General features: G+C 72.6%; 52 protein-coding genes and 1 tRNA gene. 31 read left to right on the forward strand and 22 right to left on the reverse strand.

Annotation, left to right across the window (positions count from 1 at the left end):
- Window positions 1–110 precede the first annotated feature (110 nt).
- Entirely contained in the window at window positions 111–1304 is a 1194-nt protein-coding gene (locus tag ACZ4XJ_RS15935; protein ID WP_362875324.1) for a pyridoxal phosphate-dependent aminotransferase, read from the reverse strand.
- Window positions 1292–1834: a hypothetical protein gene (locus ACZ4XJ_RS15940; protein ID WP_468496500.1), complete on the reverse strand. Its 543-nt coding sequence runs from the start codon at window positions 1832–1834 to the stop codon at window positions 1292–1294. Before ACZ4XJ_RS15940 ends, ACZ4XJ_RS15935 begins: the two co-directional genes overlap by 13 nt.
- 275 nt (window positions 1835–2109) lie before the next feature.
- Here ACZ4XJ_RS15940 and ACZ4XJ_RS15945 point away from each other — a divergent pair, with 275 nt between their 5' ends.
- The 9 genes from ACZ4XJ_RS15945 (at window position 2110) to ACZ4XJ_RS15985 (ending at window position 12125) form a co-directional block, all read left to right on the forward strand.
- Window positions 2110–2628, forward strand: coding sequence for a DUF2617 family protein (locus ACZ4XJ_RS15945; RefSeq protein WP_468496501.1), 519 nt, complete (start codon window positions 2110–2112; stop codon window positions 2626–2628).
- A gap of 244 nt (window positions 2629–2872) precedes the next feature.
- A complete protein-coding gene (locus ACZ4XJ_RS15950) occupies window positions 2873–4513 on the forward strand; it encodes a polyamine aminopropyltransferase (protein WP_362875327.1) in 1641 nt (546 codons plus the stop codon).
- A gap of 58 nt (window positions 4514–4571) precedes the next feature.
- On the forward strand, window positions 4572–5483 hold the full coding sequence (locus ACZ4XJ_RS15955; protein ID WP_362875328.1) for an SRPBCC family protein: 912 nt from the start codon (window positions 4572–4574) through the stop codon (window positions 5481–5483).
- 19 nt (window positions 5484–5502) lie between these two features.
- Entirely contained in the window at window positions 5503–6291 is a 789-nt protein-coding gene (locus ACZ4XJ_RS15960) for an aldose epimerase family protein (RefSeq protein WP_362875329.1), read from the forward strand.
- Between the two features lie 79 nt (window positions 6292–6370).
- On the forward strand, window positions 6371–6934 hold the full coding sequence (gene pyrE, locus ACZ4XJ_RS15965; RefSeq protein WP_362875330.1) for an orotate phosphoribosyltransferase: 564 nt from the start codon (window positions 6371–6373) through the stop codon (window positions 6932–6934).
- Window positions 6935–7204: 270 nt separating this feature from the next.
- Window positions 7205–8227, forward strand: a complete 1023-nt coding sequence (gene fbaA / locus ACZ4XJ_RS15970) for a class II fructose-bisphosphate aldolase (RefSeq protein ID WP_383990870.1) — start codon at window positions 7205–7207, stop codon at window positions 8225–8227.
- Between the two features lie 328 nt (window positions 8228–8555).
- The gene (locus tag ACZ4XJ_RS15975) at window positions 8556–9254 is read left to right on the forward strand and encodes a ScbR family autoregulator-binding transcription factor (protein ID WP_362875332.1); all 699 of its coding nucleotides are present in this window, start codon (window positions 8556–8558) and stop codon (window positions 9252–9254) included.
- 104 nt (window positions 9255–9358) lie between these two features.
- The gene (locus ACZ4XJ_RS15980; protein WP_468496502.1) at window positions 9359–10084 is read left to right on the forward strand and encodes an AfsR/SARP family transcriptional regulator; all 726 of its coding nucleotides are present in this window, start codon (window positions 9359–9361) and stop codon (window positions 10082–10084) included.
- 109 nt (window positions 10085–10193) lie between these two features.
- Window positions 10194–12125: a helix-turn-helix domain-containing protein gene (locus ACZ4XJ_RS15985; RefSeq protein WP_468496503.1), complete on the forward strand. Its 1932-nt coding sequence runs from the start codon at window positions 10194–10196 to the stop codon at window positions 12123–12125.
- A 58-nt stretch (window positions 12126–12183) separates the two neighbouring features.
- Here ACZ4XJ_RS15985 and ACZ4XJ_RS15990 read toward each other — a convergent pair whose 3' ends face one another.
- Window positions 12184–13476 carry an IS701 family transposase gene (locus tag ACZ4XJ_RS15990; protein ID WP_468496504.1) on the reverse strand — a complete coding sequence of 431 codons (1293 nt, stop codon included), beginning with the start codon at window positions 13474–13476 and terminating at the stop codon, window positions 12184–12186.
- A gap of 252 nt (window positions 13477–13728) precedes the next feature.
- On the opposite strand from ACZ4XJ_RS15990, the gene ACZ4XJ_RS15995 reads away from it, so the two are divergent.
- From ACZ4XJ_RS15995 to ACZ4XJ_RS16020, 6 genes are all read left to right on the forward strand, one after another.
- The gene (locus tag ACZ4XJ_RS15995; protein ID WP_468496568.1) at window positions 13729–14868 is read left to right on the forward strand and encodes a CE1758 family FMN-dependent luciferase-like monooxygenase; all 1140 of its coding nucleotides are present in this window, start codon (window positions 13729–13731) and stop codon (window positions 14866–14868) included.
- A gap of 4 nt (window positions 14869–14872) precedes the next feature.
- Window positions 14873–15286, forward strand: coding sequence for a DUF3151 domain-containing protein (locus ACZ4XJ_RS16000; RefSeq protein ID WP_281208154.1), 414 nt, complete (start codon window positions 14873–14875; stop codon window positions 15284–15286).
- A gap of 127 nt (window positions 15287–15413) precedes the next feature.
- On the forward strand, window positions 15414–16262 hold the full coding sequence (locus ACZ4XJ_RS16005) for a tryptophan 2,3-dioxygenase family protein (protein WP_362875336.1): 849 nt from the start codon (window positions 15414–15416) through the stop codon (window positions 16260–16262).
- Complete coding sequence (gene kynU / locus ACZ4XJ_RS16010; protein WP_468496505.1) at window positions 16255–17601, forward strand: kynureninase; 1347 nt, start codon at window positions 16255–16257, stop codon at window positions 17599–17601. The genes ACZ4XJ_RS16005 and kynU overlap by 8 nt, the downstream gene beginning before the upstream one ends.
- A 172-nt stretch (window positions 17602–17773) precedes the next feature.
- A complete protein-coding gene (locus ACZ4XJ_RS16015; RefSeq protein ID WP_468496506.1) occupies window positions 17774–18652 on the forward strand; it encodes an alpha/beta hydrolase in 879 nt (292 codons plus the stop codon).
- 342 nt (window positions 18653–18994) lie between these two features.
- Window positions 18995–19483: a hypothetical protein gene (locus ACZ4XJ_RS16020; RefSeq protein ID WP_362875339.1), complete on the forward strand. Its 489-nt coding sequence runs from the start codon at window positions 18995–18997 to the stop codon at window positions 19481–19483.
- A gap of 169 nt (window positions 19484–19652) precedes the next feature.
- Here the strand turns inward: ACZ4XJ_RS16020 and ACZ4XJ_RS16025 are convergent, their stop codons facing one another.
- Window positions 19653–20936, reverse strand: a complete 1284-nt coding sequence (locus ACZ4XJ_RS16025; protein ID WP_362875340.1) for an adenylosuccinate synthase — start codon at window positions 20934–20936, stop codon at window positions 19653–19655.
- Window positions 20937–21120: 184 nt separating this feature from the next.
- Here ACZ4XJ_RS16025 and ACZ4XJ_RS16030 point away from each other — a divergent pair, with 184 nt between their 5' ends.
- Window positions 21121–21939 carry a serine/threonine-protein kinase gene (locus ACZ4XJ_RS16030; protein ID WP_468496507.1) on the forward strand — a complete coding sequence of 273 codons (819 nt, stop codon included), beginning with the start codon at window positions 21121–21123 and terminating at the stop codon, window positions 21937–21939.
- 136 nt (window positions 21940–22075) lie between these two features.
- Here the strand turns inward: ACZ4XJ_RS16030 and ACZ4XJ_RS16035 are convergent, their stop codons facing one another.
- Both ACZ4XJ_RS16035 and ACZ4XJ_RS16040 read right to left on the reverse strand, forming a co-directional pair.
- A complete protein-coding gene (locus tag ACZ4XJ_RS16035) occupies window positions 22076–22243 on the reverse strand; it encodes a hypothetical protein (protein WP_468496508.1) in 168 nt (55 codons plus the stop codon).
- 180 nt (window positions 22244–22423) lie between these two features.
- Complete coding sequence (locus ACZ4XJ_RS16040; protein ID WP_362875343.1) at window positions 22424–22798, reverse strand: VOC family protein; 375 nt, start codon at window positions 22796–22798, stop codon at window positions 22424–22426.
- 396 nt (window positions 22799–23194) lie between these two features.
- On the opposite strand from ACZ4XJ_RS16040, the gene ACZ4XJ_RS16045 reads away from it, so the two are divergent.
- Complete coding sequence (locus ACZ4XJ_RS16045; protein WP_468496509.1) at window positions 23195–23785, forward strand: hypothetical protein; 591 nt, start codon at window positions 23195–23197, stop codon at window positions 23783–23785.
- A gap of 73 nt (window positions 23786–23858) precedes the next feature.
- Here ACZ4XJ_RS16045 and ACZ4XJ_RS16050 read toward each other — a convergent pair whose 3' ends face one another.
- From ACZ4XJ_RS16050 to ACZ4XJ_RS16070, 5 genes are all read right to left on the reverse strand, one after another.
- The gene (locus ACZ4XJ_RS16050; RefSeq protein ID WP_468496510.1) at window positions 23859–25076 is read right to left on the reverse strand and encodes a cytochrome P450; all 1218 of its coding nucleotides are present in this window, start codon (window positions 25074–25076) and stop codon (window positions 23859–23861) included.
- Between the two features lie 286 nt (window positions 25077–25362).
- Entirely contained in the window at window positions 25363–26022 is a 660-nt protein-coding gene (locus tag ACZ4XJ_RS16055) for a response regulator transcription factor (RefSeq protein WP_362875346.1), read from the reverse strand.
- Window positions 26019–27344, reverse strand: coding sequence for a sensor histidine kinase (locus ACZ4XJ_RS16060; RefSeq protein WP_468496511.1), 1326 nt, complete (start codon window positions 27342–27344; stop codon window positions 26019–26021). The genes ACZ4XJ_RS16055 and ACZ4XJ_RS16060 overlap by 4 nt, the downstream gene beginning before the upstream one ends.
- A gap of 87 nt (window positions 27345–27431) precedes the next feature.
- Window positions 27432–28103 carry a response regulator gene (locus tag ACZ4XJ_RS16065; RefSeq protein WP_468496512.1) on the reverse strand — a complete coding sequence of 224 codons (672 nt, stop codon included), beginning with the start codon at window positions 28101–28103 and terminating at the stop codon, window positions 27432–27434.
- On the reverse strand, window positions 28100–29407 hold the full coding sequence (locus ACZ4XJ_RS16070; protein WP_468496513.1) for a sensor histidine kinase: 1308 nt from the start codon (window positions 29405–29407) through the stop codon (window positions 28100–28102). Before ACZ4XJ_RS16070 ends, ACZ4XJ_RS16065 begins: the two co-directional genes overlap by 4 nt.
- Window positions 29408–30292: 885 nt before the next feature.
- Between ACZ4XJ_RS16070 and ACZ4XJ_RS16075 the strand changes: the two genes are divergently transcribed.
- Window positions 30293–30820, forward strand: a complete 528-nt coding sequence (locus ACZ4XJ_RS16075; RefSeq protein WP_468496514.1) for an HIT family protein — start codon at window positions 30293–30295, stop codon at window positions 30818–30820.
- Between the two features lie 32 nt (window positions 30821–30852).
- On the opposite strand, the gene ACZ4XJ_RS16080 is transcribed toward ACZ4XJ_RS16075, so the two are convergent.
- The 5 genes from ACZ4XJ_RS16080 to ACZ4XJ_RS16100 form a co-directional block, all read right to left on the reverse strand.
- Window positions 30853–31032 (reverse strand): LysE family transporter, encoded by a 180-nt coding sequence (locus tag ACZ4XJ_RS16080; RefSeq protein WP_468496515.1) that lies wholly within the window; start codon window positions 31030–31032, stop codon window positions 30853–30855.
- A gap of 510 nt (window positions 31033–31542) precedes the next feature.
- A complete protein-coding gene (locus tag ACZ4XJ_RS16085) occupies window positions 31543–31968 on the reverse strand; it encodes a nuclear transport factor 2 family protein (protein WP_468496516.1) in 426 nt (141 codons plus the stop codon).
- 81 nt (window positions 31969–32049) lie between these two features.
- Entirely contained in the window at window positions 32050–33873 is a 1824-nt protein-coding gene (locus tag ACZ4XJ_RS16090; RefSeq protein WP_468496517.1) for a serine/threonine-protein kinase, read from the reverse strand.
- 223 nt (window positions 33874–34096) lie between these two features.
- Window positions 34097–34624 (reverse strand): MarR family winged helix-turn-helix transcriptional regulator, encoded by a 528-nt coding sequence (locus tag ACZ4XJ_RS16095; protein WP_362875354.1) that lies wholly within the window; start codon window positions 34622–34624, stop codon window positions 34097–34099.
- Window positions 34617–35246 carry a type 1 glutamine amidotransferase family protein gene (locus tag ACZ4XJ_RS16100; protein WP_362875355.1) on the reverse strand — a complete coding sequence of 210 codons (630 nt, stop codon included), beginning with the start codon at window positions 35244–35246 and terminating at the stop codon, window positions 34617–34619. The genes ACZ4XJ_RS16095 and ACZ4XJ_RS16100 overlap by 8 nt, the downstream gene beginning before the upstream one ends.
- Window positions 35247–35434: 188 nt before the next feature.
- Here ACZ4XJ_RS16100 and ACZ4XJ_RS16105 point away from each other — a divergent pair, with 188 nt between their 5' ends.
- The 3 genes from ACZ4XJ_RS16105 (at window position 35435) to ACZ4XJ_RS16115 (ending at window position 38415) form a co-directional block, all read left to right on the forward strand.
- Window positions 35435–36787: an aminotransferase class III-fold pyridoxal phosphate-dependent enzyme gene (locus ACZ4XJ_RS16105; protein WP_468496518.1), complete on the forward strand. Its 1353-nt coding sequence runs from the start codon at window positions 35435–35437 to the stop codon at window positions 36785–36787.
- Between the two features lie 163 nt (window positions 36788–36950).
- Entirely contained in the window at window positions 36951–37616 is a 666-nt protein-coding gene (locus tag ACZ4XJ_RS16110; protein WP_468496519.1) for a GntR family transcriptional regulator, read from the forward strand.
- A 148-nt stretch (window positions 37617–37764) separates the two neighbouring features.
- Window positions 37765–38415: a hypothetical protein gene (locus tag ACZ4XJ_RS16115; protein ID WP_362875358.1), complete on the forward strand. Its 651-nt coding sequence runs from the start codon at window positions 37765–37767 to the stop codon at window positions 38413–38415.
- Between the two features lie 123 nt (window positions 38416–38538).
- On the opposite strand, the gene ACZ4XJ_RS16120 is transcribed toward ACZ4XJ_RS16115, so the two are convergent.
- The gene (locus ACZ4XJ_RS16120; RefSeq protein ID WP_362875359.1) at window positions 38539–39270 is read right to left on the reverse strand and encodes an SLATT domain-containing protein; all 732 of its coding nucleotides are present in this window, start codon (window positions 39268–39270) and stop codon (window positions 38539–38541) included.
- Between the two features lie 251 nt (window positions 39271–39521).
- Here ACZ4XJ_RS16120 and ACZ4XJ_RS16125 point away from each other — a divergent pair, with 251 nt between their 5' ends.
- From ACZ4XJ_RS16125 to ACZ4XJ_RS16155, 7 genes are all read left to right on the forward strand, one after another.
- The gene (locus ACZ4XJ_RS16125; RefSeq protein ID WP_362875360.1) at window positions 39522–39866 is read left to right on the forward strand and encodes a YbaB/EbfC family nucleoid-associated protein; all 345 of its coding nucleotides are present in this window, start codon (window positions 39522–39524) and stop codon (window positions 39864–39866) included.
- Between the two features lie 65 nt (window positions 39867–39931).
- Window positions 39932–40531, forward strand: coding sequence for a recombination mediator RecR (gene recR, locus ACZ4XJ_RS16130; RefSeq protein WP_319192216.1), 600 nt, complete (start codon window positions 39932–39934; stop codon window positions 40529–40531).
- The gene (locus ACZ4XJ_RS16135) at window positions 40524–41171 is read left to right on the forward strand and encodes a DUF5063 domain-containing protein (RefSeq protein ID WP_362875361.1); all 648 of its coding nucleotides are present in this window, start codon (window positions 40524–40526) and stop codon (window positions 41169–41171) included. The genes recR and ACZ4XJ_RS16135 overlap by 8 nt, the downstream gene beginning before the upstream one ends.
- A gap of 145 nt (window positions 41172–41316) precedes the next feature.
- Window positions 41317–42591 carry an aspartate kinase gene (locus tag ACZ4XJ_RS16140; RefSeq protein ID WP_468496520.1) on the forward strand — a complete coding sequence of 425 codons (1275 nt, stop codon included), beginning with the start codon at window positions 41317–41319 and terminating at the stop codon, window positions 42589–42591.
- Complete coding sequence (locus tag ACZ4XJ_RS16145; protein ID WP_468496521.1) at window positions 42588–43661, forward strand: aspartate-semialdehyde dehydrogenase; 1074 nt, start codon at window positions 42588–42590, stop codon at window positions 43659–43661. The genes ACZ4XJ_RS16140 and ACZ4XJ_RS16145 overlap by 4 nt, the downstream gene beginning before the upstream one ends.
- 167 nt (window positions 43662–43828) lie before the next feature.
- Window positions 43829–44611 (forward strand): SigE family RNA polymerase sigma factor, encoded by a 783-nt coding sequence (locus ACZ4XJ_RS16150; RefSeq protein ID WP_468496522.1) that lies wholly within the window; start codon window positions 43829–43831, stop codon window positions 44609–44611.
- A complete protein-coding gene (locus ACZ4XJ_RS16155; RefSeq protein ID WP_468496523.1) occupies window positions 44608–45765 on the forward strand; it encodes a hypothetical protein in 1158 nt (385 codons plus the stop codon). The genes ACZ4XJ_RS16150 and ACZ4XJ_RS16155 overlap by 4 nt, the downstream gene beginning before the upstream one ends.
- Here the strand turns inward: ACZ4XJ_RS16155 and ACZ4XJ_RS16160 are convergent.
- Together ACZ4XJ_RS16160 and ACZ4XJ_RS16165 are read right to left on the reverse strand one after the other, a co-directional pair.
- A complete protein-coding gene (locus tag ACZ4XJ_RS16160) occupies window positions 45743–46618 on the reverse strand; it encodes an SURF1 family protein (RefSeq protein ID WP_468496524.1) in 876 nt (291 codons plus the stop codon). The two genes, ACZ4XJ_RS16155 and ACZ4XJ_RS16160, sit on opposite strands and share 23 nt — an antisense overlap.
- Before the next feature lie 119 nt (window positions 46619–46737).
- Entirely contained in the window at window positions 46738–48564 is a 1827-nt protein-coding gene (locus ACZ4XJ_RS16165) for a S9 family peptidase (protein WP_468496525.1), read from the reverse strand.
- Between the two features lie 206 nt (window positions 48565–48770).
- On the opposite strand from ACZ4XJ_RS16165, the gene codA reads away from it, so the two are divergent.
- The gene (gene codA / locus ACZ4XJ_RS16170) at window positions 48771–50075 is read left to right on the forward strand and encodes a cytosine deaminase (protein ID WP_468496526.1); all 1305 of its coding nucleotides are present in this window, start codon (window positions 48771–48773) and stop codon (window positions 50073–50075) included.
- Between the two features lie 38 nt (window positions 50076–50113).
- Window positions 50114–50713, forward strand: a complete 600-nt coding sequence (locus ACZ4XJ_RS16175; RefSeq protein WP_468496527.1) for an HD domain-containing protein — start codon at window positions 50114–50116, stop codon at window positions 50711–50713.
- A 104-nt stretch (window positions 50714–50817) separates the two neighbouring features.
- On the opposite strand, the gene ACZ4XJ_RS16180 is transcribed toward ACZ4XJ_RS16175, so the two are convergent.
- Together ACZ4XJ_RS16180 and ACZ4XJ_RS16185 are read right to left on the reverse strand one after the other, a co-directional pair.
- Window positions 50818–50891: transfer RNA gene (locus tag ACZ4XJ_RS16180), tRNA-Pro, on the reverse strand.
- Window positions 50892–51048: 157 nt separating this feature from the next.
- The gene (locus tag ACZ4XJ_RS16185) at window positions 51049–51987 is read right to left on the reverse strand and encodes a metallophosphoesterase (protein WP_468496528.1); all 939 of its coding nucleotides are present in this window, start codon (window positions 51985–51987) and stop codon (window positions 51049–51051) included.
- Window positions 51988–52056: 69 nt separating this feature from the next.
- Between ACZ4XJ_RS16185 and ACZ4XJ_RS16190 the strand changes: the two genes are divergently transcribed.
- Window positions 52057–52518 (forward strand): GatB/YqeY domain-containing protein, encoded by a 462-nt coding sequence (locus ACZ4XJ_RS16190; RefSeq protein ID WP_468496529.1) that lies wholly within the window; start codon window positions 52057–52059, stop codon window positions 52516–52518.
- Between the two features lie 169 nt (window positions 52519–52687).
- Here the strand turns inward: ACZ4XJ_RS16190 and ACZ4XJ_RS16195 are convergent, their stop codons facing one another.
- The gene (locus ACZ4XJ_RS16195; RefSeq protein ID WP_362875372.1) at window positions 52688–55036 is read right to left on the reverse strand and encodes a transglycosylase domain-containing protein; all 2349 of its coding nucleotides are present in this window, start codon (window positions 55034–55036) and stop codon (window positions 52688–52690) included.
- Window positions 55037–55080: the final 44 nt, after the last annotated feature.

The following is a 55080-nucleotide window of genomic DNA, read 5'->3' on the forward strand; positions in this document are numbered from 1 at the left end:
CCGACACAGCGCCACCCCGGCCACGCACCAGGTCATTCACGACCCGGTGCGTGGCCGGCCGCGCGCCCGGACCCGTCCGCTCCCGCAGGCGCGCGGCCCGCGTCACCCCGTCACCCCGCCCACCGACCCAGGCGGTGCACGGCCTCCTGGAGGACCTCCGGCTTCTTGCAGAAGGCCCAGCGGACCTGGGTGGCGCCCGCCTCGGTGTTGTCGTAGAAGACCTGGTTCGGGATGGCGACCACGCCGCAGCGCTCCGGCAGGGCGCGGCAGAAGGCCAGGCCGTCCTTCTCGCCGAGCGGGGAGATGTCCGTGGTGATGAAGTACGTGCCCTGCGGGCGGAAGACCTCGAAACCGGCCGCCGTCAGGCCGTCGGCGAGGAGGTCGCGCTTGGCCGCGAGGTCCGCCCGGAAGGTGTCGTAGTACGCGTCCGGCAGCGCCAGGGCCTCGGCGATCGCGTACTGGAACGGGCCCGACGCGACGTACGTCAGGAACTGCTTCGCCGAGCGCACCGCCGAGACCAGCGCGGGCGGTGCGGTGATCCAGCCGACCTTCCAGCCGGTGAAGGAGAACGTCTTGCCGGCGGAGGAGATCGTCACCGTGCGCTCGCGCATGCCGGGCAGGGACGCCAGGGGGATGTGCGAGCCCTCGAAGACCAGGTGCTCGTAGACCTCGTCCGTGACGACGAGGAGGTCGCGCTCCACGGCCAGCTCCGCGATCGCGGTCAGTTCCTCGCGGGTGAGGACCGTGCCCGTCGGGTTGTGCGGGGTGTTCAGGAGCAACAGCCGGGTGCGCGGGGTGATCGCGTCCCGCAGGGCGTCGAGGTCGGGGCGGAAGTGCGGGGCGCGCAGGGTGAGCGGGACGCGGACCGCCCCGGCCATCGCGATGCAGGCCGCGTACGAGTCGTAGAACGGTTCGAGCGCGATGACCTCGTCACCCGGCTCCAGGAGGGCCAGCAGGGACGCCGCGATGGCCTCCGTCGCACCCGCCGTGACCAGCACCTCGGTGTCCGGGTCGTACGTCAGCCCGTGGAACCGCCGCTGGTGCTCCGCGACGGCCGTACGGAGCTCCGGGACGCCCGGACCCGGCGGGTACTGGTTGCCCCGGCCGTCGCGGACGGCCCGTACCGCCGCCTCGGCGATCTCGGCGGGGCCGTCGGTGTCGGGGAAGCCCTGGCCCAGGTTGATCGACCCGGTGCGGGCGGCCAGCGCCGACATCTCCGCGAAGATCGTGGTGCCGAAGGACGCCAGGCGGCGGTTGAGGAAGGGGCGGCTGCTGCTGCTCGCGGATGCGGTCATGGGCGCCATCCTGCGGGGAAGCTCTGGAGTTGCTCAAGTGTGCTTTGGCGCGATCGGCCGGAGGGGATCCCCCCCGTCATGCGGGACGAGGGGATCCCGCACCCCGGGGAACCGGGCTTCCGAGAGGAGGCGAGGACCGTGGTCCTGGTCTTTGTCCTGGTGGTGGCGTTCGTGGTGACGGCAGGTGCCGTAGCGGGGATCCTGGTCTCGAAGGCGAAGCGGGCGGCGGCCTGCCGCCGGCGCTCCGCGCGGTCCTCCTCGCGGTCCTCCTCGCGGTCCTCCGCGCGGTCTTCCTCACGGCCCTCCTCGCGCCGGTCGGGTGGTGACCGCTCCGACAGCTGGTGGGCGGCCTCCGGCGGTACGGGCGCGGTGTCCTCCTGCGGCGGGTCCTCGTCCGACTCGGGGCCCTCCTGCGGGTCCTCGTCGTCCTCGTGTGGCGGATCGTCGTCCTCCTGCGGTGGCGGGGGCGGCTGCGGCTCCAGCTGATCCTTCGGGAAGGCCCGCCGACGAGTGTTGAACAGGGCGCCCGTGGGGGACAACTTCCCTCGGGCGTCTACTTGTTCGGCCGGGCGTTACGGCGTACGGGCGGCATGCTGGTGAACACGTGAACTGGGTAGCCCCCGGGGGGATGTAAACCCCGTCAAGTTGGGTAAATCCGCTGTGAGTGCCGTGCCTTTCATGATTCCCTCGGTTGAGTAGACCAGTCCTCGGACCTCCCTGGACTTCCTGTGGACCCGTGCCGGTGTCCCCCCACCCGTTGACTACCGCTGGCGGGCTCCGGCCCATCTCCCTCGCGCGTTTGCGGAGCCGACTCATGCTCACGACCCTCCAGACCACCTACACCGACACGCGTGCCGCCGATCTCGCCTGGGCCCTGGGACGGGACCGGCTGCCCGCCCTGGCCGTACTGAACCTCCAGCTCGCGGACGCGAAAGTGGAGCTCCGCCTGCTCGGGGCCTCTCACCAGGTGCTCCTGGAGGAGGGGGAGGTGCTCTGTTCGGAGACCGTCGCCTGCATGCCCGGGAGCAGTACGCCGCTTCCGCTCGGCGTGGCCAAGCGGGTCGGCGACTGGGAGTACGAGTTCGCCGCCCGCGTGGAGAACCTCTCGCGGGGCTCCTTCGCGGGCCGCGCGCAGGAACTCCTCGCCCTCGTCGCCGACCACCCGAACGGGCTGGCCGGCACGTTCCCCGGCAGCCCGCACGCCTTCACCGCCATGCTGGCCCAGCGCCACGAGGGCCAGGTCCGGTGGCGGACCTGGCACGCCTACCCCCAGGAGGGGCAGCTCGTCGCCACGCGCACCCGGGTGGGCGTCCGCATGGGCGCCCCCGTCTAGTGCGTTTCCTCCCGCGCGCTCTCGCCGGGCGGCTCGGTCCGGGTCGCCCGCGCGGCGTCCGGACTCCGTCCGGACGCCGTCCGCGTGTTGTCCGCTCGGCCTCCGCGTGCCCTCCGCGTGCCTTCCGCGTGCCGTGCTCGGGGGGCGGATTGGGGTGCGGTTACGCCAACTGGCGGGATTGAACCGGTACTTACACCCATGTGGGTGACAGGGTGTGGGTGGGCGGTAACGTACGGTTCGCTTCATGATCGACCGATCCGCCCCCCACGGGGTGCTCCCGGCGCCGGAGCCACGGGGCGCGCAGAGCGCCCCGGCCGCCCTGCCCGTACAGCCACGGACCGGCCGCTTCCTCGTCCTGGCCACCGTCTTCGTCTGCGCCGCCTGCGGGCTCGTGTACGAACTGGAGCTGCTCGCGCTCGGCTCCTACCTGATCGGTGACTCGGTCACCCAGGCCTCCGTGGTGCTGTCCGTCATGGTCTTCGCCATGGGCGTCGGTTCCCTCCTCGCGAAACGGCTGCGCGGCCGGCCGGCCCTCGGGTTCGCCGCCATCGAGGCCGCGCTCGCCCTGCTCGGCGGGTTCTCCGCCATGGCCCTGTACGCGAGCTTCGCCTGGCTGGGCGAGTCCCGGACCGCGCTCGTCGGCTTCTCCTTCGCCATCGGCGTCCTGATCGGCGCGGAGATCCCGCTGTTGATGGTGCTGATCCAGCGGATCCGCCGGCAGGACGCGGGCGGGGCGGTCGCCGACCTGTTCGCCGCCGACTACGTGGGCGCCCTCGTCGGCGGCCTCGCCTTCCCGTTCCTGCTGCTGCCGATGCTCGGCCAGCTCAACGGGGTCATGCTCACCGGCACCGTCAACGCCCTCGCCGGCGGCGGGCTCGTCCTGTGGCTGTTCCGCCGCGACCTCAGCCCCCGCTGCCGCTGGCTGCTGATCGCCACCAACGCGGCCGTCCTCGCCGCGCTCGGCTCCGCGACCCTGCTCGCCGACGACTTCGAACGGGTCGCCCGCCGCGCCGTCTACGGCGGAGAGGTCCGCGTCGCGGTCCGGACCGACGTGCAGGAACTGGTGCTCACCGGCCCGGCCGGCGGCTCCCCGCGCTCCCTCGACCTGTACCTCGACGGCCGGCTGCGGGTCAGCGGCTACGACGAGTACCGCTACCACGAGGCCCTGGTCCACCCGGCGATGACCGGCCCGCACGCCCGTGTCCTGGTCCTCGGCGGCGGCGACGGGCTGGCCGCCCGCGAGGTGCTGCGCTACCGGGACGTCGCCTCCGTCACCGTCGTCGAGCTCGACCCCGGCGTCGTCCGGCTGGCCCGCACCGACCCGATGCTCTCCGCGCTCAACGAGCGGGCCTTCGAGGACCCCCGCCTCGGCGTCGTCACGCAGGACGCGTTCGGCTGGTTGCGGGGTCCCGCCGCCCGGGACCGGTTCGACGTCATCGTCTCCGACCTGCCCGACCCCGGCATCACCCCGAGCACGAAGCTGTACTCGCAGGAGTTCTACGGGCTCGCCGCGCGGGCCCTGAACCCCGGCGGGCGGATCGCCGTCCACGCGGGGGCCCTCACCGACCGGGCCCGTACGTACTGGACCGTCGACACCACCCTGCGCGCCGCCGGACTGCTCACCACCCCCTACAGCACCGGCGGCCGGCTCTCCGGCTTCGCCGGTGGACCCGACCGGACGCTCGGCGGCAGCGGGGCGCCGCCGCAGGACTGGGGCTTCGTCCTCGCCTCCCGCGAACGGACGCCCGAGCTGCGGGTCGACCGGGACACGCCGGCGCTGCGCGCGGTGTCCACGCGGGCCCTGCTGGACGCGGCCCGGGACGCCGCCCGGACCCGGATCCACGGCCTGCCGCCCTCGACACTGCCCTACCCGCGCTACTCCTGAGCTGCGGCGACTGTCGTGTCCGTGTGCACCGGCGGCTCTCCTCGGTAGGCTCGGCCGCATGGAGCATCAGGTGTTCGTTCCGGTCCCCGCGGAAGACCTCCGTGCCGTGCTGCGCGACCCGGCCCGCGTGGCGCGCTGCGTACCCGGGCTCCAGCGGGACGCCGACGCCGCCGCCGGGCCGTCGGCCGGGCGGCTCAAGGTGCGGGTCGGCGGGCACACCGTGACCTACCGGGGGGCGCTGCTCGTCGCCGAGGGCGGCCCGGACCGGTTCACCGTCGAGGGCGCGGGCACCGAGGTGCGCGGCCACGGCACCGTCACCCTCTCCCTCGGGCTGACCCTGGTCCCGGACGGGGTCGGGACCCGCCTGGAGTTCACCGGCGGGGCCACCGCCGACGGGCGGGCCGCCGCCTTCGCCCCGGACGCCACCGCGGTCGCCGGTCGGCGCCTGCTGGACCGGGTGGGCGCGAACCTGGCGGCGGAGTCGGCCGCCGACGTGACCGAAGCCGAGGCCGTCGGGGTGGGCGACGCGGCCCCCGACCTCGATCCGCACGACCCCGTCGCCGAGGCCGAGGAGGCCGCCGACGCCGAGGAAGCCGAGGAGGCCGCCGACGCCGAGGGGCCCGGGGGCGCGGGTGACGCCGCCGGGCCGGCCGACGCGGTCAGCGCCTCGCTGTTCGACTCCGAGGTGCCGGCCCCGTCCGTCGACCCCTTCCTGGAGGGCGACTTCGCCGGGACCACCGGTCCCGCCGCGGCCGCCCGGCCGCCCGCCGAAGCCGCGCACGCCCGCCGCACGATGATCGGCCGCAGCGCCGAGGAGGTGGACCACGCGCCGCCGCGCGGCCGGTACGCCCCGGTCCCCGCGCCGTCCACCGTCGCCGCGGCCGGCGGCCTGCGCTGGGTCGCCCCGGCCGCCGCCCTCGCCATCGCCTCGGCCGTCGTGGTCGGAAGGGCGTTGCGCCGCCGTCGCTGACTCGCCGTAGGGTCGCCGTATGAGCACGCAACTGAGCGTCGGCGGCGCCGACATCACCATCGATCAGGAGAACGGCTGCCGGATCAGCAGTCTGCGCGTCGACGGGACGGAGCTGCTGCGGCAGGGGCCGCACTTCGGCGCCTTCCCGATGGTCCCCTGGTGCGGCCGCACCGCGGACGGCCGGTTCCGGGACGGCGCGAGCGTCCACCAGCTGCCGCTGAACCACCCGCCGCACGCCATCCACGGCCTGGGCCGGGACACGTCCTGGCGGCCGGCCGGGGTCTCCGAGACCCGCGCCGCCTTCGCCTTCGACCTCGTCGACCCCTGGCCGTACGCCGGCCGGGTGACCCAGATCTTCGAGCTGTCCGAGGACGCCCTCACCCTCACCCTGGGCGTGGAGACCTACGAGAACTCCTTCCCGGCCCAGGCCGGCTGGCACCCTTGGTTCAACCGGACCCTGACCGCCGGCGGCCCCGAGGCGCAGCTCGCCTTCGACCCGGCCTGGCAGGAGGAGCGCGGCGACGACCACCTCCCCACCGGCCGCCGCATCGACCCCCTCCCCGGCCCCTGGGACGACTGCTTCGGCATGCCCCACGGCGTGGACGTCACCCTGACCTGGCCCGGGCAGCTGGAGCTGAAGGTCACCAGTCGGGCCGAATGGGTGGTCATCTACGACGAGCAGCCCGAGGCCGTCTGCGTCGAGCCCCAGTCGGGCCCGCCGAACGGGCTGAACACGCTCCCGCACCTGGTCACGCCGGTCGACCCGCTGGAGATGTCCAGCACCTGGACGTGGCGGCGGCCGGCGTAGCCCGTACGGCCGGGGCGTGCGGGCCGGTCGTGCGGGCCGGCCGTGCGGGGGGCGCCCGGGGCGCATTTAAGCTCGGGGTATGACTGACGTCAACGAAGTAATGCCGCAAGGCACACGCGATGCGCTTCTGCAGCAGATCAAGGACAAGGCCGTCGTGCACGGCAAGGTGACCCTCTCCTCCGGCAAGGAGGCCGACTACTACATCGACCTCCGTCGGATCACCCTCGACGGCCAGGCGGCCCCGCTGGTCGGGCAGGTCATGCTCGACCTGACCGCCGAGCTCGACTTCGACTGCGTCGGCGGTCTGACCCTGGGCGCCGACCCGGTGGCGACCTCGATGCTGCACGCCTCCGCCGCGCGCGGACAGCGGCTGGACGCCTTCGTCGTCCGCAAGGCGCAGAAGGCCCACGGCATGCAGCGTCGCATCGAGGGCACCGACGTCAAGGGCCGCCGCTGCCTGGTCGTCGAGGACACCTCGACCACCGGCGGGTCCCCGCTGACCGCCGTCGAGGCCGTTCGCGAGGCCGGCGGTGAGGTCGTCGCCGTCGCCACCATCGTGGACCGCGGCGCCGCGGACGCCATCGCCGAGGCGGGCCTGGCCTACCTCACCGGCTACCGCCTCGGGGACCTCGGCCTCGGCTGAACCGCCCGCGGGCATCTCGGATCGTGGTCGGGACCGGCTCGGAACAACTCGTGACGAAGGTCCTGGGAAGCCTCTGTTCCGGTTCTGACCTGCTGTTTTGCGGAGCGACGCGGTGTTTCACGTGAAACGCCGCGTCCGGCTCACCCTTCCCGGGGCGACCGGAGGGGTGGAGTGTCGCGCCGAGTCTGGAAAGATAGGCGCGACGATGACGTCGCCCCCAGGTCAGGGCCCGTAATAAGCACACTCCCCGCACATCCAAGGAGCGGACAGATGCCCATCGCAACCCCCGAGGTCTACAACGAGATGCTCGACCGGGCGAAGGCAGGCAAGTTCGCCTACCCGGCCATCAATGTCACCTCGACCCAGACCCTGCACGCTGCCCTGCGCGGCTTCGCGGAGGCCGAGAGCGACGGCATCATCCAGATCTCCACCGGTGGTGCGGAGTTCCTGGGTGGCCAGTACAACAAGGACATGGTCACGGGCGCCGTCGCCCTGGCGGAGTTCGCGCACGTCGTCGCCGCCAAGTACGACATCACGGTCGCGCTGCACACCGACCACTGCCCGAAGGACAAGCTGGACGGGTACGTACGTCCGCTCCTGGAGGTCTCCGCCGAGCGCGTGGCCCGCGGCCTCAACCCGCTCTTCCAGTCGCACATGTGGGACGGCTCCGCCGAGACCCTGGCCGACAACCTGGCCATCGGCCAGGAGCTGCTCGCCAAGGCCGCCGCCGCGAAGATCATCCTTGAGGTCGAGATCACCCCGACCGGCGGCGAGGAGGACGGCGTCAGCCACGAGATCAACGACGAGCTGTACACCACCGTCGATGACGCGCTGCGCACCGCCGAGGCCCTGGGCCTGGGCGAGAAGGGCCGCTACCTGCTGGCCGCCTCCTTCGGCAACGTGCACGGCGTCTACAAGCCGGGCAACGTCGTCCTGCGCCCCGAGCTCCTCAAGGACCTCCAGGCCGGTGTCGGCGAAAAGTACGGCAAGTCCTCGCCGTTCGACTTCGTCTTCCACGGCGGTTCGGGCTCCACGGCCGAGGAGATCGCCACCGCGCTGGAGAACGGCGTCGTGAAGATGAACCTCGACACCGACACCCAGTACGCGTTCACCCGGCCGGTCGCGGACCACATGTTCCGCAACTACGACGGTGTGCTGAAGGTCGACGGCGAGGTCGGCACCAAGTCCACCTACGACCCGCGCACCTGGGGCAAGCTGGCCGAGGCCGGCATGGCCAAGCGCGTCACCGCGGCCTGCGCCGACCTGCGCTCCACCGGTACGAAGCTGAAGTAGTAGCGCTACCGGTACGAAGCTGAACCAGCTCCACCGGTACCCAGCCGAAGCAGTAGCAGCACCGCAGACCTGAAGGGGTCCGCCGGTCCGTCCCGGACCGGCGGACCCCTTTGCGTGCGGAGCGTGCGCGGGGGCCGGCGGGGGCGGCCGGGCGGGTCCTTCCCCGGTGCAGGAGCGCGCGAGGTGACACACGGCGGTGGACTGGGGCCTCGTGATGGTGTGAAATCTACTCAGAGAAACGTACCCGGGGTTATGTAAATCCGCCGGGGCAGGAGAGGCGACGCGGCATATGAGGACAGAGCGACCCCAGGTGAAGCAGGATCGGGCGGTGCGCACGCGTCAGGCGATCCTGGAGGCGGCGGCCGTGGTCTTCGACGAGCAGGGCTACGACGCGGCCAAGTTGTCGGACATCGTCAACATCGCCCGGGTCACCAAGGGCGCGCTCTACTTCCACTTCGACTCGAAGGAAGGCCTGGCCCAGGCCGTCATCGACGCGCAGAACGAGCACCGGCCGACGGTCCTGCCGCAGGAGTACAAGGCCCAGGAATTCCTGGACATGGGCATGGTGTTCTCGCACCGGCTGCGGCACGAGGTGCTGATGCGCGCCAGCGCCCGGCTCACCCTGGACCAGGCGGCGGGCCGCAACCTGGATAAGGCGGCCCCCTACCGCGCCTGGATCGACGAGCACGTCCGCGTGCTGCAGGACGCGAAGCGGCGCGGCGAGCTGCTGCCGAACGTCGACCCCCTGGTGCCCTCGCGGATGATCGTGGGCTCGTTCGCCGGGTTGAACACCATGTCCCACACCCTGGGTCTGGACCTGGAGGAACAGGTCTCCGAGCTCTACACGTACGTGATGCCCAGCATCGTGGTCCCGGCCGTGGCGATCCGGCTGGACACCGCTCCCCGCCGGGGCGCGCGGGCGCTCCACGGGCCCCGCGGCGCGCACGCGTGCGCGCACGGCTGCCCGGGCGGTGTGCCGGTGGGGGCGGCGGAGCCCGCCGAACCGGTGGACCGGGTTTCCGCCTAGCGGCGGCCGGCCCTTCGCGCTCACCTCTTCCGGTCCGCGCCACCTCTTCCCTAAAAGATCCTTCCGGGTATTATTTTTCTGCTGGCCTGCCCAGGGAGAACACTGTGGACATTGAGGTACTCGGAGAGCCGCGGGTCGTCGAGAACGGTGTGCCCATCACGGCCCCCACGCCGGAGTCCCGGCACGTGCTGGCGGTCCTCGCCGCGTGGCCCGACCGGGTCGTGCCCGTCGCGGTCCTCGCGGACGAACTGGCCGTCCACACCCGCCCCGAGCACGCCCGCGGCGTCCTGCACACCGCCGTGCGCCAACTGCGGGAGCGGTTCGCGCAGGTGCTGGGGGCCGGCTCGGTACGTACTCCCGATTCCGTGCTCTCCACCCAGCCCGGCGGGTATCTCCTCGACACCGGTGGCGGTCGCTCCGACGTCCGGGACTTCGCCCGTGAATCCGGCGCCGGCTACCGCGCCATGGGGCGCGGCGACTTCGAGCGGGCGGCCCCGCGGCTGCGCCGCGCCCTCGCCCTGTGGACCGGCCCCGCCCTGGACGGCATCGACGCCGGCACCTGGCTCGGCGCCCGCATCGAGGTCCTGGACGCCGACCGGATCGCCGTGCTCGGCCAGTGGGTCGAAGCGGAACTCGCCCTCGGCCGGTACCGCGAGCTGCGCCTGGAACTCGCCGGCCTGCGCGGCCCCGCGGGCCCGGGCGGCAGGACGGCCCCCCACCCGGACTGCCCCTGGCCGGCGGCGCTGCGCAGCGCCGAGGAACGCGTCGAGGCGCTCCGTTCGACCTGCACGACACCCCGGCTGACCCTGGCCGGCGCCGTCCGGTGCTGACGTGGTGTCGCGTCCCGAGGGGCCGGAACCGTACCCTGCTTGACCCCTCGTCGCACGGAACCTAGGTTCGGGGCGCGGGACAAAGGGGCTGGTCGGACGGGGGCGACGGATGAACGGGGACGACGGCGGGGCACCGGGGGCGTTGGCCGTGCTGGAACTGCTCGCGGCGGACGCCCCGGAGGGCCGGTACGAGGCGCTGCTGGAGGACGCCCGCTGCGCCGACGCCGGGGAGGAGCACCTCGCCGCTCTCGCCCGCGCGGTGGAGCTGGCCCGCTCCGTACGGGCGGACGCGATCCGGGTCAAGCAGCGCGAGGCCGCCCTCACCGCCCTCGTGGACACCGCGCACGACCTGACCTCCCCGTACGACATCCACGGGCTGCTGCGCCTGATCACCCGTCGGGCCCGGCGCCTGCTCGGCTTCGACATGGCCTGGCTGTCGCTGTCCCGCCCGGACGGATCGGCGTACGTGTGCACCTCCGAGGGCGAGACCACCGCCCTGAACGTGGGGCTCGAACTGGGCACCGGTAAGGGGTTGGGCAGCATCGCCCAGGACCGCCGGTCCCCGGTGTGGACCGCCGACTACCTCGCCGATCGCGCCATCGCGCACGCCCCCGGCATCGACGCCGTCGTGCGGGCGGAGGGGTTGCGCGCCATCATCGCCGTCCCCTTGCGGCGCGGGAACTCCACGCTCGGCGCGCTCTACGGATCCGACCGGGCCGTACGGCAGTTCACCCCCGACGAGATCGGCGTGCTGCTCTCCCTCGCCGACCTGGCCGCCGTCGCCATCGAGAAGGCCCGGCTGCTGGAGCAGACCCGCGACGAGGTCACCGAGCTGGAGGCGTTCGGTTCGCGCACCAACACCGCCCTCACCCGGGTCCGCCACCTGTGGGAGTGTCACGCCCGGCTGGCCGGGCTGGTGCTCGACGGGGCCGGCCTGGCCACCCTCGCCCGGGCCACCGCCGACGCGCTCGACGGCGTGCTCCAGGTACGGGACCCCGGCGGCCGGCCGCTGACCGCGACCGGTGAACTGCCCGACCTGGACGAGGAGTCCGTGGCCAAGGGCGCACTCCAGGCGCAGATCGACCGGCGGCCCGTCCGGCTGCCCGGCGAGCTGTGGCTGGCCCCCGTCCTCGCCGGCGCCGAGGACCTCGGGGTGCTGTTGCTGAGCGCGTCGGCGCCGCTCGCCGAGGAGGACGTACGGCTGCTCCAGCTGGCCGCGCAGTCGGTGGCCTCGCTGATGCTGATCCAGCGGGGCACGGCCGCCGCCGAGGGGCCCGTCCACGACGAAATCCTCGCCGACCTGCTGGAACGGCCCCACTCCGTCGACCTGCACCTGCTGGAGCGAACCCGCCGGCTCGGCATCGACCTCGACCGGCCCCACGTCGTCGTCGTGGCCCGGCCCGAGGGCGGGGAACTCGGCAAGGCCGTCGCCTGGGCGTCCTCGTACGCCTACCGGATGGGCGGGCTCAAGGGCGTGCGCCGGGGCTGCATCGTGCTCGTCCTGCCGGGCGAGGACGCCTCCGCCGCCGCGCACCGGGCCTCCGCGGAACTGTCGCCGCTCCTCGGACACGCCGTCTCCACCGGTGCGGCCGGCCCCACCGGCGGGCCGGGCGAGGTGGCCCGCGTGTACGCGGAGGCCGTGCGCTGCCTGGACGCGCTGACCGCCCTCGACGGGGCGGGCGGCACGGCCTCGCTGCGCGAACTGGGCTTCCTCGGGCTGCTGTTGTCCGCCGACCACGACGTGGAGTCCTTCATCGCGTCGACGATCGGACCCGTCCTGGAGTACGACACCGACCGCATGACGGGCCTCACCCGCACCCTCGACGCGTACTTCGCGTCCGGCGGCAGCCCCACGCACGCGGCCGAGGCCCTGCACGTGCACCCCAACACGGTGTCCCGGCGGTTGGAACGCATCGCCGAACTCCTCGGCCCGCACTGGCAGAAGCCCGGCCGGGCGCTGGAGATCCAGATGGCCCTGCGGCTGCGCAAGGCCCGTACGGTCCTGCACGACCGCCGCACGGCGGGCGCCCGGCCGCAGTAGCGGCGCCCCGGCGCCCCGGCCGTCGGTGACGGGTGGGGCGCCGGGGGCCGGACGGGCCTCAGGGCGTCGGACCGTGCGCCGTCCCCGCCGCCGTCAGCGCGCGGGCCGCGTGGGCGACCGACGCCAGCGTGACGTGCCGGTGCCAGCCGGGCAGGGCCCGCCCGGCGAAGTCGCGCAGGCCCACTTCCTGGCCACCGTGCTCCGCGGCGAACTCCACCCGACGCCCCTGCTTGGTCAGCCGCAGCAGCGGGCCCACGGGGAGCCGTACGAGGTCGGTCACCCACACCTGCGTCGGAGGGCGCCGCGGGTCGGTCCACTCGCCGACCAGCAGCAGGTGCCGGCGTCGGGCCGGCGACGGGTCGGGCATCATCACCCGCACGGCGACGGCCAGGGTGCCGCGGTGCCGGCCCCCCGGGTGCGCCGGATCGGGATCGGTCCACTCCACCGGCGTGGCCAGCCCCTTCACCGACTGCAGGATCTCGCGCGCGCCGCGCAGCCCGGCCCCGTACCCCGGCAGGGTCGGATCCGTGACGAGCAGCGGGGTCGAGGAGGCCGCCCGCGCGATGACCGGCAGCCCCGCCTCCGCGAAACGGTTCATCGTGGACCGGGTCCCGATCTGCCTGATGTCGAGCACCACCGGGCGCGGGCCGCTCCCGCTGTGCCGCACCGTCTCGATGACGGCCGTCGCGGCGCACTGCTCGTACGCCGCCTGCGCGGCGTGCTCGTCGAGGACGCCGTGCGGTCCCTCCGCGTCGGGCAGGAACATCCGCCAGCCCACCGGCGTCACCAGGGCGGCCGACGCGAACCAGGTCCCGAAGGCCTGCTGCCCGCGGAACATCTGCCCCTGGTGGGGGTCGAACCGGTGCGCCGCGCCCACCGAACGGTCGCCGCCCTTCGGGATGGCCATCGGCTGGGCCACCCACGCGGTCAGCGGGGTCGTCGCCTCCAGGAACCCCGAGAGGGAGGCGCGCAGGGGCTCCCAGTCCCAGGTGGAGCCGGAGATGAAGTGGTGCATGCTCTGCTCCGCGGCGGGGCCCCCGACCTGCCCGGCGATGCCGCGCATCGACTTGCGGCCCCGCAGGGCGAGCAGACCCCGTACGTACTGCCGCCCCTTCTCCCGCTGGTCCTTGCGGCGCAGCGAGGCCAGGACGACGGAACAGAGGTCCTCGGCCGCCTCGTGGACGGGATCCCGGCGGGCGGGGATCAGTGCGGGGCCGGTGCTCGTGCCGGCGCCGGTGGTTCTCGTTCCCGTTGTCGTGCTCGTTCCCGCGTGCGTCCCCGTTCCCGTTTCGGTGGTCTGCCTCGTCACCGCGGCCGGGCCGGTTCCCGGTGCCACGGCGGTACTACTCATGATCGTTTTCACGACATGCCCCCTAGCGTGCATCGACTGCACCCCCACCGTCCGTCGCGGACCCCCCGCGCGGGGAGGTGCGCCGGCCACCGCACTTGGCCGGAACGTGGTGGGGTCCCCACCACCCACCTCCTGCGCCCGCCGCCGCGCGACTTGACGGACTGCCGGAACGGACGTGGCCGCTCCCCGGAGCGTCCGGCACGGTCCTGTACGAGGGGCTGCGGCGTCGGGGGAGGGGTGGGCTGCGGGGTGGTGCAGTTCGGTGTGTACTCCCTCGGCGATGTCGCGCCCGACCCGCTCACCGGCCGCACGCCCACCGAGCGCGAGCGGATCCGGGCGATGACGGCCATCGCCGTCCGGGCCGAGGAGGCCGGCCTCGACGTCTTCGCCACCGGTGAGCACCACAACCCGCCCCACGTGCTCCCCTCCCCGCCGACGCTGCTCGCGTACGTCGCCGCCCGCACCGAGCGGCTGATCCTCTCCACCGCCACCACGCTCGTCACCACCAACGACCCCGTCCGCGTCGCGGAGGAGTTCGCGCTGCTCCAGCACCTGGCGGACGGCCGGGTGGACCTGACGCTGGGGCGCGGCGACGTCCCGAACGCCTACCCGTGGTTCGGCCAGGACCTCCGACAGGCCGTCGCGCTCGCCCGCGAGAACTACGCCCTGCTGCACCGGCTGTGGCGGGAGGTGGACATCGACTGGCGGGGTCGTTCCCGCGCCCGCCTCGACGGCTTCACCTCCACGCCCCGCCCGCTGGACGGCGTACCGCCCTTCGTGTGGCACGCGTCGGTGCGCTCGCCGGAGGGCGCGGAGCAGGCCGCGTCCTACGGGGACGGGTTCTTCGTCGACACCCTCCGCGCCCCCGTCGGGCACTCCGCGCGGCTGGTCGCCCTGTACCGCGACCGGTACGCCGAGCACGGGCACGGCGCCGCCGAACAGGCCGTCGTCGGCCTCGGCGGGCAGGTCTTCGTACGGGCCCGGTCGCAGGACGCGGTGCGCGAGTTCCGCCCGTACTTCGACGGCTCGCCCGCGCGCACCGGCCGGGAGTCCCTGGAGGAGTGCTCGGCGCGGGGCCCGCTGGCCGTCGGGAGCCCCGACGAGGTCATCGAGAAGATCCTCACCTTCGGGGAGGCGTACGGGGACTACCAGCGCCAGCTCTTCCTCGTGGACCACGCCGGGCTGCCGCGGGAGACGGTGTTGGAGCAGATCGACCTGCTGGGGGAACGGATCGTCCCGGTCCTGCGCCGGGAGCTGGCGGCGGCCCGGCCCCCGACCCGGCTCCCGACCCGGCTCCCCGCGGACACCGGCGGCGCGGGGGCGGTGGCGGGGGCCCGGGCGGTCCCGGCCGGGCAGCGGCCGCCCGCCGCGGCGGGCCATCGGCCACACTGATCCCATGTCGATTCACCAGAACCTGCTCGGGGGCCCCGCCCCCACCCACCTGCCCGACGAGCCCGCGCCGCGCGAAGCCCTCGCCGCCGGCACCGACCCGGCCGAGGTGGCCGCCGCGTACCCCACGTCCTCCCTCGCCTGGGCCACCCTCGCCGACCGGGCCTTCGCCGCCGGCAACACGGTCGAGTCGTACGCGTACGCCCGTACGGGCTACCACCGCGGGCTGGACTCGCTGCGCCGCGCGGGCTGGAAGGGTCACGGCCCGGTGCCGTGGGAGCACGAGCCGAACCGCGGGTTCCTGCGCGCCCTGAACGCCCTGGCCCGGGCCGCCGGCGCGATCGGCGAGAAGGAGGAGTACGAGCGCTGCTCGACCTTCCTGCGCGATTCCTCGGAGACGGCGGCGGACACGCTCGCATAACTGCGCGCCGAGTGCCCTAGAGGGGTTCCGGATCCCCTGTTTATGATGCGAGGCAGGGGACCGGGGCTCCACTTACCTCACGGAAGGAGCGGACCGCTACCCGGAAGCACGTGTCGAGGAGACAGAAATGTCGCACGCCCTTGATGCCTCCGGAGCCGGTTCGGACACCCCGAACCTCGACTTCGCCGGCACGACCCCGTACGAGGACTACGTCCAGGCGGACGTTCTCACCCACCTCCAGCACCTGCGCTCGGACGACCCCGGCGAGATGGTCTTCCTGGTCACGACCCAGGTCATGGAGCTGTGGTTCACGGTCATCGTCCACGAGTGGGAGACCGCGGCCCGCGCCCTGCGCGAGGACGACATCCCCGTCGCGATGGACGCGCTGAAACGATCCCTCCGCGAGCTGGAGGCCCTGAACGCCTCCTGGCGCCCCCTCGCGCAGCTCACCCCGGGCCAGTTCAACTCGTACCGCTCCGCCCTCGGCGAGGGCTCCGGATTCCAGTCCGCGATGTACCGCCGGATGGAGTTCCTGCTCGGCGACAAGTCCGCGTCGATGCTGGTCCCGCACCGCGGCGCGCCGCGCGTCCACGGCGAGCTGGAGAAGGCCCTGCACGAGCCCGGCCTCTACGACGAGACCCTGCGACTGCTCGCCCGCCGCGGCCTGCCGGTCCCGCAGCGGGTCCTGGACCGGGACCTGACGGCGCGCTACGAGCCGTCGCCCGAGGTCGAGGCCGTCTGGACGGCCCTGTACGCCGAGCCCGCCGGTGAGCACTCCGACCTGCACCGCCTAGGCGAGGTGCTGACGGACGTCGCCGAGCTGGTCTGGCGCTGGCGCAACGACCACCTGGTGGCGACCCGGCGCGCGATGGGCGCGAAGACCGGCACGGGTGGCTCGGCCGGGGTGGCCTGGCTGGAGAAGCGCGCGACGAAGAACGTGTTCCCCGAGCTCTGGACGGCCCGCAGCCATGTCTGACACGCGACCGATACCCGGCGCGGGCCGCGGGGGCGACTCCGACGTCCGCTTCGGCGTCGACTCCGACGTCCACTCGGACGTCCGCTTCGGCGTCGACCCGGATTCCGCCGCCGCGCCGCACCCGGCCGAGGCCGGGCTCCGGGCCCGCGCCGCCGCGCTCGACGCCGCCGACGGGCTGGGCAAGCCGCGCGAGCGGTTCGCCCTGCCCGACGGGGTCACCTACCTCGACGGCAACTCCCTCGGCGCCCTCCCGGCCGGCGTCCCCGACGCCGTGTCCGACGTCGTGCGCCGCCAGTGGGGCGAGCTGCTCATCCGGTCCTGGGACGAAAGCGGTTGGTGGACCGCCCCCGAGCGGATCGGCGACCGCATCGCCCCGCTGATCGGCGCCGGCCCCGGACAGGTCACCGTCGGCGACTCCACCAGCGTCAACCTCTTCAAGGCCCTCGTCGGCGCCGCCCGACTGGCCGCGCCCGGCCGGACCCGGATGCTCGTCGACGCCGCCACCTTCCCGACGGACGGCTACATCGCCGCCTCCGCCGCCCGGATGACCGGCCTCGACGTCGTCGCCGTCGACCCCGGCGACGTGGTGCCGGAGATGACCTCCGACACCGCGGTGGTGCTGCTCAACCACGTCGACTACCGCACCGGCCGGCTCCACGACCTGCCCGCCCTCACCGCGGCCGCGCACGCCGCGGGCGCGCTCGTCGTCTGGGACCTGTGCCACTCGGCGGGCGCCCTGCCCGTCGGCCTCGACGCGCACGCCGTCGACCTCGCGGTCGGCTGCACGTACAAGTACCTCAACGGTGGGCCCGGCTCCCCGGCCTACCTGTACGTGGCCGAACGGCACCAGGAGTCCTTCGACTCCCCGCTGCCGGGCTGGAACGGGCACGCGGACCCCTTCGCGATGACCCCGGCGTACGAGCCCGCCCCGGGCGCCGCCCGCGCACGGGTCGGCACCCCGGACATCCTGTCCATGCTCGCGCTGGAAGCGGCCCTCGACGTCTGGGAGGGCGTGGACGTCGAGGACGTCCGGGCCAAGTCCCTGGCGCTGGGCGACTTCTTCCTCGAATGCGTCGCCGCGTACGTCCCCGAGGGCCGCGTCGAGTCGGTCACCCCGGCCGGGCACGCGGAGCGCGGCAGCCAGGTCTCGCTGCGCACCGAGAACGCCCGCGCGGTCATGACGGAGCTCATCGCGCGGGGCGTCGTCGGGGACTTCCGTGCCCCCGACGTCCTGCGCTTCGGTTTCACCCCGCTCTACGTCGGGTTCGCCGACGCCGAGCGGGCGGCGCGGACGCTGGGTCGGACGCTCGGCCCGGCAACGGGTCACGTTTTCGGGTGACCCGGTAGCGAAACGTCACAGCAGTCGGATGGGCGGGGCCTCGGCCCCGCCCGTCGCGATGAAGGGGACTCCGGCCGGCGGGGAGCGGGTTGGCGCCTGATACGGTCCCGCTCTGCCGGAACACCGGAACACCAGTCCCCGCTGTCCCACGCGTTACCGAGAGGTCGAGCCGATGACGGACCCCGCAGTCGAACGGGACGCCGCCGAGGCCGCCTCGGCCTTCGCCCACCCCCCGGTCCTCCCCGACGCGAGCGCCGCGTACGGGGAACACCCGGACCAGGTCATCGACTTCTACGCCCCGCACGGCGGCGGCGGCCCCGGCTCCGCCCCCCTGGTCGTCGTCCTGCACGGCGGGGCCTGGCGCGCCCCGTACGACCGGCAGCACGTCACCCCGCTCGCCGGCTTCCTGGCCCGCCAGGGCTTCGCCGTTGCCAACGTCGAGTACCGGCGCGGTAGTTCACTTCCGCACCAGGGGGCGGGCGGACCCGTCGCGGGACGCTGGCCCGAGACCTTCGACGACGTCGCCGCCGCCATGGACGCCCTCCCCGCGCTGGCCGCGACCGCGCTCCCCGAGGCCGACCCGCGGCGCACCGTCGTGACGGGGCACTCCGCGGGCGGCCACCTCGCCCTGTGGGCCGCGGCCCGACACGTGCTGCCGCCCGACTCCCCGTGGCGGCTCGCCGCCCCGCCCGCGCTGCGCGGGGTGGTGGCGCTGGCCCCGATCGCGGACTTCGCCGTCGCGGAGGAGCTGGAGGTGTGCGGGGGCGCGTCGGCGCAGCTGCTGGGCGGCGCCGAGCACTGGGCGCGGCGGCTCCCCTTCGTGGACCCGGCCGCGCTGCTCCCGACGGGCATCGCCACCGCCGTCGTGCACGGGCGGGACGACATCGTGGTCCCGCCCGAGGTGGCGGAGTCGTACGTCGCCGCGGCGGCGAAGGCGGGCGAGACGGTCGGCCTGACCCTGCTGGACGGGGTCGGCCACTTCCCGCTGATCGACCCGGCGGCGGACGCCTGCGCGGTGGTCTCGGAGGAGATCGCGCAGCTGGGTTGGTAGGCCCCGACCGGGTGGTGGGCCGCGCCCGGGTGTGGGCCGGACGGGTGTGGGCCGGACCGGGCGCTGGACCCGCCCCGAGAATCGCGGCCCTCGAGGTCTTCCGGCTGCACAGTCGGCACGGCGTGCCCCTGCGCACGTACACGGCTGCGGGCGCGGGGGCCGCGTGACCGGTCCGCCTGGGTCGCGACGTACGGGTGGGCGGGAGACGATGGGTAGCGGCGGACCCGTCCGGCCCTGCGGCCGACGTGCGGTGCCGCGGACCCCGCAGGGGGTCGCGCGTCGCTCCGTGCGCGCTCCGGCGTCCAGCCCTCCTGCCCCCTCTCCCGCACGGGAGGAAACACCATGAAGCGTCGTACGCGCCTGACCCTGCTCGCCCCCGTGATCGTGGGTTCCCTTGCCCTCGGATCCACCGCTCTCGCCCAGGCCCCGTCGGCTCCCGCGGCCGTTCCCGCCGCCACGTGTTCGCTGTCGGGCGTCCTGCCGGACGGCACGGTGAACGTCTCCGGCGGCGGGTTCCTGCCGGGACCGGCGTTCCTGGAAGCGTCCACGGGGGTCGGCGCCGGCTTCAGCATGAGCCCGGACGGCACCTTCACGATCGCCAAGCAGAAGAAGGACGCCACGTACTCGGTCCGGCAGGGCTCGACCGTCACCCGGTGCAGCGGCGACGGTACGACGAGTGCGGCCACCGGCACCACCGCGAAGGCCGGCATCGTCGCCGGTTGGGACGCCGTCAGGGCCAACTGCGCGGCGACCGCGCCGGCCTCGGCGAACGAGCAGTTCAGTCAGGGCTGGACCAAGGGCGCCGCCGTGGCGAAGGAGGCGTTCTGCTGAGTCCGTCGTGCCCCGGTCCCGGGGAACGACGGAGCGGGGCGGTCGGCGTACCTGCCGACTGCCCCGCTCGGTCGTGCGGCGGTAGCCCTACGGGGCTACCTGGGCGGTAGCTCCACGGGGCTACCGCCCCGGTACCGCGGACGTTGCCGCCCGGGGTACCGCGGACGTCCTAGAGGAACGAGTTGATCTCGATCGTCTCGGTGCGGCCGGGGCCGACGCCGATCGCGGAGATCGGGGCGCCCGACATCTCCTCCAGGGCCTTGACGTACGCCTGGGCGTTCTTCGGGAGGTCCGCGAAGGTCTTGGCCTTGGTGATGTCCTCGGACCAGCCGGGGAGGGTTTCGTAGATCGGCTTCGCGTGGTGGAAGTCCGACTGCGAGTACGGGAGCTCCTCGACGCGCTTGCCGTCGATCTCGTACGCGACGCAGACGGGGATCTCCTCCCAGCCGGTCAGCACGTCCAGCTTGGTGAGGAAGAAGTCCGTCAGGCCGTTCACGCGGGTCGCGTAGCGGGCGATCGGGGCGTCGAACCAACCGCAGCGACGGTCACGGCCGGTGGTGACACCGCGCTCGCCACCGATGCGGCGCAGGGCCTCGCCGTCCTCGTCGAAGAGCTCCGTCGGGAACGGGCCGGCGCCGACGCGGGTGGTGTAGGCCTTGAGGATGCCGATGACGCGGCTGATCTTCGTCGGGCCCACGCCGGTGCCGGTGCAGGCGCCGCCGGCGGTCGGGTTCGAGGAGGTGACGAAGGGGTACGTGCCGTGGTCGACGTCGAGCAGGGTGCCCTGGCCGCCCTCGAAGAGCACGACCTTGTCCTCGTCGAGCGCGTTGTTGAGGATCAGGGTGGTGTCGGCGACGTAGCCCTTGATCTGCTCCGCGTACTGGAGCATCTCCTCGACGATCGCCTCCGCCTCGATCGCGCGGCGGTTGTACAGCTTCGCGAGGAGCTGGTTCTTGCCCTCCAGCGCCGCTTCGACCTTCTGGATGAGGATCGACTCGTCGTACAGGTCCTGCACGCGGATGCCGACGCGGTTGATCTTGTCCGCGTAGGTCGGGCCGATGCCGCGGCCGGTCGTACCGATCTTGCGCTTGCCGAGGAAGCGCTCGCCGACCTTGTCGAGGGTGACGTTGTACGGCGTGATCAGGTGCGCGTTGCCGCTGATGAGCAGCTTGGAGGTGTCGATGCCGCGCTCGTTCAGGCCGCGAAGCTCGGAGAGCAGGACGGCCGGGTCGACGACGACACCGTTGCCGATGACCGGGGTGCATCCGGGTGAGAGGATGCCGGAGGGGAGAAGGTGCAGTGCGTACTTCTGGTCACCCACGACGACCGTGTGGCCGGCGTTGTTACCACCCTGGTAGCGCACTACATAGTCAACGGATCCACCGAGCAGGTCGGTGGCCTTTCCCTTGCCCTCGTCACCCCACTGAGCTCCGAGCAGCACAAGAGCGGGCACAGGCGTACACCTCTTCCGGATGGGGCATGTCCAAGGTCAGGGGGCGTACGACGATGTACACCGCAGGCTGAGCCGTCGGACCGGTGCCCCGGAATAGACGAAGGCCCTGGCGCAATAGCGCAAGGGCCTCTTGCACAAAGATGCTACCCGAGGAAGGACCGAGGTGTCGGCTCCAGAGCCCACCATGAGCCATGCGGGCGCGCCGGTAGGCGGCCTGCTCGTGCTCGTCGACCCGGTCGCCCGCCGTCTTGACGGCGAGTCGGTGCGAATCGCGAAGGATGTGTTGTCAGCGGGAGCGACGGCGAAAATCTGCCTCCCGGATTCGCAGGAGGAATTTGCGCGCGCCCTCGCCCGCCGGGGTCATCGGCGGCCGGTGATCGTGGGTGACGACCGCGCGCTGGTCCGCGCGGTGGGGCTGCTGCACCGGGAACGGGAGCGCGGAATGGGCGAGGGCGTCCTCTCGCTGGTCCCGGTCGGCCCGCCGGGATCACTGACGCTGGCCGGGGCGCTCGGGGTGCCGCTGTCGGCGGTGCCGGCGGCGCGGGCCGCCCTCGACGGGGTGGCGCGGTCGCGGGACCTCCTCGTCGACGACAGCGACGGGGTGGTGCTGGGCGGGTTGCGGATCCCGCCGCCCCCGCGCACGCTCACGGTCGCGCGGTGGGGCGGTACGTACCGCTCCCTGCTGCGCACGCTGCTGCCGAGCCCGGCCGCGCCCGAGGCGCGGCCGGTGCACCGGCTGCGGATCGAGGTCGACGGGGTGGTCCTGGCGGATCTGGACCAGCCGGTGGAGGACGTCGCCGTACGGACGGCCGAGCCGGGCGGGCCCGCGGAGGTGGTGGTCCGGCTGTCGGGCGGCCTGCCGCTGACGGGCCGGGCCGAGACGGTGACGGTGTCCGGGGCGGACTTCCGCTACCGGGCCAACCAGGTCCTGACGGGCCCGGTCCGGCGGCGTACGTGGACCCTGCGCCGATCGGCGTGGTCCCTGACCCTGCCCCGGGGGTAGGGCGCCGGCGGGGCGGGGCGGGGCGGGGGCGGGGGCGGGGTTGCGGGCGGGTCAGCTGCCTCCGGCTCGGAGCGCCGGGTGGTGCGGGCGGGTCAGCGGCCGGACAGGTCCGTCGCGGCGGCCTCGATCAGGTCCGTCACCGCGCCCGGCTGGGAGGCAGGGAGGCGCGCGAGGCGTTCAGCTCGATGGTCTTGCGGGGGTGCATCCGCTCCGCCATGCGGCGCTCGTTGTCCGGGTGGATCATGCGGTCCTCGGTGGAGTCCTGGTACCAGGACGATGGAGGGCTTGTCGGACGTGACGGCATGCGGCGGGGCCCTTCCCGCGGGGGGAGGGGGTGAGGGGGAGGGAGCGTGGGTGGTGCGTGCGTGGACGGTGCGTGTCCGGATGCGCTGCCCACGCCAGGCAGGGCGCCGGGGCGCTGGCCGCGCCGCCACCGCAGCGCGGCCCCGGTGTGCCCTCGTCGCGCCGCTTCCCCCGCCCGGCGTCACATCGGTTCGAGTACCGACAGGACGTTGCCCGCCGGGTCCTTGAACCAGGCGATGGGCGGGCCCTCGCTGCCGCGCACGATGCCCTTGGCGTCCGTGTCGAAGCCCGGGTAGCGCTCGAAGGAGACCCCGGCCGCGGTGAGCTCGTCGACCGCGCGCTCGACGTCGGGCACGGGGAAGTTGAGGATGGTGAACCCGGCGGGCTCGTGGTCGTCCTTGGGGTACACGAGCACGTCGGTGTCGCCGGCGAGGTGCAGCACGAGCATGCCGTTCTCCTCGCTGACGCGCAGGCCGAGGGTGCCGCCGTAGAACTCCTTGGCCCGGGGGATGTCGTTGACCGCGAACCCGCTGAACGCCTTGGTTTCCTCGAACATGATCAGTCCTTTGACGTGCCGAAGCCCCCTGACCCATCGTCCCCCGGGAGGGGGAGGGCGTCGACCGGTGCGGGGGTCGGGACCGCACCGCGATCGTGGAGCGCAGGACAGGCCATGGTGCGCCCGGTATGCCCAGTGGTTCCGGTTCCCCGCGAAGACACCCGGGGCCGTCTCCCTCTGGAACGCCCTGGCGGTCACCCCTCGGGTCGGCGGGTTGTTCCACTCGACCTGCTGGTGTTCGCCGCTGGGCGCCCGCCCGGCGGGGCTCTCCTGGCCGCCTCAGTCGCCCCATGGGTAGGCCCGCTTCACCATCTCGCCGGAACGCCTGACGGGCCGTCCCCCGCGCGGCACGTTGAACCGCGTCGCCGCACGAACGAACGACATCGGAGGGGACGCATGCCGAAGTACGCCGAGTCCGCGGCCGAAGCCGACCAGAACCTCAGGGACTACTGCGACGAGATCGGGTTCGACCCCGAGTGGGTGCCCGCGGGCAAGTGGGACCTGTCGGTCGGGATCGCACAGAACCCCGAACACGGCTTCGAGCAGGCCCGCAAGACCATCGACAGCGACAAGGAGGACATCTTCAAGTCGGGCGCGAAGGACGCGCGCAAGGCCAAGTTGTCCGGCGACCCGAGCGGGCTGCCGGCCGCGGTGAAGGTGCACTACAGCCTCAAGGACACGCTGGTCCCGACCATTCTCAAGCAGTGCGCCGACGCGTACGTGGGCGGCGAGCGCGTCAACCTGGGCCTCGGCGGCTCCGCGATGGACGCGGACGCGTACGGCGAACTGCGCGACGAGTGGCGGCAGGCCGCCGGGGTCGCCGGGGGCGGCCTCTTCACGGAGTTCGTCAGCCACGCCCCGCAGGACAGGGCCGCGCTGGGCAAGGGGGCGGTCGGGGGGACCCTCGCCCGGCGCAAGGTGCAGGGGAACCTGCTGGTGAAGATCAACGGGGTGCGGTTCAACATGCGCGTGGACATCGCCGACTGACGGGTCGGTGGAGGTGTCGAACGGCGCCGGGGGTGGCGTCGAGCGGCGCCGGGGGCGCCGGGCGCCGGTCGACTCAGAACTCCACGAGCAGTTCGCGCAGGCCGCGGATGACGTAGCCGTCCTGCCACTGGGGCTCCCGTACGAGCCTCAGCGGCGGGAGTCCCGGCTCCAGCAGCGCCCCGAACGAGGCCGCCAGCTCCAGCCGGGCCAGTGGCGCTCCGAGGCAGTAGTGGATGCCCGCTCCGAAGGTCAGATGCGGGTTGTCGGCCCGCGCGAGGTCCAGTTCGTCCGGGTTTGTGAACCGCGCGGGGTCCCGGTTCGCGGACCCGAAGAGCAGGGCGACCTCCGCCCCGCGGGGGATCACAGTGCCTCCGACCTGGATGTCTTCGAGAACCCAGCGCTCGAACAGCTGGAGGGGTGTGTCGTAGCGCATTAGTTCATCCACAGCTGTGGATAACTTTTTCGGATCCGCCGTTCCGGAATCCGCACGGAGCTCCGCGAGCTGAGCCGGATTGCGGAAGAGGGCCCACCAACCGTTTACCGTCGTGTTGACGGTCGCCTCGTGTCCGGCGTTCAGCAGGAGCACGCAGGTGGAGATCATCTCCTGCTCACTGAGCCGCCCCTCGTCATCGTGGGCGGCGATCAACCCGGAGATCAAATCCGCTCCGGGACGCCTACGGCGTTCCGCGATCAACTCCCGCAGGTACGCGCTGAACTCCAGGCTCGCCGTCACCGCCCGGCGCGCGGTGTCCTCGCTCGGCCGCAGCTCGTACATGCCGCAGATGTCCGCCGACCAGGGGCGCAACAGGCCCCGGTCGGACTCCGGAACGCCGAGCAACTCCCCGATGACCGCGACCGGCAGCGGTTCGGCGACGGCCGTCAGCAGGTCGCCGCCCCCGGCCTTGCGCAGCCCGTCGACCAGTTCGCGGGCCAGCCGTTCCACCTCCGGCGCAAGCCGTTCGACGGTGCGCGGGGTGAACGCCTTCGCCACCAGCCGACGCACCCGCCCGTGCGCGGGATCCTCCAGGTCCAACATGCCGTGGTCGTTGAGCGTGTGGAACGGTTCGTGCTCCGGCGGCGGGGCCACGCGCCCGAACTCCTCGTGCGAGAAGCGGTGCAGGTAGGTGCGGCCCAGTCGTCGGTCCCGCAGCAGCCCGTTCACATCGGCGTAGTGCGGCACCAGCCACTGCCCGGTCGCCTCGGACCACAGGGCCCGCCCCTGCTCCCCCAACTCCCGGTAGGCGGGGTACGGATCGGCTACGAACGCGGCGTCCCACGGATCAAAACCCATCCACGCAGCGTAGGCCGTTTCCCTGACGCGGCAAGGTGTCACCGCTCCACCTGTCGGAACGGGTTGCCGCTCCACACACGGAGTGCGCCGCCGCGTGCTGGGGACCGTCCGGGCGGGTCGCCGGGCGCGACACCCCGTGCGAGCTGCGGCGCCGAAGGCGCCCGACCGTCGCCGGCGTCGGCGCCGTCGCGACGTGGGGGCGAAGGAGTTCGATGTCGAACCCTGGCGGGCCGGACGACTCCGCCGGGCGATCTGATGGATCGTCATATTCAGGCGTTGTCGAGTGCTACGCCGGCGTCACCAGTCGGGTCTCGTAGGCGAACACCGCTGCCTGCGTTCGGTCACGGAGGCCCAGTTTCACCAGGATCCGGCTCACGTGCGTCTTGATCGTGGACTCCGCGACCATGAGCCGGTCCGCTATCTCGGCGTTGGACAGGCCCTGCGCGATGAGGACGAGGACCTCCGTCTCCCGTTCCGTCAGTTCCGTCACCCCGGCCGGATCGGCGAGCCGGGGAGCCTCCGCCAGCTTGGAGAACTCCACGATCAGACGCTTCGTCACCGAAGGGGCCAGCAGGGCCTCCCCGGCGGCGACCACCCGCACCCCGTCCGCCAACTGCCGGGCGGAGGCGTCCTTCAGCAGGAAACCCGACGCACCCGCCCGCAGCGCCTGGTACACGTACTCGTCGAGGTCGAAGGTGGTCAGGACCAGGACCTTCGCGTCCGTGTCGGAGGCCACGATCTGCCGCGTCGCCTCCAGGCCGTTCATCTCCGGCATCCGGATGTCCATCAGCACCACGTCCGGCCGCAGGGCCGCCACCTGGGCGATGGCCTGCCGGCCGTCCACCGCCTCGCCCACGACCTCGATGCCGTCCATCGCGTTCAGCAGGACCGAGAAGCCCTCGCGCACCATCATCTGGTCGTCGACGATGAGCACCCTGATCGTCATGTCGACTCCTCCACGGACTCGGGGCGGCTGCGCACGGGTATGAACACCGCGACCTCGTACCCGCCGTCCGCGCTCTCCCCGGCGGTCATCTCCCCCTCCAGCATGGCCACCCGCTCCCGCATCCCGGTGATGCCGTGCCCCGCGCCGGGCGAAGGACGGACATCACCGACCGGCGGGCCGTTGACGACCCGTACCCCCAGACCACCCAGCACGTAGGACACCTCCACCTCGGCCACCGCACCCGGCGCGTGTCGCAGGCTGTTGCTCAGGGCTTCCTGAATGATCCGGTACGCCGACAGCTCCACCCCCTGCGGCAGCTCCCGCACGGCACCGGTTACGGTCTTCTCCACCCTCAGACCGGCCTCCCGCACGTTGGCCAGCAGCCCCTCCAACGAAGCCAGTGTCGGCTGCGGGGCGTCCGGTGCCTCGTAGTCCGCGGACCGGACCACACCCAGCACCCGGCGCAGCTCCGTCAGTGCGGCCACCGCGTTCTCCCGGATGGTGACGAACGCCGCCTCCAGCTCCGGCGGCGGGTTCTTCACCCGGTACGGGGCCGCCTCGGCCTGGATCGCCACCACCGACATGTGGTGGGCGACCACGTCGTGCAGCTCCCGCGCGATCGTCGTCCGCTCCTCCAGCAGCGTCCGCCGGTCCCGCTCGACGGCCGTCACCTTCTGCTGCGCGGAGACCTCCTGCCGTGCCTCCCTGCGCGTGTTGCGCACCGTGACGACCAACAACGCCACCGCCGACGCGAAGGCCATCGGGGCGGCCTCCCCCGCGTTGGAGGAACCGACCAGGATCGGCAGGAGCTCGCCGAACACGACCGTGATGACCCATATCCAACCGGCCACCCTGGGCCGGGTCCGCGCCGCCACGACCGTGACCGTCGCGAGGTAGGCCACGAAGGTGCTCGGCGACCACGGCCAGGTGAAACTCTGGGCATGGAGGACGGACAGCGCCGCCGTCGCCGCCAACGCAGCCCAGAAGGCCCCCACCGGCCGGACCAGGGTCATCAGCAGCGGGGTCGCCGCGATCAGTCCCATCACCAGGTATTGGAGGGGCGCCCCACCGATGTTGCCCGCGCTTGCCAGCAGGACCACGAAGAACGCCGTCGCGCATATCGCCGCGTGCGGCAGGTACGCCACCCTCGCAGCCATCCTCGGGGACAGCCGCCGGGTCAACGGTCCGTCCGTGGGCATCGGCGGAAGCGGGCGGTAGGCGAACGCGTGGGTGATCAGGTCATCACGCAGGCTCTGCATGATGCCCGTGGCCATCCGCAGCTCTGGCGGTCGGGGGGTGGCCCCGGTGGTCGTCTCGGTCATACCTGAACCGTAGGTGGGGGCCGCGGTAGCCCGCGTCGGTAGGGAAGGGGATTTCTGTGGGTCCCTCTCAGGTACTACGCGGGCCCCTCAGTAGCCCGACGGACGGACCAGACCCGTCTCGTACGCGAACACCGCCGCCTGGGTCCGATCCCGCAGCCCCAGCTTCACCAGGACCCGGCTGACGTGCGTCTTCACGGTCTGCTCCGCCACCACCAGGTGCGCGGCGATCTCCGCGTTGGACAGCCCCTGGGCGATCAACGACAGCACCTCGGTCTCCCGCTCCGTCAGCGCCTCGATGCGCGCCTTCGACGGGGCCCGCGGCGTCCCCAGCCGGGAGAACTCGGTGATCAGCCGCCTGGTGATGTTCGGCGACAGCAGGGCCTCCCCGGCGGCCACCACGCGCACCGCCTCGGCGAGCTGCTCCGCCGAGGCGTCCTTCAGGAGGAACCCGGAGGCGCCCGCGCGCAGCGCCTCATAGACGTACTCGTCGAGGTCGAAGGTGGTCAGCACGAGCACCCTCACCGCCGAACCGGGCGCGCGGGTGATGACCGACGTGGCCTCGATGCCACCCATGCCCGGCATGCGGATGTCCATCAGCACCACGTCCGGACCCAGCTCGGCGACCTTCGCCACCGCATCCGCCCCGTCCACGGCCTGACCGACCACCTCGATGTCCGACTGCGCGTTCAGCAGGACGGTGAAGCCCTGCCGCACCATCATCTGGTCGTCGGCGATCACCACCCTGATCGGAGTGCTCATCTGTCCTTCTTCGTCTCGGAGGAGGACCCGAACGACGGATCCAGGGGCAGGACGGCACTCACCTCGTAACCGCCGCCCGGTCGTGGGCCCGCCGCCAGTTCGCCGCCCAGCATGCCCGCCCGCTCCCGCATCCCGAGCAGTCCGTGCCCCGCTCCGGGTGAGGGCGGAGCGGGCCGGGTCGGAGCGGAGTTGGCGACACACAGGTGCAGATCGCGCGGCCCGTACGCGACACCGACCTCCACCCGCGAACCGGGAGCGTGACGCAGGCAGTTGCTCAAGGCCTCCTGCACGATCCGGTACGCGGTCAGCTCGACGCCCGCCGGCAACGACCGGCGGACCCCCGCCGTCTCGGTGGTGACGTCCATGCCGGCGCCCCGCACGTTGGCGACGAGCCCGCTCAGTTCGGCGAGGGTCGGCTGCGGGTGATGGGGGTCGGCGGGATCCTCGGGCTGCTCGGACCGCAGTACGCCCAGCACCCGGCGCAGTTCGGTGAGGGCCTCCAGGGCGTTCTGCCGGATGCCCGCCAGGTTCTCCTTCAGTTCCTCGGACGGGCTTTCCACCAGGTGCGGGGCGACCTGAGCCTGGATGGAGATCACCGACATGTGGTGGGCGACGACATCGTGCAACTCGCGCGCGATCCGACTGCGTTCCTCCAGCAGGGTCCGCCGGGCCCGCTCCTCGTCGGCCACGTTCTCCTGCACGACCAGCTGCCGGCGGGCCAGTCGCAGGGCGCGCAGTACCCACCCGAGGAGCCCGGCGATCCCGAAGAGGAGCCCGGAGGCGACGAACGTGCTCGCGCCCTGCACCGGCCGGAAGAGCAGCTCGGCCAGACCGGTGGAACCAGCCGAGACGGCCACCACGCACACGGTGGCCCGGGGCGACACCCGCAGTGCCACCAACAGGACGATCAGGGCGGAGGCCAGGTACCCGCTGGGCGGCCAAGGCCAGGGTTCGCCCTCCCGTACGGGGTCCCGGGCCACGCCGGTGACCACCCCCGCCGTGATCAGGGCGAGCCACCAGGCGGGTATCGGGCGGATCAGGGCGAGGGCGACGGATGCGCCGGTCAGGCCCGCTGCCACCGCCGGGAAGCCACCGGTGAGCCGGTGGTACTCGGTGAGTTCATGGTTGACGACCAGCCCGAAGAAGGCCGCCAGGAGCAGGACCACGATGTGTGGCAGCCGGGCCTGCCATGACGGTCGGGCCACGGGCGGCAGCGGGGCGGGGCGCAGGGTGAAGAGCTCACCGACCGGATTGCCGGGGTCGGCCGGCAAGGACCCGCCCAAGGGCGCCGGTTGCTTGTTCACGCGGGACAGCCTAGGCATGGGTGATCTCCTCAACGGAAGTCGGTCGACCCCGGCCACGCTGCGGCCCCGGATCAAGGACCGACCTTGCGACGGGGTCGGGAGCAGGGGGAATTGCAGAGGCGGGTGTAGGGGCGTGGGTGCGGGGGCCGGGCGGTCGGAAGTGCTGCGCGCCGTCATGCCGTGACCGACGCGGCGGGCGGGCGTTCTGCGCGTGGGCTGCGTGGGCTGCGTGGGCTGCGTGGGCTGCGTGGGCTGCGCGGTCCGGGGCGGCCCGGGGCGGCCCGGGGCGGTCCGGGGGAGGAGTGGCGTCGTGAGGGAGGGCGGCGGGTGGGGCGGGGGTCTTCGTGGGAGCGGAACGCCGCCCAGCAGACGGCCAGGGCCGTCGCGAACACCGGTAGCCGGAGCTGATCGCTCCCGTGCTCCGGACGGAATCCCGACCGGGGCGGCGGCCATGGCCCGGAGCTTCGCGGCCCGGGCCACGTGGCCCGCGCCGTGTGCGGTGCGGGCCGCCTCCGCGGGGTTGCCGAGGTTCGCCGCGTACCGTTCCCGCGCGGTCGCCGACTCGGCGATGATCGCGGGCGCCGGAGCGGGTGTCCGCGGCGACGCCGCCGCGGAGACGAGGAACACGACGGCTGCGGCAACGAGGCCGGCCAGCAGAGTACGGCGGATGCGGCTGCTCGTGGTCATGGCGTGTTCTCTTCCTTCTCCTGCGGTCCCGACCGGGCAAGCGCCCGACCTGGTACCGAAGTTAGGAATCAGGAGGCCTCGTCGTCGTCACGCTGCGGAGCCGCCTTTGCGTGTAGCTCTCAGGTATGACTGGCCCGACCCCAGAGCCATGTGACGGCCGTACGGAGTCCTTACCGCACCTTTCGTTAGGGTCCGGGGATGAACGACACCGACAACCGGCCCGACAGTCAGGCCGCCCGGCACACCGACAGTCAGACCGACTGGCGAACGGACCGCATCGGCAGCGCGCACCGGGGGGAGAACCCCACCGTCCTGCGCCGCCTCGACTCCGGGTTCGCGGCCATCGGCGACCGTCAGTTCCTGCCCGGGTACTCCGTGCTGCTGACCGACGACCCCGCCGTGACCCGGCTCTCCGATCTGCCGCCGACGCGCCGGATCGCGTACCTCACCGACCTGGAACGGCTCGCGGAAGCCGTCGAGCGTGCCTGCGCGCGCCTCGACCCGGCCTTCCGGCGCGTGAACATCGAGATCCTCGGCAACACCGACCCGTACCTGCACGCCCACATCTGGCCCCGTTACGACTGGGAGGCCGACGACATCGTCCGGCTGCCGGTCTGGCTGTACGAGGACGAGGAGTTCTGGCGCGGAGACCGGTATGCGCTGGCCCCCCGCCACGACGCCGTGCGGGCAGCCGTTTCCGAGGAACTCGACCGGCTGCTGGGCTAAACCGCCAGGCGCAGTCGACCCCTACCCGCGAGCTACGTGGCCGACGTCGCGACCCGCACGCCGAAGCCGATCAGGACGATCCCCGTCACCCGGCCCATCGTCCGGCGGACGCGCGGACGCGCGAAGAATCGCCGGGCGCGGGACAGGACGTAGACGTAGGTGCTCAACCAGGCCACCGTCAGCACCACGTGGACCAGCACCAGGAGCGCCATCCCGACCGCCGCAGGCAGGCCCCCCGGGCGACGGGTGGTAGCAGGCCGGTGCAGAAGAGGGCGATCTTCGGGTTGATGGCGTCGTTGGCGATCAGGCCGGTGCGCCACGCGCCGGCCGATCCGTCGCCGCCCCGGTCGCCCGGCCGCCCGGACGCCCCGGCCGCCGGTACCGCCACCGGCGGCCTCCCCCGCGCCCTGACCCGGCGCCTCCCCGCCCGCGCCGGCCGGCCGGCGCAGTGACTGGATGCCGAGGAAGCACAGGTACGCCGCCCCCGAGAGTCCGACCATCAGGTACACCTCGGCGGACACGGCGAGCAGCGCGGCCGGTCAGGCCACGGTGAGGGCGCCCCGAAGCAGCAGCCCGACGCCGATCCCGCCGACGGTGCGCAGCCCGGCGGCCCGCCCGCGCGAGACGGCCCGCCCGGTCGCGATCGCCATGTCCGGGCCGGGTACGACGGTCGACAGGGCCAGTACCCCGGTCGCGGCGGCGAGTTGGGTGAGCAGGCGGGCTCAGTCTGCGACCAGAGGTTCGACGTACCCCGCTCGCCAGCGGGGCGCGGGGTCCTGGCCGGGGCTGGTCCAGTACTCGCGGGCCCCGACGATCTCCCCCTCCCGTACGGTCCACAGGGATACCGCCCGGTAGAGGACGTGGTCCTCGGGTATCTCCACCTCGGTGACCACGAGGTCCCCGTCCGCGAGGATGCGCAGGACCTCGACCTGTCCGGTGGTCCGCTCGTCCCCAGCTCCCTCGCCCGCCGCGTCGCCCGCGTCCCCCTCGTCACGGAGGACGGCGATGAAGTTGGCCCGGCCCACGATGCGTTCGCCGCTGACCGGCCACTCGATGACGGCGTCCTCGGCGATGAGCCCGGTCACGCCGTCCCAGTCGCGTGCCTCGATCCGCTCCCACAGTTGTGCCACTACCTTCAACGGCTCCATGTGCCGCAGTGTGCGATGGGGCCCTCTCGCGCAACAAGCTTTGCTTGCAGGCTTATTGACTTCGACACAATCGGCTGCGGCCTACTCCCGGTGATACGTGAGAGGGGGAATCGATGCCTCCTCCAGCTCGCGCCGAAGGGTCCCGTCGGGCAGCAGGCGCAGTCGGCTCGGACTGCCGGAAGTGCAGGTGGGAGGGCTACCCGGGGCGACGGTGGAGGCGTCGAGCTCGACCGGGTCCGGGCCCTTTCGCAGGGGCGCCCGCCAGGAGCAGACGTAGCCGGGGTTCTCGACGCGGAGGGCCATGACGGTGTCGCCCACCGTGCCGGGGGTCAGGGTCAGGTGCCACGTCGAGGAGCCGTGGTCGGCACGCCAGGTTCCGACGTAGCTCTTGGGTAGGGTGCCGGGACCCTCGCCCGGGTCTGCGCCACGACTTCCTGCGGGAGGAGCGGAATCCCGGCCCGGGCCGACGCCGGACGCGGTGGGGGCCGGGGCGGGGGAGGGCGGTTCCGGTTCCGCGCTCATGACGGCGTACACCGAGCCGCCGGCCGCCACGGCGACGACGGCGGCGATCGCCAACAGGAACACCGTCGACGCGACGTGCGGGCGGGACGGGGGTTCGGCCCCGGCCCCGGCCCCGGCGGTCGGCGGTTCGTAGTCCCGGCCGGCGGGCTGCGCCACCGGCACCGGCACCGCCACCGCCACAGGCGCCGCAACCGCCACCGGCACCGCCAGAGGCACCGGCGCGGGTGCGACCGGCAGCGGGGGCATCAGCGGGGTAGGCGGCGCCGGCATGGGCGCGGCCTGCGGTATCCGAGCACGCCCCTCAGGGGTCCGAGCGGTCCCCGGCGCCCCCGACGTCCGAGGTACGTGTGCACTCGGTGCACGCGGAACCCACGGCGCCTCCGCCCCCGCTCCCGCCCCCGCTCCCGCCCCCGCTCCCTCCCCCTCCTGCGGCGCCCGGTCCGGCCCACCCTGCTCGCGGTCGAGGAGTTGGGCGGCGTGTCGCCCGAGCTGCGCCACCAGCGGCGCCGGAAGCCACGGCTCCGGAGCCCGCCCGTCGCCGGCTGCGGCGTCCCCCGCCCCGACCCGCGCCCACACCTCCGCCGGATCCGGCCGCGCGGTGGGGTCCTTGTGCAGGCAGGCCGCCACGACCGGGCGCAACTCCGCCGGTACGCCGTCCAGGTCCGGTTCCGCTTCGATGACGCGCAGCAGCAGCCCGGAGCCGCCGCCGGGCTGCCGCGCGTCGCCGAAGGGCAGCCGGCCGGTGGCCGCGTACGCCAGGACGGCGCCGAGGCAGAACACGTCGCACGCGGGGGTGACCGGCCCGCCGAGCACCTGCTCCGGGGCCGTGAACCCGGGGGAGCCGAGGAGTTCGCCGGTCCGGGTGAGGCCTTCGTCGGGGTCGCCCGGGGGCCGTTGCGGGGGCCGGGCGATCCCGAAGTCGATGACGCGGGGTCCGTCGACGGTCAGCAGGACGTTGGACGGCTTCAGGTCCCGGTGGACGAGCCCCGCGCGGTGGATGTCCTGGAGGGCGGCGGCGAGGCCGGAGGCCAGGGTCCGCACGGTGCGCGGGGGCAGGGGCCCGAAGTCGTGGCTCACGGCCTGACGCAGGCTGGGGCCGGCGATGTAGCCGGTCGCGAACCAGGGGACGTCGGCCTCCGTGTCGGCGTCGAGCACGGGCGCCGTCCACGCCCCGCCGACGTGCCGGGCGGCGGCGACCTCGTGCCGGAACCTGCTGCGGAACGGCTCGTGCCGGGCCAGGGCCGGGTGCACGAGCTTCACGGCGACGGTACGTCCCCGATCCGCCCGGGCGAGGTACACCTGGCCCATGCCGCCGGCGCCGAGACGGCACAGGAGCCGGTAGGGGCCGATGTGATGCGGATCGGCGGGGCGCAACTGTTCCATCGCCGGGTGGTCCTTCCCCCTGACACTGGCCGGACGGGCCGAGCGTAATGCGGTGGGCTCCGCAAGGGGAGGGACGGTTCCGGCCGCTCGGCCGGTTGCGCCGTCGGGGCCGAGGGCCCGTACGTGTCCGGCCGCCGAAGCGGCCCGTACGGCCCCGGCCCCACGCGCGCATCCAACGCCCGGGCCCGCCCGCGCCCGCGCCCCCCTCACCCCCCGCAGCTCCTTACGCGTCGGGCGTCGCGGTGATGGCGGCGAGGGCCGTGGAGAGGCGTTCCAGGGCGCGGGCCGTTTCCGCGAAGGCGGCTTCGCCCAGTTCCTCGGCGAGGCGGTCGGCGAGGGCGGCGTGACCGGGGTGGATGCGGGCGATCGCGGCGCGGCCCTCCTCGGTCGGGCGCAGCAGCTTCGCGCGCCGGTGGGCGGGGTTCGGCACGTACTCGGCGAGCCCCTTCGCCGCGAGCAGGTCCGCGATGCGCTGCACGCTCTGCCGGGTGATGCCCATGGACCGGGCGACACCCGCGACGGGCAGCGGCTCCCGGAGCACGGCGCCCAGCACCTGCCACCACGCGGCCGTGAGCCCGGCCGGGCGGGCCAGTTCCTCCGAGACGGCGAGGAACTGGCCGTTGAGCTGGAAGACCCCGAGCGCGGTACGGCTCAGCAGGTCCTGCCGCCCCCGGAGCGACAGGCCGTCGGCCCGGTCAAGGCCCCCGGCCTCGGCCGCCGGACCCTCCCCCCGCGGGAGCGGATCAGGCATCGCCGGCCTCCTCGGCCGCCATCAGGACCGGGTACGCGCTCTCGTCGGAGTGGTGGAACAGCCGGTACCAGGCGTCCAGGACGTCCGGCTTGTACACGTCGAGGCGGGCGAAGACCTCGCGGGCGAAGGCCACCGGCTCCGTCGGGCCGGCCGTGATCAGGTCGCCGTCGGTGACGGCGTCAGCGTCGACGTAACGCTCGGCGCCGCCGTAGCCCGGCTGCCCCGCGAGGTAGAAGGAGATGGCGCTGGTGTGGCGCCTGCCGTCCAGCAGGCCTTCGCGGGCGAGCCCCGCGGTGGCGCCGCAGATCGCGGCGACGGGTACTCCGGCGGCCAGGAACTCGCGGGCCTTCGCCGCGAACGGGGCCAGGTCGTCGCCGGTGTCCCACAGGGATGCGCCGGTGAGGATCAGCAGCGACGAGTCCTCGGGGCGCAGTTCCGCGAGCGCCAGATCGGGCTGGACGCGGAGGCCGCCCATCGTGGTGACCGGAAGTCCGGCGGCGGGTCCGACCGTACGGATCTCGTGGCCGCGCTGGGCGAGGTGCGCGGTGGTGTGGCCGGTCTCCCAGTCCGCGTAGGTGTCGTAGACGGCGAGGTGGACGGGCTTGCGCGGGGTCTCGCTCATGGTGTGGCCTCCAACGGCATCGACGAGGAAGATGACAAGAGACTGTCATCTCGTCAGCATGCTGTCAATGTCCCACGCAGGCGAACCGCCGGCGCCCGGCCGCGGCGGACAGACTGCCGAGGATGGCCCCCCACCCCCATACAGTCCGCCGATATCCCTCCCCACCTGCGCACTTCTAGCGTGACCGCATGACCCCTCATGTCACCGGCGCGACCGTGAAGGCCGCCGACCGCGCTCACGTCTTCCACTCGTGGTCCGCCCAGGCCCTGATCGACCCGCTCGCCGTCGCCGGTGCCGAGGGGTCGTACTTCTGGGACTACGACGGGAACCGCTTCCTCGACTTCGCCTCCCAACTGGTCAACACCAACATCGGCCACCAGCACCCCAAGGTCGTCGCGGCGGTGCAGGAACAGGCCGGCCGGCTCTGCACCCTCGCGCCCGGATTCGCCGTGGACGTCCGCTCCGAGGCCGCACGCCTCATCGCCGAGCGCACCCCCGGGGACCTCGACAAGATCTTCTTCACCAATGGCGGCGCCGAGGCCGTGGAGAACGCCGTACGGATGGCCCGGCTGCACACCGGTCGCCAGAAGGTGCTCTCCACTTACCGCTCGTACCACGGAGCCACCTCCGCCGCGATCAACCTGACCGGCGACCCGCGCCGCTGGCCCTCGGACACCGCCTCGGCCGGTGTCGTGCACTTCTGGGGCCCGTTCCTCTACCGCTCGCCGTTCCACGCGAGCACCGAGGCCGAGGAGTGCGAGCGCGCCCTCACCCACCTCGCCGACACCCTCGCCTTCGAGGGCCCGCAGACCGTCGCCGCGATCATCCTGGAGTCGGTGCCCGGCACCGCCGGGATCATGACCCCGCCCGCGGGCTACCTCGCCGGCGTGCGCGAGCTCTGTGACCGCCACGGCATCGTCTTCATCCTGGACGAGGTGATGTCGGGCTTTGGCCGCACCGGCAAGTGGTTCGCCGCCGAGCACTGGGACGTCACCCCGGACCTGATCACCTTCGCCAAGGGGGTCAACAGCGGATACGTCCCGCTCGGTGGCGTCGCCATCTCCGGAGCCATCGCCGAGACGTTCGCCACACGCCCGTACCCGGGCGGACTGACGTACTCCGGTCACCCCCTGGCCTGCGCGGCGGCCGTCGCGACGATCAACACGATGGAGGAGGAGGGCATCGTCGAGCACGCCGCGCACCTCGGGGAGAACGTGATCGGCCCGGCGCTCGCCGAGATCGCCGAGCGACACCCGTCGGTCGGCGAGGTCCGGGGTCTCGGCACCTTCTGGGCCCTGGAACTCGTACGGGACAAGGCGACGCGCGAGCCGCTCGTGCCGTACAACGCGGCGGGCTCGGCCAACGCGCCGATGGCCGAATTCGCGGCTGCCTGCAAGGCGTCCGGGCTGTGGCCGTTCGTCAACATGAACCGGACGCACGTCGTCCCGCCCTGCACGATCACGGAGGCCGAGGCCAAGGAGGGTCTGGCGCTGCTCGACGACGCGCTGACGGTCGCCGACCGCCACACGACCGGAGCCTGACCATCCGGATAGCGTCCGGATAACGGGCGTTATGTCCGCATACCGGCCGGACGGCCGCCGCGCGCCGGCCGCTTCCCGTCGCGTACTGGTGCGTAAACCGTTCGGTTTCAGCCGCGCTGCCTGGCCTAAGGTGTCCGAAGATCTATGGAGGAGACGGACCCCTATGCCAGGCAGCGGAGGTGTCACCCGCAACACCCTTCGGCAGCAGATCGCGGACGCGCTGCGTGACGAGGTGCTCGCGGGACGGCTGCCGCCGGGCACCGAGTTCACGGTCAAGCAGATCGCCGAGCAGTACGAGGTATCCGCGACGCCGGTGCGCGAGGCCCTCGTGGACCTCGCCGCGCAGGGCCTGCTGGAGTCCGCCACGCACCGGGGGTTCCGGGTCCGCGTCTACTCCGTCGCCGACTTCGTCGGCATGATCGAAGCGCGGACGCTGATCGTGGACGGCATGTTCCGACGGCTCGTCGAACGCGGCACCGCCCCCGGTGCGTGCGAGATGCTGGTGTCGGTGCGCCGCCGGGCGGAGGAGGCGCGCAAGGCCGCGCGCGGCGGCTCGCTCGAAGTGCTGATCGGCTATGACCTGCGGTTTTGGCGGGAGCTGAGCGGCCTGGTCGGCAACACCTACATCACCGAGTTCCTGCACCGCATACGGGTGCAGTGCTGGGTCTTCTCCGTGCCGTACCTCCAGGGTGCGCCGGAACTGCGGACGGCGCTCTGGGACGGGCACAACGAGCTGGTCGAGGCCGTGACGCTGGCGGACGCCGACGAGGTACGGCGCATCGTGCGCGCGTACAACCAGCACGGGCTGGACTGGGCCGCCGGACTCTGAGCCCCGTGACGCGGCGCCCGCCCCCGGCCCCGTGAGCGGCGCCGGCACCCCCGGGTCCTTGCGCACCCCTTCGCGGAGCGTGTCCGGCGCACTACGCTGGCGGCATCAGTGGCAGTCGACACGACTGATCCGACCGATCGGAGCCCGCGTGGCCTGTGACCTGTGGCTGGTCCCCCTCGTCGATGTGCTGTGCCACAGCCCCGACAACCCCTTCGCGGAGGAGATCGCCTCCTACGACAAGGCGCTGGGCGAGGCGGGCATGCCGTCCGTCCCCGTGTTCGCGTACATGCCGGGCCTGAACGGGGACGTGGCCCCCGTGGCCGGATTCGACTACGACGCGCTGCACTTCCTGCGGCGCGCGTACCTGCTGCAGATCTGCGGATTGCCGGTGACGCCGGTGGACGAGCTGGGCGGGGACTACGAGCAGCTGTTGGAGATGTTCGAACCGACGGCCCAGCAGTCGCACCTGGTGTGGCACTACGACCACGCCGGGGCCTACGTGCCGGTGGACTTCGCGGCTCCGCTGGCCAACGAGGAACTGCTGGCCGGGGGCGGACCGCTGGGGTCCGCGCAGGGGCTGCTGCGGGAGCTGGCCGTCGTCGCCCCGGCGATCGGAATAGACCCGGGGAACCCGCCCGCCGCACCGGCTCCGCCGGGCCGGCCGACGTCGCTGGAGGAATCGGCCGGGCCGATCCCGTACGACGAGAGCCCCTTCGCCCGGGAGCGCCACGTGTGGCTCGGGCTGCACGCGGCGGCGACACGCAGCCTCGGCCAGGGATCGATGATCATCTTCAGCTGAACCGGACGAACCGGGCGGAGCGGTTCCACCGGCCCCGGCCCCACCGGCCCGATCCCGTCGGACCCGACCGCGCGGCGGGTGCGGGGCGCACCGCCCCGCGCCCGCGCCCCGCAACCACGCACCTCAGCGCGGCTGTTCCGGCGGGCGCTGGCGCGGCATGTTCGGCCGGGTGCCCGGGGGGAGGGGGAAGCGGGCCGGGGGGACGCCCGGGTCGGAGCGTGCGGTGGAGCCGGCCAGGGACTGCATCACCAGGGGGGCGGGGCCCGCGCGGAACTCGACCATCCAGTCCGCCGTCTCCGAGCGCACCAGCTCCGTCACGTCCTCCGAGAAGCGCCGCAGCACCGTCAGGCAGCGCTCGGCGGCCTCGCTCGCGGTGCCCTCGGTCGGGCCCAGTACCTCGCGGACGTTCTCGGAGGCCCAGTCGAACTGGAGCGTCTGGAGGCGGCGCTGCACGGCCTGCGCGGTCGCCACGTCCCGCATCCACCCGGAGGTGAGCCCGAAGAACCGGTCGCAGGCCAGGCAGGCGGCGGCGAACAGCAGGCACAGGTACCCGTACTCGGACGCGCCCGGCGCCGAGCCCGTCAGCTCCAGCAGGGGCATCGCGGCGCCGGAGACGGCGCCGGCGGCCGCGCCCACCCGCAGCGCCCGTGCGCCGCGGCGCTTCCACGCCCGGTCGGACAGGTACCACTCGGCGGTGCGCAGCGCGTCGGCCTCGACGCGCCGGTAGAGCTCGTCGAGCCGCTCGGCGGGTTCGCCCCAGTCCCCGAGGGGGAACGGCCGGCCGGTCAGGTCGCCGTCGCCGTCCTCTGCGGGATCCCGGGGTGGCCCCTCGGGCTGCATCTCCGGCTGACTCACCCGGCACTCCCTCTGCCTGCGCTGACGTGTGGTGGTGCGCGTGTGCGTAATGGTGCGCATGCTCTTCCTACCTTCGAATGCCGGGGCATGGACGACGAATCCCCGGTTTTCCGCCCGCAGGGAGGGCCTCAGCAGGTACGCGCACGCCGTATCTCTCACTCGAAAGAGTTGGTCCTCCCGGCGTAGGGCGCGCCGCGCGGGGACCACGTAGGCTCGGATTGACCAAGCGTTCCCGAAGGAGTGAGTGCCCTGTGATTCCCGGTGGTGGCCAGCCCGACATGCAGCAGCTGCTTCAGCAGGCCCAGAAGATGCAGCAGGATCTCGCAGCGGCCCAGGAAGAACTGGCCGCGGCCGAGGTCGAGGGTCAGTCCGGCGGTGGGTTGGTCAAGGCGACCGTCACCGGTTCCGGTGAACTGCTCGCGCTGGTGATCGACCCGAAGGCCGTGGACCCGGAGGACACCGAGACCCTCGCCGACCTGGTGGTCGCCGCGGTTCAGGCGGCCAACGAGAACGCCCAGGCGCTCCAGGAGCAGCGGATGGGTCCGCTCGCCCAGATGCTGGGCGGCGGCGGAGGCATCCCCGGCCTGCCGTTCTAGCGTCTGCGCCGGATCGTCCCGTGTGACATCGACCGAACCCCTACCGAACGAGAGAAGGCAGTCCGTTGTACGAAGGCGTGGTCCAGGACCTGATCGACGAACTGGGCAGGCTGCCCGGCGTCGGGCCCAAGAGCGCGCAGCGGATCGCCTTCCACGTCCTGCAGGCCGAGCCCACCGACATCCGCCGCCTCGCGCACGCGCTGCTGGAGGCCAAGGACAAGGTCCGCTTCTGCGCGGTCTGCGGGAACGTGGCGCAGGAGGAACGGTGCGGCATCTGCCGCGACCCGCGCCGCGACACCACGGTCATCTGTGTGGTGGAGGAGTCGAAGGACGTCGTCGCGATCGAGCGGACCCGCGAATTCCGGGGCAAGTACCACGTCCTCGGCGGCGCGATCAGCCCGATCGAGGGCGTCGGCCCGGACGACCTGCGGATCCGCGAACTGCTGACGCGCCTGGCGGACGGTACGGTCACCGAGCTGATCCTGGCGACCGACCCGAACCTGGAGGGCGAGGCGACCGCCACCTACCTCGCCCGCATGATCAAGCCCATGGGCCTCAAGGTCACCCGTCTGGCCAGCGGGCTCCCCGTAGGGGGAGATCTGGAGTACGCGGACGAGGTCACGCTCGGGCGGGCCTTTGAAGGAAGGCGACTTCTCGATGTCTGACGCAACGCTGCACGCCCTCGGCCAGGACCCGGACGACTTCGCCGCCTCGATCGCGGACCAGATCGAGTCGTTCATCGTCGCGGTCACCATGGTGGCCAAGGGCGAGGACCCGGACAGTGCCGTGCCCTTCCTCCTGCTGGAGGTGTCCCAGCTGCTGCTGGCGGGCGGTCGGCTGGGCGCGTACCAGGACGTCCTGCCCGAAGAGCGCTACGAGCCCGACCTGGGCCCGGAGCCGGACGTGGACGACCTGCGCGAGCGGTTCGCGCTCATGCTGGAACCGGTCGACGTCTACTCCGAGGTCTTCGACCCGTACGAGCCGCGCAAGGCGCCGGTCCCGCACCGGATCTCCGACGACCTGGCCGACGTGGTCGCGGACCTGCGGCACGGGCTCATCCACCACCAGGCCGGTCGGATCACCGAGGCCCTGTGGTGGTGGCAGTTCTCGTACTTCACCAACTGGGGTCCGACGGCCTCGGCCACGCTGCGCGCCCTCCAGTCGCTGATCGCGCACGTCCGGCTCGACCAGCCCCTGGCCGCCCTGGACGGCCTGGACACGGACGAGGACATCACCGAGGACGATCTGGCGGAGCAGGCCGGCCGGGTCATGGCCGAGGAACTGGGCGGGCTGGGTCGTAAGTGAGGGGCCGCGCACCTGCCCCGTCGGGGCCCGCCCGGGCAACCGGTCCGCTGATCTTTTCGTCTCATGATGTGGCACGAAGCGGTCGTATCGCGGCCGCTCGTTAGACTGCATCCGGAAAATGAGACGAACCGAGCGAGGAGCGCACGTGGGCCTTGTCGTGCAGAAGTACGGAGGCTCCTCCGTAGCCGATGCCGAGGGCATCAAGCGCGTCGCCAAGCGGATCGTGGATGCCAAGAAGAACGGCCACCAGGTGGTCGTCGTGGTTTCCGCGATGGGCGACACTACGGACGAGCTGATCGATCTCGCCGAGCAGGTATCTCCGATGCCTGCCGGGCGTGAGTTCGACATGCTGCTGACCGCCGGAGAGCGGATCTCCATGGCCCTGCTGGCCATGGCGATCAAGAACCTGGGCCACGAGGCCCAGTCGTTCACCGGTAGCCAGGCGGGCGTGATCACCGACTCGGTGCACAACAAAGCGCGCATCATCGATGTGACGCCGGGCCGTATCCGCACCGCGCTGGACGAGGGCAACATCGCCATCGTCGCCGGCTTCCAGGGCGTGTCCGCGGACTCGAAGGACATCACCACCCTCGGCCGCGGCGGGTCGGACACCACCGCCGTGGCGCTGGCCGCGGCGCTGGACGCCGAGGTCTGCGAGATCTACACCGACGTCGACGGCGTCTTCACCGCGGACCCCCGCGTCGTGAAGAAGGCCAAGAAGCTCGACTGGATCTCCTCCGAGGACATGCTGGAGCTCGCGGCCTCCGGCTCCAAGGTGCTGCTGCACCGATGCGTCGAGTACGCGCGCCGCTACAACATCCCGATCCACGTCCGCTCGTCCTTCTCCGGACTGCCGGGCACCTGGGTCAGCAACGAGAATCCGCAAGGGGACGCGCAGGTGGAGCACGCCATCATCTCCGGAGTCGCGCACGACGTCTCCGAAGCCAAGATCACTGTCGTCGGGGTCCCGGACAAGCCGGGCGAGGCCGCGGCGATCTTCCGCGCCGTCGCGGACGCCGAGATCAACATCGACATGATCGTCCAGAACGTCTCCGCGGCCTCCACGGGCCTCACGGACATCTCCTTCACCCTCCCCAAGACCGAGGGCCACAAGGCCATCGAAGCCCTGGAGAAGGCGAAGGGCCAGATCGGCTTCGACTCGCTGCGCTACGACGACCAGATCGGCAAGATCTCGCTGGTCGGCGCGGGCATGAAGACCAACCCGGGCGTCACCGCCTCGTTCTTCCAGGCGCTGTCCGACGCGGGCGTCAACATCGAGCTGATCTCGACCTCCGAGATCCGCATCTCCGTCGTGACCCGCCAGGACGACGTCAACGAAGCCGTCCGCGCCGTGCACACGGCCTTCGGACTCGACTCCGACAGCGACGAGGCCGTCGTCTACGGAGGCACCGGACGATGAACCCGCCCCGGTCCTCCGGCCCGGCGCTCGCCGTGGTCGGGGCGACTGGTGCGGTCGGTTCGGTCCTGCTCCGGATCCTGTCCCAACGGGCCGACATCTGGGGCGAGATGCGCCTGATCGCCTCCGCGCGCTCGGCCGGCCGCGTGCTGGCCGTGCGCGGCGAGGAGATCGAGGTGATCGCCCTCACCGAGGACGCCTTCGACGGCCTCGGCGTGGGCGACGTCGTGCTCTTCCTGACCCCGGGCGAGGTCTCGGCGCGCTGGGCCCCCGTGGTCACCGCGCGCGGAGCCGTCGTGGTGGACCGCTCCGCCGCGTTCCGGGACGACCCCGAGGTGCCCTTGGTGGTGCCCGAGGTGAACGGCCACGCCGTACGGATCCGGCCGCGCGGCATCGTCGCCGGCCCCGACTGCGTGACCGCCGCGATGATCGCCGCGCTGGGCGCGCTGCACGCCGAGTACGCGCTGGCCGACCTGGCCGTCTCCTCGTACCAGGCCGCCGGCGCGGCCGGTCGGGCCGGCTCCGAGACCCTGCGCCGCCAGCTGTCCCTGGTCGCCGGCACCTCCCTGGGCGAGCAGCCCGGTGACGTCCGACGGGCCGTCGGCGAGGACACCGGGCCGTTCGCGGCCCCGCTAGCGCTGAACGTCGTCCCCTGGTCCGGTGAGTTGTGCGACGACGGCTGGTCCTCGCACGAGCTGGCCGTGCGGGCGGAGACCCGGCGGATCCTCGGACTGGACGCGCTGCCGGTCGCCGTGACCTGCGTACAGGTCCCCGTGGTCACCGGCCATTCCCTGACCGTGCGGGCCCGCTTCGAGCGGGAGGTCGACGCGGTGCGCGTCCGGGAGATCCTGGAGGCCGCGCCCGGCGTGGTCCTCGTCGACGACCCGGCCGCTGGGGAGTTCCCGACGCCGGCCGACGCCGCCGGAACGGATCCCGCCTGGGTGGGACGGGTGCGGCGCTCGCTCGACGACACCCGCGCCCTGGAGTTCTTCGTGTGCGCCGACAACCTGCGCAAGGGCGCGGCCCTGAATGCCGTTCAGATCTCGGAACTCATCGCGGGTGAATTCGCGTAATTCGCTTTGTAGGATCGGTGACGATCCCTTGATCAAGGTGATGGCCCGACTGCCGCCTGGACAAACGGGGCAACCGGGAAGGGTGTACGCATGAGGGCAACGGGAAGAACGCGAAGGACTCCGCCCCGCGCGTACAACCCTGACGCGGGGATACGTGTCCAAAGGGCGTGGCAGAGGCATTGCTCGACTTCGCCGTCGTACCCGCACGCACCGGAATCGTCCCGTCGCGGCGACGCACCGGCACACCCGGTGGCTTCCCCGTGATCGTTCCCGTTCCGCCGGCCGGCGCCCCGCCCGCCGCCCTGCCCCTGCCGACCCCGGGCGGCCGCCTGCCATCGCCCCGCGACGGCGCGGGTCCGGTCGGCCCGCCCGCGGACACGACGGCGGCCGGTGCGCCCGCGGCCGGGGCAACCGGCGCCGGTGCGGAGACCGCCGCCGAGAAGGTCGTCGTCGCGGGGACCACGGTCGATCACCTCACCGAGACCTACCAGGCCCACTACCGGTCCCTCCTCGGACTGGCCGCGCTCCTCCTCGACGACACCGCCTCCTGCGAGGACGTCGTCCAGGAGGCCTTCATCCGCGTCCACTCGGCGCGCAACAGGGTCCGGGACCGGGACAAGACGCTGGCCTACCTGCGTCAGACCGTCGTGAACCTCTCGCGGTCCGCGCTGCGTCGACGCATCCTCGGGCTGAAGCTCCTCTCGAAGCCGATGCCGGACATGGCGAGCGCGGAGGAGGGCGCGTACGACCAGCTGGAGCGCGACGACCTGATCAAGTCGATGCGCGGACTCCAGCGCCGCCAGCGCGAGGTGCTGGTGCTGCGCTACTTCGCGGACATGACGGAGGTCCAGGTCGCCGAGACGCTCGGCATATCGCTCGGCTCGGTCAAGGCGTACGGTTCGCGGGGCATTGCCGCGCTGAGGGTGGCGATGGAGGCTGCGCAGTCATGACGGACGACCAGAAGAATCCGGCGGACCCGACGGGAACCGCCGGCCGCGACGGTGACGAACAGGCGCTACGGAACCTGCTGGCCGGCGCCGTCCAGGGCCTGGAGCCCTCCGACGGCGCGCTGGAGCGGCTGCGCCACGCGGTGCCCGCCCGCCGGGCCCGCAAACGCCAGGCCGTCGTCGGGGCGGCAGCGGCGGTACTGCTGGCCGCGACCGCGGTGCCGGCGGCCCTGCACCTCGGAGGCGAACAGGGCACCACCACCGACCACTCGACGATGGCCGGGCACGGCCAAGCGCAGGGCGGCAACGCCGAGGACCCCGCGGAGCCCCGCCACAACGGCGCCGGAGCCGGCAACCAGCCCCGGCCGACGCGGTCCCCCGGCCCGATCCTGGAGAGCGGCACCGGCGAACGACCGTCCCCGCAGGCGAGCGGCAGCCCCTCCGGCGGCGGCACGGCCGGCCCGTCCGGTACCGGCGCCACGGCGGGCGACGCGACCGGCAGCGGACCGGTGATCGAGCGAACGCCCCCGGTGTCCGCCCCCGGGGTCGTCCCCTCCTGCACCTCCGAACAGTTGGGCGTGCGGGGCAGCGCCCGCGCCCCCGAGCGCGACGGGAAGGTCTACGGCAGCTTCAAGGTCACCAACGTGTCGGCGCACGGCTGCACGGTCACCGGCCCGGACCGGGTGACGGCAGCCTCGCTGGCGACGACGCCGCCCGCTAAGGGCCCCGCGGTGACGGTCACGGGCCACCGGGAGGGTGACCCGGCGAGCGGGCTGCTCCCCGCCCCGTCGACGGAGACGGCCCAGCTGGTCCTCGCCCCCGACAGTGCCTACGAGGTGCGCTTCGCCTGGGTCCCGTCCGCCGAGTCCTGTCCCGCGGCGACCCCGGGCCCCTCGGCCAAGCCCGCCGAGCAGAGCGACCCGGCGCAGCACCCGGCCGGTTCGGCGGAGCCCGCGGCGGCGGACGGTTCGGCCGTGAGCCCGGCCGCGGCGGCGGACCCGCTGAGCGGTTCCACGGCTCCGGACCCGGCCGGCGTGGCGGTGTCCCACACGCCGGGCACACCGCTGTCGGGGGCTCCGGTCACGCAGACCACGATCCCGGCGGCCTGCGGCGGAACGGTCTACCGGACGGGCATCATCGTCCCGGCCGCGCCGTAGCGGAGGCCGGGTCCGGCGCGTCGGCGTCGGACCCGGTGGCCGCGTCCGGGGTGGCAGCGGCATCGGCCCCGGCATCGGGTCCGGTGGTCGCGTCCGGGGTGGCCGGCAGCAGCCCGGCCTCGGCGTCGCGCAGGGTCTCCACCTCGCGGCGGTACAGCCGGAACCACATGAAGATGACGAAGGCGACGAAGACGAACCACTCGCCGGTGTAGCCGAGGTTCTGGAAGGCCTTCAGGTCGAGACCGGTGTTGTTCGGGGCCTTCGCGGGGACCGGCGTCATCCCGTCGACGGGCGTCTGCACCGTCAGCCAGGCGTCGTACAGCGGATCGGGCACGAGGTTGACCAGTGTGGCCGATCCGATCACCCCGAGCTGCCCCTCCGGGAGGCCGCCCTGCGAGTGGACGCCCTTGGTCCCGGAGTTCTCCGAGGACTGCAGGGCGCCGCTGACCTCGACCCGTCCGGTCGGCGGGATCGGGGCCTTCGCCGCGTCGGCCGGCCCCGGCAGCCAGCCCCGTACGACGGGGAGGGTCCGGCCCGAGTCGGCACGCAGCAGGGTCAGGACGTAGAAGCCCTCCCGGCCGTCGAGCTGCCGTTCGGGGACGAGCAGCTGGCGCCCGTACTCCCCGGCGGTGGAGGCGAGCCGTCCGGAGGTCTCCGTGGTCACCGGCAGCAGGGAGTCCAGCGGGGCGGCCGTCAGGTCGGCGGGCCGCTGCGCGGTCGCCTCCCGGTGGCTGCCGACGCGATCCTCGAAGCGGCCGAGCTGCCAGGACCCCATGAACAGGCAGACGGGGATGGCGAGCGCGACGAAGACGTTGATCCCCCACCAGCGCGGGGTCAGGAGAAACCGGTGCACCCCACCACCGTACGGGGGGCGCGGGGCCGGCCCGCCTCCGGGGCACGGCCCGCAACCGCCCGTCCCGCCCGGAGACGGCCGGGCGGGAGGGGTACCGCGTGGCCCGGAGGGCTCCCGGATCAGGGCTTCAGGTGCTTGAGGGCGAATTCGAGGTCCATGCGGACCTGCTTGATGCGTTCCTCGACGACCAGCGAGCCGTGCCCGGCGTCGTAGCGGTACACCTCGTGGACCGCGCCGCGGGCGGCGAGGCGGTCGACGTAGTTGTCGATCTGACGGATCGGGCAGCGCGGGTCGTTGACCCCGGCGGCGATGTGCACGGGAGCGGTGACGGCGTCGACGTACGTCAGCGGGGAGGAGGCCTCGAAGCGCTCGGGGACCTCCTCCGGGGTGCCGCCGAAGAGCGTGCGGTCGAGGGACTTCAGGGCCTCCATCTCGTCGTGGTAGGCCGTGACGTAGTCCGCGACGGGTACGCCGGCCAGGCCCACGGCCCAGGCGTCGGGCTGCGTGCCGAGGCCGAGCAGGGTCAGGTATCCGCCCCAGGATCCCCCGGACAGGACGAGGCGGGCCGGGTCGGCGAGGCCGGAGGCCACGGCCCACTCCCGGACGGCCGCGATGTCCTCCAGCTCGATCAGGCCGACGCGGTGCTTGAGGGCGTCGGTCCACTCCCGGCCGTAGCCGGTGGAGCCGCGGTAGTTGACCCGGACCACCGCGAAGCCGTGGTCCAGCCAGGCGGCCGGGGTGGCGAGGAAGGAGTCGCTGTCGTGCCAGGTGGGCCCGCCGTGGATCTCGAAGATGGTCGGGAAGGGGCCGTCGCCGGGTCCGGTGGGACGCTGGGTCAGGGCGTGGACGCGGCCGCCGGGGCCGTCCACCCACACGTCCTCCACCGGCACCGAGCCGGGCGGCCGGAAACCGGGCGGATCGAGTACGACACCGCCGGAGGTGGAGCGCACGGAGGCCGGTTCCGCAGCCGAGGACCATTGGTACTCGACGGTCCCGTCCGGGCGGGCCGTCGCGCCGGACACCGACCCCGGGGGCGTGTCGACCCGTACGAGTTCCCGCGCGGCCAGGTCGTAGCGCCACAGCTCGCTGCGCGCCTCGAAGCTGTGCGCGATGAGCAGGGCGGACCCGTCCGGGTACCACTCGGCGCTGACGTCGCCGGGCAGCTCGATCGCCAGGTCCTCCTCGGCGCCGGTGGACACGTCCCAGACCATCGGCTCCCACCGGCCGCGCCGCTGGTGGCCGACGAGGAGACGGGTGTCCCCGGCGACGGGGGCGAAGCCGAGCACGTCCAGACCGAGCTCCTCGGTACCGCCCTTGGAGTCGTCGAGCTCGGCGACGGTGGTCCCGTCGAGGGTGAGGACGCGCAGCGCCGAGTGCATGGCGTCGCCGTGCTCGGTGTGCTCCACGGCGAGGAGGGTGCCGTCGCGGGAGAGGTCTCCGACGCCGGCCGACTCGCGGTGCCGGTAGACGACGGTGGGGGCGCTGCCGTCCGGCCGGACGACGTGGATCGTCGAGCCGTCCTCGTCCGTGGACCGACCCACGACCGCCGTGCCGTCCCGACCGATGGCGAGCCCCGCCGGGTAGGAGGGCTCCAGGCCGGGGGTGGCGGGTGCGTCGGGGCCGCCCGCGAAGGGCTGGCGGACCCAGGTGCCGAACTCGTCGCCGTCGGTGTCGGAGAACCACCAGATCCACTCGCCGTCGGGGGAGAGGGTGCCGTCGGTGGTGCCGTTCGGTCGGTCGGTGGCCTGGCGCTGGGTGCCGGTGGCGCGGTCCCAGGCGTAGAGCTCGTAGGTGCCGGTCGCGTTGGAGACGAAGAGCGAGCGGTCCGGGGCGTCCTCGGCCCATTCGGGAAGGCCTACGCGCGGGGCCCGGAAGCGCTTCTCCCAGTCGGGCATCTCTCGCGTCTCGGGGGTGTCGCCGGGGGTCACATCGCTGTCGCTGGTCATGCCCTCCATTCTTGCCGTACCGGCGGCGGTGACGCGTCGAGATGCCGACGGGGCCGAACGGGCGGACGGCGGCGGGCGGACGTCGATCGCTGACGAGTGTCGGTATCGGCGAAGACCAGGGGCATGCGCGCGTTTCACGTGAAACCGGGTCGCGTGCACGCGGGCGTTTCACGTGAAACGAAGGACCGCGTCCGTACGCTGGCCCCATGCGGATGATCGTCCGGGGTGCCCGGCTGCTCCACACATCGGCTCACGCCCTCTCCGACGTGGAAGTCGGTGAGGACGGCCGGATCGCGCGCGTGGTCCCGTACGACGACCAGAAGGAACCGCCCGCGACCGGAGTGCTGATCGAGGCCCACGGCGGTCTCCTCACCGCACCCTTCGTCGAGCCCCACATTCACCTGGACACGGCCTTGACGGCCGGGCAACCCCGCCCCAACGTCTCCGGCACGCTCGGGGAGGGCATCGCCTGCTGGAGCGAACGCAAGCGGACCTTGACCCGTGAGGACGTCATCGACCGGGCGACCGAGGTGCTGCGCTGGCAGGCGGCCAACGGGGTGCTGCACGTCCGCACCCATTGCGACATCACCGACCCCGCCCTCACCGCACTAGACGCGCTGCTGGAGGTCCGTGACCGGGTGCGGGACGTCATGACCCTGCAGATCGTCGCCTTCCCGCAGGAGGGCATCGTCTCCTTCCCCGACGGCGCCGCGCTGCTGCGCGAGGCCGTGGCCCGCGGGGCGGACGTCGTAGGGGCGATCCCGCACTTCGAGGACACCCGCGAGGACGGGATCGCCTCACTGGGAACGGCCTTCGCGCTGGCCGAGGAGCACGGGCTGCGCGTCGACGCCCACTGCGACGAGATCGACGACGAGCAGTCCCGCTTCGTGGAAACGCTCGCCACCCTGGCCCTGCGCTCAGGCCTGCGCGAGCGCGCGACCGCCTCGCACACCACGGCCATGGGCTCATACAACGGCGCCTACGCGTTCAAACTCCAACGGCTGCTGTCCCGTTCGGGCATCAACCTCGTCTCCAACCCCTTCGCGAACCTCAACCTCCAGGGCCGGTTCGACGCCTATCCCAAACGGCGCGGCCTCACCCAGGTCAAGGAGATGTTGGCCGCCGGCGTCAACGTGGCCTTCGGCCACGACGACGTGATGGACCCCTGGAACGCGCTGGGCACGGCCAACCCGCTCCAGACCGCCCTCGTCGGCGTCTACGCCGCCCAGCTCACCGGAGCGGACGAGATCCCGCTCGCCTTCTCGATGGTGACGGACCGTGCGGCGCGGGTGCTGGGCCTCGACGCCTCCGAGTACGGGATCCACGAGGGCGCCCCCGCGTCCTTCGTCCTGCTGCCCGCCCCCACCCCGCAGGAGGCGATCCGCCGTCAGGTCCCCCCCCGCTACGTGGTCTCCCGCGGCAGCGTCCTCGCGGAGACGCCCCCGCAGCCGACCCTGCTGAACTGGCCCGGCAGGACCCCGTCGACGGTGGATTTCACCCGGGAAACCTGAGACGCGGACCTGAGGCGCGTCCGCACTAGGGTGCGTTCATGACACGGACACGGACCCCCTACGACCTCGACTCCGCCGCGGCCCGCTCCGCCTTCGAGACCGCCGCGGAGTACGCGGACGCGGCGCTGCTCAACCACTCCGTCCGCTCCTACGCCTTCGCCGCCGAGTACGCGCGCGAGCGGGGGATCGCGTACGACGCGGAACTCCTCTACGTCAGCGCCCTCCTGCACGACCTGGGCCTGACCGCGCCGTTCGACAGCCACACCCTGCCCTTCGAGGAGGCCGGCGGGCACGTGGCCCGGGTGTTCACGGCGGGCCTGGGCTGGGCGCCCGCCCGCCGGGCGCGGGCGCAGGAGGTGATCGTCCTCCACATGCGGGACGACGTCGACGCCGCCGAGGACGCGGAGAGCCACCTCCTCCAGGTGGGCACGAGCGCGGACGTCTCGGGTCTGCGCGTGGAGGGGTTCGCCCCGTCCTTCACGGCCGGCCTGCTGGCCGCGTACCCGCGACGGGGCTTCGGCGCGGCCTTCCTCGCGCTCGTCGAGGACCAGGCCGTACGCAAACCGACCTGCGCGGCCGCCACCTACGTCGCGTCCGGAGCCGCGACCCGCATCGCCGCAAACCCCCTGGACCACTGACCCCACCCCGGCCCAGCACCACCACCCCGCCCCGGCGGAGCGGGAACGCAAAACAGGTCAGGCACCTACCAAAATTGGTAGGTGCCTGACCTGGTACTACAGCGTCGGGGTGGCGGGATTTGAACCCACGACCTCTTCGTCCCGAACGAAGCGCGCTGCCAAGCTGCGCTACACCCCGATCGTCGCTTTGGCGTCTTGCTGCCGTGGCGACATCGATTACTTTAGCGGACCCTCGCCCGGAGACGAAATCCGGTTTTCACGAAGCGCCGACGAAGCGCCGACGGGGCCCCGACGAGGTCCCGGCAGGGTGTCGCCGAGGTGTCCCGGCCCGGGTGTCAGGCCTTCGGGGTCAAGGTCAGGAGGGTCGCTTCCGGCGGGCAGGCGAAGCGGACCGGGGTGTAGCGGTTGGTGCCGCAGCCCGCCGAGACGTGGAGGTACGAGCGGTGGCCTTCGGCCTCGTACGTCGACAGGCCCTTCACCCGCTTGGTGTCCAGGTCGCAGTTGGTGACCAGGGCCCCGTAGAAGGGGATGCACAGCTGCCCGCCGTGCGTGTGCCCGGCGAGGATCAGCGGGTACCGGTCGGCGGTGAAGGATTCGAGCACGCGCAGGTACGGGGCGTGCACGACGGCCATCGAGAAGTCGGCGTCCGCCTCCGGACCGCCCGCGACCTGCTCGTAGCGGTCCCGCTTGATGTGGGGGTCGTCGAGGCCGGTGAAGGCGAGCTCCAGCCCTTCCAGCTTCAGCCGGGCCCGGGTGTTGGTGAGGTTGAGCCAGCCCGCCGCGTCGAAGGCGTCGCGCATGCCCTCCCACGGGTTGTGGACGGCGCCGACGACCGGCTTGTTGCCGTTCAGTCCGTGCCGGCCCTGGGTCTTCTCGATCAGGTACCGCCCCGGGTTGCGCAGCCGCGGCCCGTAGTAGTCGTTGGACCCGAAGACGTAGACGCCCGGGAACTCCATCAGCGGACCCAGTGCGTCGAGCACCTCCGGCACGCCCTCCGTGTCGGAGAGGTTGTCGCCGGTGTTCACGACGAGGTCGGGGCGCAGCCCGGCCAGGGACTGCAGCCAGGCGCGCTTCTTGTGCTGCCCGCCGACCATGTGGATGTCGGACACCTGGAGCACGCGCAGCGGGCGCATCCCTTGCGGGAGCACGGGCACGGTGACCCGGCGCAGGCGGAAGGAACGGGCCTCGAACCCGGCGGCATAGGCCACTCCGGCGGCCCCCACCGCCGCGATCGAGGCAGTGACTTTGAGGGGGACTCCGTAACGCGCGCGCATGCCCCCTATCGTCGCAGACGCGGAAAACCGGCGGGCGCCACCGCCCCCTCACCTGGCAGACTCATGGACATGACCACGCTCAAGGCCAAGCTCCAGGAAGACCTCACCAACGCCATCAGGGCCCGCGACGAGCTCGCCTCGTCGACGCTGCGCCTGACCCTGTCCGCCATCACCAACCAGGAGGTCGCGGGCAAGGAAGCACGCGTGCTCTCCGATGACGAAGTCCTCAAGGTGATCGCGAAGGAGGCGAAGAAGCGCCGCGAGGCCGCGGAGGCCTTCGCCCAGGGCGGCCGCGCCGAGCAGGCCGCGCGGGAGACGCTGGAGGGTGAGTTCCTCGACGCGTACCTGCCCAAGCAGCTGGCCGACGACGAGCTCGACGCGATCGTGGCGCAGGCGGTCGAGGAGGCCAAGGCGGCGGGCGCCGAGGGGCCGCGGGCCATGGGCGCCGTCATGAAGATCGTGAATCCCAAGGTCGCGGGTCTGGCGGAGGGCGGCCGGGTCGCCGCCGTCGTCAAGCGCCGGCTTTCCTGAACCGGGCGGGATCGGTAGGAGCAGCACCCGATCCCGCGCGGAAACGGGTACGGGTACGGGTACGGGTACGGAAACAGGTACAGGTACAGGTACAGGTACAGCAGCGGGAACGAGGGAGGGCCCCGGCCGGATCATCCGGCCGGGGCCCTCCCCTTCTCCACCGCGGGTCCTACTGTTCCTCCCGGCCGCCGATCAGGCCGGGCTCCCCGGTGATCCCGCCGAACGGCGGCTTCTGGGAGTCGCCCCCGCCGCCCGCGGCGGCCGCGCCGCCGGTGGCTCCGGCAGCCGTCGCACCGCCGGGCCGGCTGTCGCCGGGCTTGCCGTCGCCGCCGGGCTTGTTCGGCTTGCCGGGCCGGTTCGGGGTCGGCGGGTTGGAGTTACCGGCCCCGTTCCCGTTGCCCCGGCCGCCGTTGTTGCCGTTGCCGGTGCTCGGGAGCTGGGGTTCCGCGATGCTGACCGTGGCGAAGTCGGGTGCCTCGCGCCCGGAAAGGGCGCCGGAGACCGCGTCGCGCCAGATCGGGCCGGGCAGGCCACCGCCGAAGACCTTCGGGTAGTACTGCCCGCCGATGGTGATGTCCTCCATCGAGATCTTCTTCGCGCCGCCCGAGCCGACCCACACCGCGCCCGACATGTTCGGGGTGTAGCCGACGAACCAGGCGTTGTAACGGGAGTCCGTCGTACCGGTCTTGCCCGCGTTGTCGCGGTTGCTCAGGCCGGCCTTCTCACCGGTACCGGAGTCGACCACGCCGCGCAGCAGGGTGTTGATGGTGTCGGCGGTGTCCTGGGACATCGCCCGATCGCACTTGGTCTTCGGCACCGCGAGGGCCTTGCCGTGGGCGTCGGTGATCGACTCCAGGGCGATCGGGGTGCAGTACGTGCCCCGGTTGGCGAAGGTCGCGTACGCGTTGGCCATCGTCAGCGGCGACAGTTCGGCGGAGCCGAGCGCGATGGAGGGGGCCTCGGGCAGCTTCGAGCCGTCGGCCGGGATCACGCCGAGCTTCTGCGTCATCTCGTTCACCGGGCAGAGCCCGATCTCGCCGATCATCTGCACGAAGTACGTGTTGATGGACTTCTCCATCGCCGTCCGCAGCGCGTAGGGACCGATCTCGTCCTCGGTCTCGTTCTCGGCCGTCGCGAGCTTCTTCTTGCCGTCCGGCAGGTTGACCCACTGGCTGCCGTCGCACTTGGGGATCGGACTCGGGTAGTCGATCTTGTTGGGCGCCGAGTAGACCTTGGTCGGCGCCATGCCCTGCTCGAGGGCCGCGGCCGCGATGAAGGGCTTGAACGTGGAACCCACCTGGAAGCCGAAGTTGGAGCCGCCCATCCGCTTGTCCACGGAGTAGTTGATCTGCGTCTCGTTCTTCCCGAAGCCGTACGGCTTGGACTGCCCCATGGCCAGGACCCGGCCGGTGCCCGGCTGGATCATGGTCACGGCCGTGGCGATCGAGTCGTCCTCGTTGACGTGGTCCTTGATCGAGGCGTTCGCCGACTCCTGGGACTGCGGGTCCAGGGTCGTACGGACGGTCAGGCCGCCCTGGTTCCAGATCTTCGCCCGGTCCTCGCGCGTCTTGCCGAACACCGGGTCCGACAGGAAGGTGTTGCGCACGTAGTCGCAGAAGAAGCCCGCGCCCTTGACCGCGGTGATGCAGCCGTTCTTCGGCCGGGTCACCTTCAGCTGGACCGGCTTCTTCTTCGCCTCCTCCGCCTCCGCCTGCGAGATGTCCTTCATGTCGGCCATCCGCTGCAGGACGGTGTTGCGGCGCTTCATCGCCTCCTGCGCGTCGTTGACGGGGTCGTACCGGCTCGGCGACTGCACCAGGCCGGCCAGTAGCGCCGACTCGTCCATGGTGAGGTCCTTGGCGGGCTTGCTGAAGTAGCGCTGCGCCGCCGATTCGATCCCGTAGGCCTGCTGGCCGAAGTAGGTGATGTTGAGGTAGTTCTCGAGGATCTTCTTCTTCCCGAGCTCCTCCTCGACCTGGATCGAGTACTTGAGCTCGCGGATCTTGCGTCCGAGGCTCTTCTCCTGCGCCTCGCGCACCTTCGTCTCGTCGTCGCCCGCTTCCTCGACGAAGACGTTCTTCACGTACTGCTGCGTCAGCGTGGACGCGCCCTGAGCGGCGCCGCCCTCCTGCGCGTTGCGGTTCACCGCGCGCAGGATGCCCTTGAGGTCGACCGCGCCGTGCTCGTAGAAACGCGAGTCCTCGATGGCGACGATCGCCTTCTGCATGTACGGGGAGATCGCCGTCAGCGGGACGACCTGTCGGTCACGTGAATAGACGGTGGCGATCAGGCCACCCTCCGCGTCCAGAATCGTGGTGCGCTGACTCAACGGAGGCGTTTTGAGATTGGCCGGGATCTCGTCGAATCCCTCTACCGTGCCCTTGGCCGCGAGTCCCAGCGCGCCGGCGCCCGGGATCGCGATGCCGGCCAGTACGACTCCGGAGAGAACGGACACCCCGAGGAACTTGGCGGCCTGCTGTGGTCCCGTGAGCCCGCCGCCCGAGCGCTTCTTACCCATGGAGGGCAGCCTACGTTCTCATTCACCGGACACACGCGAATGCC

Source organism: Streptomyces sp. NPDC029836 (assembly GCF_055574495.1).

Coding starts and splice junctions, on each gene's coding strand:
- ACZ4XJ_RS15935 (WP_362875324.1), bottom strand. CDS start 1,304: ATGGCGCCCATGACCGCATCCGCGAGCAGCAGCAGCCGCCCCTTCCTC.
- ACZ4XJ_RS15945 (WP_468496501.1), top strand. CDS start 2,110: ATGCTCACGACCCTCCAGACCACCTACACCGACACGCGTGCCGCCGAT.
- ACZ4XJ_RS15950 (WP_362875327.1), top strand. CDS start 2,873: ATGATCGACCGATCCGCCCCCCACGGGGTGCTCCCGGCGCCGGAGCCA.
- ACZ4XJ_RS15955 (WP_362875328.1), top strand. CDS start 4,572: ATGGAGCATCAGGTGTTCGTTCCGGTCCCCGCGGAAGACCTCCGTGCC.
- ACZ4XJ_RS15960 (WP_362875329.1), top strand. CDS start 5,503: ATGAGCACGCAACTGAGCGTCGGCGGCGCCGACATCACCATCGATCAG.
- pyrE (WP_362875330.1), top strand. CDS start 6,371: ATGACTGACGTCAACGAAGTAATGCCGCAAGGCACACGCGATGCGCTT.
- fbaA (WP_383990870.1), top strand. CDS start 7,205: ATGCCCATCGCAACCCCCGAGGTCTACAACGAGATGCTCGACCGGGCG.
- ACZ4XJ_RS15985 (WP_468496503.1), top strand. CDS start 10,194: ATGAACGGGGACGACGGCGGGGCACCGGGGGCGTTGGCCGTGCTGGAA.
- ACZ4XJ_RS15990 (WP_468496504.1), bottom strand. CDS start 13,476: ATGAGTAGTACCGCCGTGGCACCGGGAACCGGCCCGGCCGCGGTGACG.
- ACZ4XJ_RS16000 (WP_281208154.1), top strand. CDS start 14,873: ATGTCGATTCACCAGAACCTGCTCGGGGGCCCCGCCCCCACCCACCTG.
- ACZ4XJ_RS16005 (WP_362875336.1), top strand. CDS start 15,414: ATGTCGCACGCCCTTGATGCCTCCGGAGCCGGTTCGGACACCCCGAAC.
- kynU (WP_468496505.1), top strand. CDS start 16,255: ATGTCTGACACGCGACCGATACCCGGCGCGGGCCGCGGGGGCGACTCC.
- ACZ4XJ_RS16015 (WP_468496506.1), top strand. CDS start 17,774: ATGACGGACCCCGCAGTCGAACGGGACGCCGCCGAGGCCGCCTCGGCC.
- ACZ4XJ_RS16020 (WP_362875339.1), top strand. CDS start 18,995: ATGAAGCGTCGTACGCGCCTGACCCTGCTCGCCCCCGTGATCGTGGGT.
- ACZ4XJ_RS16030 (WP_468496507.1), top strand. CDS start 21,121: ATGAGCCATGCGGGCGCGCCGGTAGGCGGCCTGCTCGTGCTCGTCGAC.
- ACZ4XJ_RS16035 (WP_468496508.1), bottom strand. CDS start 22,243: ATGCCGTCACGTCCGACAAGCCCTCCATCGTCCTGGTACCAGGACTCC.
- ACZ4XJ_RS16040 (WP_362875343.1), bottom strand. CDS start 22,798: ATGTTCGAGGAAACCAAGGCGTTCAGCGGGTTCGCGGTCAACGACATC.
- ACZ4XJ_RS16045 (WP_468496509.1), top strand. CDS start 23,195: ATGCCGAAGTACGCCGAGTCCGCGGCCGAAGCCGACCAGAACCTCAGG.
- ACZ4XJ_RS16050 (WP_468496510.1), bottom strand. CDS start 25,076: ATGGGTTTTGATCCGTGGGACGCCGCGTTCGTAGCCGATCCGTACCCC.
- ACZ4XJ_RS16055 (WP_362875346.1), bottom strand. CDS start 26,022: ATGACGATCAGGGTGCTCATCGTCGACGACCAGATGATGGTGCGCGAG.
- ACZ4XJ_RS16060 (WP_468496511.1), bottom strand. CDS start 27,344: ATGACCGAGACGACCACCGGGGCCACCCCCCGACCGCCAGAGCTGCGG.
- ACZ4XJ_RS16065 (WP_468496512.1), bottom strand. CDS start 28,103: ATGAGCACTCCGATCAGGGTGGTGATCGCCGACGACCAGATGATGGTG.
- ACZ4XJ_RS16075 (WP_468496514.1), top strand. CDS start 30,293: ATGAACGACACCGACAACCGGCCCGACAGTCAGGCCGCCCGGCACACC.
- ACZ4XJ_RS16080 (WP_468496515.1), bottom strand. CDS start 31,032: ATGGCGCTCCTGGTGCTGGTCCACGTGGTGCTGACGGTGGCCTGGTTG.
- ACZ4XJ_RS16085 (WP_468496516.1), bottom strand. CDS start 31,968: ATGGAGCCGTTGAAGGTAGTGGCACAACTGTGGGAGCGGATCGAGGCA.
- ACZ4XJ_RS16090 (WP_468496517.1), bottom strand. CDS start 33,873: ATGGAACAGTTGCGCCCCGCCGATCCGCATCACATCGGCCCCTACCGG.
- ACZ4XJ_RS16095 (WP_362875354.1), bottom strand. CDS start 34,624: ATGCCTGATCCGCTCCCGCGGGGGGAGGGTCCGGCGGCCGAGGCCGGG.
- ACZ4XJ_RS16100 (WP_362875355.1), bottom strand. CDS start 35,246: ATGAGCGAGACCCCGCGCAAGCCCGTCCACCTCGCCGTCTACGACACC.
- ACZ4XJ_RS16105 (WP_468496518.1), top strand. CDS start 35,435: ATGACCCCTCATGTCACCGGCGCGACCGTGAAGGCCGCCGACCGCGCT.
- ACZ4XJ_RS16110 (WP_468496519.1), top strand. CDS start 36,951: ATGCCAGGCAGCGGAGGTGTCACCCGCAACACCCTTCGGCAGCAGATC.
- ACZ4XJ_RS16135 (WP_362875361.1), top strand. CDS start 40,524: ATGTCTGACGCAACGCTGCACGCCCTCGGCCAGGACCCGGACGACTTC.
- ACZ4XJ_RS16145 (WP_468496521.1), top strand. CDS start 42,588: ATGAACCCGCCCCGGTCCTCCGGCCCGGCGCTCGCCGTGGTCGGGGCG.
- ACZ4XJ_RS16155 (WP_468496523.1), top strand. CDS start 44,608: ATGACGGACGACCAGAAGAATCCGGCGGACCCGACGGGAACCGCCGGC.
- ACZ4XJ_RS16165 (WP_468496525.1), bottom strand. CDS start 48,564: ATGACCAGCGACAGCGATGTGACCCCCGGCGACACCCCCGAGACGCGA.
- codA (WP_468496526.1), top strand. CDS start 48,771: ATGCGGATGATCGTCCGGGGTGCCCGGCTGCTCCACACATCGGCTCAC.
- ACZ4XJ_RS16175 (WP_468496527.1), top strand. CDS start 50,114: ATGACACGGACACGGACCCCCTACGACCTCGACTCCGCCGCGGCCCGC.
- ACZ4XJ_RS16185 (WP_468496528.1), bottom strand. CDS start 51,987: ATGCGCGCGCGTTACGGAGTCCCCCTCAAAGTCACTGCCTCGATCGCG.
- ACZ4XJ_RS16190 (WP_468496529.1), top strand. CDS start 52,057: ATGACCACGCTCAAGGCCAAGCTCCAGGAAGACCTCACCAACGCCATC.
- ACZ4XJ_RS16195 (WP_362875372.1), bottom strand. CDS start 55,036: ATGGGTAAGAAGCGCTCGGGCGGCGGGCTCACGGGACCACAGCAGGCC.